This is a genomic window from Serratia sp. Ae19-1 (assembly GCF_059801225.1).
On the sequence record NZ_JBCHWD010000008.1, the window covers coordinates 1 to 57,671 of the forward strand.

At 59.1% G+C, this 57,671-nt stretch carries 50 protein-coding genes and 2 tRNA genes (1 of these 52 running past the window's edge); 14 read left to right on the top strand and 38 right to left on the bottom strand.

What is annotated here, in order from left to right; genetic code table 11:
- Positions 1–36: 36 nt before the first annotated feature.
- From AAIE04_RS20280 to AAIE04_RS20295, 4 genes are all read right to left on the bottom strand, one after another.
- Positions 37–112 (bottom strand) — tRNA-Thr (locus AAIE04_RS20280).
- A 6-nt stretch (positions 113–118) separates the two neighbouring features.
- Positions 119–206, bottom strand: a tRNA-Ser gene (locus AAIE04_RS20285).
- 157 nt (positions 207–363) lie between these two features.
- Positions 364–693: an osmotically-inducible lipoprotein OsmE gene (gene osmE, locus AAIE04_RS20290; protein ID WP_019453681.1), complete on the bottom strand. Its 330-nt coding sequence runs from the start codon at positions 691–693 to the stop codon at positions 364–366.
- Positions 694–807: 114 nt separating this feature from the next.
- Positions 808–1,275, bottom strand: a complete 468-nt coding sequence (locus AAIE04_RS20295) for a nuclear transport factor 2 family protein (protein WP_198636317.1) — start codon at positions 1,273–1,275, stop codon at positions 808–810.
- A 107-nt stretch (positions 1,276–1,382) separates the two neighbouring features.
- On the opposite strand from AAIE04_RS20295, the gene AAIE04_RS20300 reads away from it, so the two are divergent.
- The gene (locus AAIE04_RS20300; protein WP_442532701.1) at positions 1,383–1,961 is read left to right on the top strand and encodes a TetR/AcrR family transcriptional regulator; all 579 of its coding nucleotides are present in this window, start codon (positions 1,383–1,385) and stop codon (positions 1,959–1,961) included.
- Here the strand turns inward: AAIE04_RS20300 and AAIE04_RS20305 are convergent.
- Together AAIE04_RS20305 and ompC are read right to left on the bottom strand one after the other, a co-directional pair.
- Positions 1,955–2,371, bottom strand: coding sequence for a VOC family protein (locus tag AAIE04_RS20305; protein WP_432524673.1), 417 nt, complete (start codon positions 2,369–2,371; stop codon positions 1,955–1,957). The genes AAIE04_RS20300 and AAIE04_RS20305 overlap by 7 nt on opposite strands.
- 153 nt (positions 2,372–2,524) lie before the next feature.
- Complete coding sequence (gene ompC / locus AAIE04_RS20310) at positions 2,525–3,655, bottom strand: porin OmpC (RefSeq protein WP_025160179.1); 1,131 nt, start codon at positions 3,653–3,655, stop codon at positions 2,525–2,527.
- Positions 3,656–4,352: 697 nt separating this feature from the next.
- Here ompC and AAIE04_RS20315 point away from each other — a divergent pair.
- Genes AAIE04_RS20315 through rcsB form a run of 4 tightly spaced genes read left to right on the top strand, consistent with a single transcriptional unit; the run spans position 4,353 to position 9,335 of the window.
- Positions 4,353–4,760, top strand: a complete 408-nt coding sequence (locus AAIE04_RS20315) for a DUF4186 domain-containing protein (protein WP_019453686.1) — start codon at positions 4,353–4,355, stop codon at positions 4,758–4,760.
- Positions 4,761–4,814: 54 nt separating this feature from the next.
- Positions 4,815–5,969 (top strand): MFS transporter, encoded by a 1,155-nt coding sequence (locus tag AAIE04_RS20320; protein WP_498577602.1) that lies wholly within the window; start codon positions 4,815–4,817, stop codon positions 5,967–5,969.
- A 20-nt stretch (positions 5,970–5,989) separates the two neighbouring features.
- A complete protein-coding gene (gene rcsD, locus AAIE04_RS20325) occupies positions 5,990–8,692 on the top strand; it encodes a phosphotransferase RcsD (RefSeq protein ID WP_309530521.1) in 2,703 nt (900 codons plus the stop codon).
- The gene (gene rcsB, locus AAIE04_RS20330; RefSeq protein WP_019453689.1) at positions 8,685–9,335 is read left to right on the top strand and encodes a response regulator transcription factor RcsB; all 651 of its coding nucleotides are present in this window, start codon (positions 8,685–8,687) and stop codon (positions 9,333–9,335) included. The genes rcsD and rcsB overlap by 8 nt, the downstream gene beginning before the upstream one ends.
- Positions 9,336–9,396: 61 nt before the next feature.
- Here rcsB and rcsC read toward each other — a convergent pair whose 3' ends face one another.
- Both rcsC and gyrA read right to left on the bottom strand, forming a co-directional pair.
- Positions 9,397–12,258 carry a two-component system sensor histidine kinase RcsC gene (gene rcsC / locus AAIE04_RS20335; protein ID WP_498577603.1) on the bottom strand — a complete coding sequence of 954 codons (2,862 nt, stop codon included), beginning with the start codon at positions 12,256–12,258 and terminating at the stop codon, positions 9,397–9,399.
- Positions 12,259–12,423: 165 nt separating this feature from the next.
- Positions 12,424–15,066, bottom strand: coding sequence for a DNA topoisomerase (ATP-hydrolyzing) subunit A (gyrA, locus tag AAIE04_RS20340; protein ID WP_498577604.1), 2,643 nt, complete (start codon positions 15,064–15,066; stop codon positions 12,424–12,426).
- Between the two features lie 212 nt (positions 15,067–15,278).
- Here gyrA and ubiG point away from each other — a divergent pair, with 212 nt between their 5' ends.
- The 4 genes from ubiG to yfaE all read left to right on the top strand — a co-directional run bounded on the left by ubiG (position 15,279) and on the right by yfaE (position 20,193).
- On the top strand, positions 15,279–16,004 hold the full coding sequence (ubiG, locus tag AAIE04_RS20345) for a bifunctional 2-polyprenyl-6-hydroxyphenol methylase/3-demethylubiquinol 3-O-methyltransferase UbiG (protein WP_019453692.1): 726 nt from the start codon (positions 15,279–15,281) through the stop codon (positions 16,002–16,004).
- Positions 16,005–16,442: 438 nt separating this feature from the next.
- Positions 16,443–18,731 (top strand): class 1a ribonucleoside-diphosphate reductase subunit alpha, encoded by a 2,289-nt coding sequence (gene nrdA / locus AAIE04_RS20350; RefSeq protein ID WP_019453693.1) that lies wholly within the window; start codon positions 16,443–16,445, stop codon positions 18,729–18,731.
- A 67-nt stretch (positions 18,732–18,798) separates the two neighbouring features.
- Positions 18,799–19,929, top strand: coding sequence for a class Ia ribonucleoside-diphosphate reductase subunit beta (gene nrdB / locus AAIE04_RS20355; protein ID WP_019453694.1), 1,131 nt, complete (start codon positions 18,799–18,801; stop codon positions 19,927–19,929).
- A gap of 3 nt (positions 19,930–19,932) precedes the next feature.
- Positions 19,933–20,193 (top strand): class I ribonucleotide reductase maintenance protein YfaE, encoded by a 261-nt coding sequence (yfaE, locus tag AAIE04_RS20360; protein ID WP_019453695.1) that lies wholly within the window; start codon positions 19,933–19,935, stop codon positions 20,191–20,193.
- Positions 20,194–20,252: 59 nt separating this feature from the next.
- Here yfaE and AAIE04_RS20365 read toward each other — a convergent pair whose 3' ends face one another.
- The 3 genes from AAIE04_RS20365 to AAIE04_RS20375 form a co-directional block, all read right to left on the bottom strand.
- Positions 20,253–20,405 (bottom strand): Hok/Gef family protein, encoded by a 153-nt coding sequence (locus AAIE04_RS20365; RefSeq protein WP_004935921.1) that lies wholly within the window; start codon positions 20,403–20,405, stop codon positions 20,253–20,255.
- Between the two features lie 247 nt (positions 20,406–20,652).
- Positions 20,653–20,790, bottom strand: coding sequence for a helix-turn-helix domain-containing protein (locus tag AAIE04_RS20370; RefSeq protein WP_498577605.1), 138 nt, complete (start codon positions 20,788–20,790; stop codon positions 20,653–20,655).
- A gap of 154 nt (positions 20,791–20,944) precedes the next feature.
- Positions 20,945–22,141, bottom strand: coding sequence for a nicotinamide mononucleotide deamidase-related protein YfaY (locus AAIE04_RS20375; protein ID WP_498577606.1), 1,197 nt, complete (start codon positions 22,139–22,141; stop codon positions 20,945–20,947).
- Between the two features lie 245 nt (positions 22,142–22,386).
- On the opposite strand from AAIE04_RS20375, the gene tyrP reads away from it, so the two are divergent.
- Positions 22,387–23,595 carry a tyrosine transporter TyrP gene (gene tyrP, locus AAIE04_RS20380; protein WP_498577607.1) on the top strand — a complete coding sequence of 403 codons (1,209 nt, stop codon included), beginning with the start codon at positions 22,387–22,389 and terminating at the stop codon, positions 23,593–23,595.
- Positions 23,596–23,629: 34 nt separating this feature from the next.
- On the opposite strand, the gene AAIE04_RS20385 is transcribed toward tyrP, so the two are convergent.
- From AAIE04_RS20385 to AAIE04_RS20395, 3 genes are all read right to left on the bottom strand, one after another.
- Positions 23,630–24,625 (bottom strand): ABC transporter substrate-binding protein, encoded by a 996-nt coding sequence (locus AAIE04_RS20385; RefSeq protein ID WP_498577608.1) that lies wholly within the window; start codon positions 24,623–24,625, stop codon positions 23,630–23,632.
- A gap of 7 nt (positions 24,626–24,632) precedes the next feature.
- Positions 24,633–26,813, bottom strand: a complete 2,181-nt coding sequence (locus AAIE04_RS20390) for a TonB-dependent receptor (protein WP_498577609.1) — start codon at positions 26,811–26,813, stop codon at positions 24,633–24,635.
- A gap of 201 nt (positions 26,814–27,014) precedes the next feature.
- Positions 27,015–27,554, bottom strand: coding sequence for a YfaZ family outer membrane protein (locus AAIE04_RS20395; RefSeq protein ID WP_019453702.1), 540 nt, complete (start codon positions 27,552–27,554; stop codon positions 27,015–27,017).
- A gap of 338 nt (positions 27,555–27,892) precedes the next feature.
- Here AAIE04_RS20395 and katA point away from each other — a divergent pair, with 338 nt between their 5' ends.
- Positions 27,893–29,329, top strand: coding sequence for a catalase KatA (gene katA / locus AAIE04_RS20400; RefSeq protein ID WP_498577610.1), 1,437 nt, complete (start codon positions 27,893–27,895; stop codon positions 29,327–29,329).
- A gap of 43 nt (positions 29,330–29,372) precedes the next feature.
- Here katA and menE read toward each other — a convergent pair whose 3' ends face one another.
- From menE to AAIE04_RS20450, 10 genes are all read right to left on the bottom strand, one after another.
- Positions 29,373–30,758, bottom strand: a complete 1,386-nt coding sequence (menE, locus tag AAIE04_RS20405) for an o-succinylbenzoate--CoA ligase (protein ID WP_498577611.1) — start codon at positions 30,756–30,758, stop codon at positions 29,373–29,375.
- Positions 30,746–31,729, bottom strand: a complete 984-nt coding sequence (gene menC, locus AAIE04_RS20410) for an o-succinylbenzoate synthase (RefSeq protein WP_498577612.1) — start codon at positions 31,727–31,729, stop codon at positions 30,746–30,748. The genes menE and menC overlap by 13 nt, the downstream gene beginning before the upstream one ends.
- Positions 31,729–32,586 (bottom strand): 1,4-dihydroxy-2-naphthoyl-CoA synthase, encoded by an 858-nt coding sequence (gene menB / locus AAIE04_RS20415; protein ID WP_019453706.1) that lies wholly within the window; start codon positions 32,584–32,586, stop codon positions 31,729–31,731. Before menB ends, menC begins: the two co-directional genes overlap by 1 nt.
- An 11-nt stretch (positions 32,587–32,597) precedes the next feature.
- Complete coding sequence (gene menH / locus AAIE04_RS20420; protein ID WP_063919778.1) at positions 32,598–33,368, bottom strand: 2-succinyl-6-hydroxy-2,4-cyclohexadiene-1-carboxylate synthase; 771 nt, start codon at positions 33,366–33,368, stop codon at positions 32,598–32,600.
- Positions 33,365–35,041: a 2-succinyl-5-enolpyruvyl-6-hydroxy-3-cyclohexene-1-carboxylic-acid synthase gene (gene menD, locus AAIE04_RS20425; protein ID WP_025160173.1), complete on the bottom strand. Its 1,677-nt coding sequence runs from the start codon at positions 35,039–35,041 to the stop codon at positions 33,365–33,367. Before menD ends, menH begins: the two co-directional genes overlap by 4 nt.
- A gap of 388 nt (positions 35,042–35,429) precedes the next feature.
- On the bottom strand, positions 35,430–35,741 hold the full coding sequence (gene elaB, locus AAIE04_RS20430) for a stress response protein ElaB (RefSeq protein ID WP_025160172.1): 312 nt from the start codon (positions 35,739–35,741) through the stop codon (positions 35,430–35,432).
- 81 nt (positions 35,742–35,822) lie between these two features.
- The gene (idnD, locus tag AAIE04_RS20435; RefSeq protein ID WP_063919779.1) at positions 35,823–36,854 is read right to left on the bottom strand and encodes an L-idonate 5-dehydrogenase; all 1,032 of its coding nucleotides are present in this window, start codon (positions 36,852–36,854) and stop codon (positions 35,823–35,825) included.
- A gap of 22 nt (positions 36,855–36,876) precedes the next feature.
- A complete protein-coding gene (gene idnO / locus AAIE04_RS20440) occupies positions 36,877–37,641 on the bottom strand; it encodes a gluconate 5-dehydrogenase (protein WP_019453711.1) in 765 nt (254 codons plus the stop codon).
- Between the two features lie 239 nt (positions 37,642–37,880).
- Positions 37,881–38,390: a DUF1097 domain-containing protein gene (locus AAIE04_RS20445; protein WP_019453712.1), complete on the bottom strand. Its 510-nt coding sequence runs from the start codon at positions 38,388–38,390 to the stop codon at positions 37,881–37,883.
- A 130-nt stretch (positions 38,391–38,520) separates the two neighbouring features.
- Complete coding sequence (locus AAIE04_RS20450) at positions 38,521–39,756, bottom strand: MFS transporter (protein WP_498577613.1); 1,236 nt, start codon at positions 39,754–39,756, stop codon at positions 38,521–38,523.
- Positions 39,757–40,026: 270 nt separating this feature from the next.
- Between AAIE04_RS20450 and AAIE04_RS20455 the strand changes: the two genes are divergently transcribed.
- The 3 genes from AAIE04_RS20455 to AAIE04_RS20465 all read left to right on the top strand — a co-directional run bounded on the left by AAIE04_RS20455 (position 40,027) and on the right by AAIE04_RS20465 (position 41,670).
- Positions 40,027–40,902 carry a LysR family transcriptional regulator gene (locus tag AAIE04_RS20455; RefSeq protein WP_498056759.1) on the top strand — a complete coding sequence of 292 codons (876 nt, stop codon included), beginning with the start codon at positions 40,027–40,029 and terminating at the stop codon, positions 40,900–40,902.
- Between the two features lie 123 nt (positions 40,903–41,025).
- Positions 41,026–41,286 (top strand): type II toxin-antitoxin system RelE family toxin, encoded by a 261-nt coding sequence (locus tag AAIE04_RS20460; protein WP_154871010.1) that lies wholly within the window; start codon positions 41,026–41,028, stop codon positions 41,284–41,286.
- Positions 41,287–41,304: 18 nt separating this feature from the next.
- On the top strand, positions 41,305–41,670 hold the full coding sequence (locus AAIE04_RS20465) for a helix-turn-helix domain-containing protein (RefSeq protein ID WP_049241835.1): 366 nt from the start codon (positions 41,305–41,307) through the stop codon (positions 41,668–41,670).
- A gap of 68 nt (positions 41,671–41,738) precedes the next feature.
- Here the strand turns inward: AAIE04_RS20465 and nuoN are convergent, their stop codons facing one another.
- From nuoN to lrhA, 14 genes are all read right to left on the bottom strand, one after another.
- Positions 41,739–43,196, bottom strand: coding sequence for an NADH-quinone oxidoreductase subunit NuoN (nuoN, locus tag AAIE04_RS20470; protein WP_004936000.1), 1,458 nt, complete (start codon positions 43,194–43,196; stop codon positions 41,739–41,741).
- Between the two features lie 6 nt (positions 43,197–43,202).
- Complete coding sequence (gene nuoM, locus AAIE04_RS20475; RefSeq protein ID WP_025160171.1) at positions 43,203–44,732, bottom strand: NADH-quinone oxidoreductase subunit M; 1,530 nt, start codon at positions 44,730–44,732, stop codon at positions 43,203–43,205.
- A 95-nt stretch (positions 44,733–44,827) separates the two neighbouring features.
- On the bottom strand, positions 44,828–46,675 hold the full coding sequence (gene nuoL, locus AAIE04_RS20480) for an NADH-quinone oxidoreductase subunit L (RefSeq protein ID WP_019453716.1): 1,848 nt from the start codon (positions 46,673–46,675) through the stop codon (positions 44,828–44,830).
- The gene (nuoK, locus tag AAIE04_RS20485) at positions 46,672–46,974 is read right to left on the bottom strand and encodes an NADH-quinone oxidoreductase subunit NuoK (protein WP_004936014.1); all 303 of its coding nucleotides are present in this window, start codon (positions 46,972–46,974) and stop codon (positions 46,672–46,674) included. The genes nuoL and nuoK overlap by 4 nt, the downstream gene beginning before the upstream one ends.
- A complete protein-coding gene (gene nuoJ, locus AAIE04_RS20490) occupies positions 46,971–47,528 on the bottom strand; it encodes an NADH-quinone oxidoreductase subunit J (RefSeq protein WP_019453717.1) in 558 nt (185 codons plus the stop codon). The genes nuoK and nuoJ overlap by 4 nt, the downstream gene beginning before the upstream one ends.
- Before the next feature lie 13 nt (positions 47,529–47,541).
- On the bottom strand, positions 47,542–48,084 hold the full coding sequence (nuoI, locus tag AAIE04_RS20495) for an NADH-quinone oxidoreductase subunit NuoI (RefSeq protein ID WP_025160170.1): 543 nt from the start codon (positions 48,082–48,084) through the stop codon (positions 47,542–47,544).
- Positions 48,085–48,098: 14 nt separating this feature from the next.
- The gene (gene nuoH / locus AAIE04_RS20500) at positions 48,099–49,076 is read right to left on the bottom strand and encodes an NADH-quinone oxidoreductase subunit NuoH (RefSeq protein ID WP_004936022.1); all 978 of its coding nucleotides are present in this window, start codon (positions 49,074–49,076) and stop codon (positions 48,099–48,101) included.
- Entirely contained in the window at positions 49,073–51,811 is a 2,739-nt protein-coding gene (gene nuoG / locus AAIE04_RS20505) for an NADH-quinone oxidoreductase subunit NuoG (protein WP_498577614.1), read from the bottom strand. The genes nuoH and nuoG overlap by 4 nt, the downstream gene beginning before the upstream one ends.
- A gap of 76 nt (positions 51,812–51,887) precedes the next feature.
- Positions 51,888–53,234, bottom strand: coding sequence for an NADH-quinone oxidoreductase subunit NuoF (gene nuoF / locus AAIE04_RS20510; protein ID WP_004936030.1), 1,347 nt, complete (start codon positions 53,232–53,234; stop codon positions 51,888–51,890).
- Positions 53,231–53,782: an NADH-quinone oxidoreductase subunit NuoE gene (gene nuoE, locus AAIE04_RS20515; RefSeq protein WP_004936034.1), complete on the bottom strand. Its 552-nt coding sequence runs from the start codon at positions 53,780–53,782 to the stop codon at positions 53,231–53,233. Before nuoE ends, nuoF begins: the two co-directional genes overlap by 4 nt.
- A 2-nt stretch (positions 53,783–53,784) precedes the next feature.
- Positions 53,785–55,581, bottom strand: a complete 1,797-nt coding sequence (gene nuoC / locus AAIE04_RS20520; RefSeq protein ID WP_004936036.1) for an NADH-quinone oxidoreductase subunit C/D — start codon at positions 55,579–55,581, stop codon at positions 53,785–53,787.
- A 96-nt stretch (positions 55,582–55,677) separates the two neighbouring features.
- Positions 55,678–56,352, bottom strand: coding sequence for a NuoB/complex I 20 kDa subunit family protein (locus AAIE04_RS20525; protein WP_004936039.1), 675 nt, complete (start codon positions 56,350–56,352; stop codon positions 55,678–55,680).
- 15 nt (positions 56,353–56,367) lie between these two features.
- Positions 56,368–56,805, bottom strand: a complete 438-nt coding sequence (nuoA, locus tag AAIE04_RS20530; protein WP_004936040.1) for an NADH-quinone oxidoreductase subunit NuoA — start codon at positions 56,803–56,805, stop codon at positions 56,368–56,370.
- Positions 56,806–57,513: 708 nt separating this feature from the next.
- Positions 57,514–57,671 carry the final stretch of a transcriptional regulator LrhA gene (gene lrhA, locus AAIE04_RS20535; RefSeq protein WP_498577615.1) on the bottom strand. Its footprint extends 787 nt past the window's final position, so the window shows 158 of its 945 coding nt (coding positions 788–945); its start codon lies off the right edge, out of view — the gene reads right to left on this strand; its stop codon occupies positions 57,514–57,516.

The following is a 57,671-nucleotide window of genomic DNA, read 5'->3' on the forward strand; positions in this document are numbered from 1 at the left end:
CAAAAAGCCCCAGCATCGCTGCTGGGGCTTCTGTCATGGTGCCGGCTACCGGAATCGAACTGGTGACCTACTGATTACAAGTCAGTTGCTCTACCTACTGAGCTAAGCCGGCTGAATTTGGCGGAAGGACAGAGATTCGAACTCTGGGAGCTGTTACACTCGACGGTTTTCAAGACCGTTGCCTTAAACCACTCGGCCATCCTTCCAATGGGCGCTGATATTAGCGATACCGTTATGAAATGTCTATCGTTTTCATGCAAAAAAATCGCATCGGCGGTACAGTTGCCTAAACTTCAGGCCTTAAACGCTTAAAAAATGAAAAGCCCCGTGAAAACGAGGCTTTTTTGTTCGGCAGCAACGCGGTTATTTCGGCTGCGAATCGTAGTCTGAACAGGTTTGATAGCCTTTGTTCATAACGTGGCCCGTATCGTTGTAGCTGACAAAATACGTCTGCACCTTGCCGTCGCGCGGCGCCACCGCATAAGTGTCGCAGGTACCCTGTGCGTGAACCAACGTGGCGGTCGTCGACGGCGGACCGGCAATCGCCCGCACCTGCTGCTTGGTCATCCCTACTTTGACATCGCTGACCACCGGCTCGTTGACATAACTGGTCGCCCGATCATAGGCGGTACAGCCGGCAAGAATGGAAAATACCGCCGCAGTGCCGACGGCCAACACCAGCTTCTTCGTCATAGCTTGTCCTCTTGGAGTGCGTTTGTTGTCCCCTAAGTCTAGAAGCGGAAAGGCTTTTCTACAAATTCTCCTTTGTCGATCGGTGCGCTTTTTCTCGCGGGCGCGACATCGGGCTCAAAAACCGAAATCGCTCAGGGCCGGGATATCGTCCGGGCGCCGACCGAGCGGCCAATGAAAACGCCGATCCTGCTCGCGGATCGGCATGTCGTTAATGCAGGCATGACGATTGATCATTAACCCATCCTGATTGAACTCCCAGTTTTCGTTACCGAAGCTGCGATACCAGTTGCCGGAATCGTCGCGCCATTCATAAGCGAAACGCACCGCAATGCGCGCGCCGTCAAACGCCCACAGTTCCTTAATCAGCCGATACTCCAGCTCTTTCGCCCACTTGCGTTGCAAAAAACCGACCACCGCCGCGCGGCCGTCGACAAATTCCGCGCGATTCCGCCAGTGAGTATCGAGCGAATACACCTGCGACACCCGCTCAGGCTCGCGGCTGTTCCACGCATCCTCCGCCAGCCGCACTTTTTCAATGGCCGAGTCGCGGGTAAAAGGCGGCAATGGGGGTTTAATGCTCATGTTCATCTCCTGGGTGAAGGTATGTAGACAACTCTGTCTACAACATTACGCTAGCGCATGTAGACAGAGTTGTCTACAATCACCCGAAAATAGCCCGGGAGAAAATGATGACCGCCGATCTCAACGCCTTGCCCGCCCGCCAGCGCATTTTGCTGACGGCGCACGATCTGTTTTATCAGGAGGGGATCCGCGCCACCGGCATCGATCGCATCATCAAGGAATCAGGGGTGACCAAGGTGACGTTCTACCGCCACTTTCCCAGCAAGAACGACCTGATTACGGCGTTTTTGGCCTATCGCCATCAGCAGTGGCTGGACTGGTTCAGCGCATCGTTGGCGCGCCATGTGGCGCAGGCCGGCGGGCTGCTGCCGGCGCTGGCCCCCTGCCTGGCGGAATGGTTCGACGATCCGCGCTTTCGCGGCTGCGCATTTATCAATACGGCGGTGGAGATCGCCGACCTGCTGCCGGAAAGCCTGCACATCGCCAGCCAGCATAAGCGGCAGATGACGGATGAGTTGGCGCGCCACCTGCCCGCCGGCCCACAGCGGGAACAGCATGCAGCGATGCTGGCGATGTTGATCGACGGCGCCATTGTCAGGGTGCAGATAGAGCGGCAACCACAGGCAGCGCTGCAGGTGCTGGATGCCACGCTGACAATACTGGCGCAAGGCGGCTTCGATCAGTAATTGGCCCAGATGCCCGGCGTCACCAGCTCCAACAGGTGGGCGTCGGGATCGCGAAAATAAATGCTCTCGCCGCCCTGCTCCCAACGCATTCGTCCCTCAATCTCCACGCCGTTGGCCATCAGATGCCGTTCCCAATGCAGCAGCTGTTCTTTCGCCACCGCCAGCCCGATATGCGCCGGCCCCACGCCATCGTGAGCGGGAATAAAGCCGGTCGGATACTGCGCCCCGCGCAGCGAGTCGCCCTCGACAAACAGCAGCAATACGCTCCGATCGCCGACGTTATAGGCGCAAAATCGCTCGTTGGCGACCATCACCGGCAGCTGCAGCACCTCTCGATAGAAAGCGTCCGCGCGCTCAATATCGCTAACGTACAACACCGTCTCGATCACTTTATCGATCTTGAGCTCCATATCACCTCCGCTCTGTTTGCTGTATTCACAGCGTAGGCCGAGTGGCGGAAACCCAAAGCGCTTCCCGTGCCGCTCACGGATCAATCCGTGCTTCTTCACAGGCAAAAAAAAGCGCGGCCCGAAGGCCGCGCGATGACATTCACATGCAGAGGCTTAGAACTGGTAAACCAGGCCCACGGCAACCACGTTGTCGGTGTTGATACCGGCAGCTTGGGTGAAGTCGTTGTTGTCCAACAGGTTGATTTTGTAGTCAACATAGGTGGACATGTTTTTGTTGAAGAAGTAGGTCGCGCCCAGGTCGACGAATTTGACCAGATCTTCATCACCGTAGTCCTTGCCGTTGCCGGCGCGGCCCAGGTCTTTACCTTTGGTCTGGTTATAGCCCACGAACGGACGCAGACCGAAGTCGAACTGGTAGTGCGCGTAGGCTTCGAAGCTCTGCGCCTTGTTGGCGTAACCGAAAGCATCGCTGGTAGAGCTACCGAAACGCGCCGCGTTGTAAGACTGGGTGAACATCACAGCCAGGTAAGTATCGTTGGCGTCATATTTCAGACCGCCGGAATACCCTTCTGCTTTATCGCCGCGGCCCATGATGTTCTGGTAGCCGCCACCGCCGTTCTGCTCGCTGGTACGACGAGAGTTGAAGAAGGCGCCTGCGGCGCTGATGCCGTAGCCCATGTCATAGCTCATGGACATGCCGTAGCCTTCGCCGTTCTGACCCAGAACGTCACGACCGTTGTTGGTCTCTTCAGCGCTGCCGTTTTTACCCTGGTACTGCAGGGCGAAGTTCAGGCCGTCAACCAAACCGAAGAAGCCGTTGTTACGGTAGGTCGCCAGGCCGCTGGAGCGTTGGAACATGAACTGGTCAGCGCCGTAGGTCGAGCCGTCGAACTCAGGCTGCAAGTCGGTGTAAGCCGCCACGTCGTACAGCACGCCGGTGTTACGACCGTAGTCGAAGGAGCCATAGTCGCCGAATTTCAGACCGGCGAAGCCGTAACGGGTGAAGTTCTTGTTGTCCTGGTTTTCAGCGTGGTTCAGGTTGGCCTGATATTCCCACTGGCCGTAACCGGTCAGCTGATCGCTGATCTGCGTTTCGCCGCGCAGGCCAAAACGCATATAAGACTGATCGCCGTCCGCACCGTTGTTGCTGGAGAAATAGTGAAGACCGTCGACTTTACCGTACAAATCCAGTTTATTACCGTCTTTGTTGTAGATTTCCGCCGCGCCTGCTGTGCCTGCAACCAGCAGTGCGGGTACCATCAGAGAGAGTACTCGAAGTTTCATCGTTATTATCCTCGTTAATTATGTCGAGCTACGGCCACTGCCCTTTTCGAGCATTATTAGCACGACTGTGCATTACCATTCTGGTAACAAGGGTTATATTAATCCAGAAAGAAAATGATACCAAGTATCCGATAGTGTTTCATTGTAATTAATAAAGGTTTCAAAATGTAAATACGCGCGAACTTTCACAAAACCTTACAGACAAACAAAATAAAGCACTTAAAGACAAAGAATAGATTAATTGATAAAAAATCATGTGGTTATACATATCTTTAAGAAAAAAAAGCCAACCATACAATTGAACCAGGCAATAAGCACATTGTGCCAAAACGCTGTCCGCACGCAGCCGCTATAATCACCTCGCTATCATCATTATTTTCATTATTACCTTCATTACCCGAAGATAATTTCTGCATTCCTTTAACCGGCTTCTGGCCGGTTTTTTATTTTTCTTCACACTCTCCTCACAATTTCGATCCGCACAAATAGCAAGCAAATAAATAACCCCATGATATAGTTTCACTAATTTACTTCCGCACTAATTGCTAATCTTTTTCCTTATTTTAGTCTACAAATTGAGCTTGCTTTTCATTTCGTGCCTTATCCCGCCCATTATTTTCCACCGCAGGCATAATTAGCCGCGGAGTTTCACTTCTGGTAGCCTGAAAAAACCGCCCTTGCTGCGAGCAAATAGATAATGAAGCCATTTCAACCCGACGCGCTGTGGCGACGGCTGCAAAGCTCGTCTTTCCGCGCCCGCTTCCGTTTAAATACCAAGGATCAAGCCTATCTCGATGACAAAGGCTTGCCGCTGATCCTCAGCCATGCCCGTGATTTTATCGATCGCCGCCTGGCCGCCGCTCACCCCAAAAACGATGGCAGGCAGACGCCGATGCGCGGCCATCCGGTGTTCGTCGCCCAACACGCCACCGCCACCTGCTGCCGCGGCTGTCTGGAAAAATGGCACGGCATACCGCAGGGCGTCGCACTGGACGATCGGCAAAAAGACTATATTGTCCAGGCGATCAAGCTGTGGCTGGTGCGCAGCGGCGGCGCCAGAGAGGAGCCAGGCGCGAATCTTTTCGACCCGGATCGCGGATTGTGATAAAAACTGTCAGTAACTTTCGCCACTCTTTTGATCCAAGATCCTGACGCTTACATGACAGCCACCTTGTGCAATGAACAGCAAACGCCCGGCGTTCCTCAACAGATCGCCACCCGCCTCGCCTTTTTCGTCGCCGGCCTCGGCATGGCCGCCTGGGCGCCGCTGGTGCCCTTCGCCAAAGCACGTATCGGCATCGATGACGGCTCGCTCGGCCTGTTGCTGTTGTGCATCGGCGCCGGCTCTATGCTGGCGATGCCGCTGACCGGCTTCCTGACCGGAAAATTGGGCTGCCGCGCGGTGATCCTGATGGCGGGGCTGGGGCTGTGCATCGATCTGCCGTTGCTGGCGCAGATGGATTCCCTCGGCGGCATGGCCGTGGCGCTGCTGCTGTTCGGTGCAGCGATCGGCATGATTGACGTAGCGATGAACGTACAGGCGGTGATCGTCGAGCGCGCCAGCGGCAAAGCGATGATGTCCGGCTTTCACGGCTTTTTCAGCATCGGCGGCATTGCCGGCGCCGGCGGCGTCAGCGCGCTGCTGTGGCTGGGGCTTACGCCGCTGCAATCCACCCTGCTCACGGTGCTGGCGGTGATAGTGCTGCTGGCGTTCGCCAGCCGCCATCTGCTGCGTGAGAGCGGCGCCGACGACGGCGGGCCGATGTTCGTCTTGCCGCGCGGCTGGGTGATGTTTATCGGCATTTTGTGCTTTATCATGTTTCTGGCGGAAGGGTCGATGCTCGACTGGAGCGCGCTGTTCCTCACCACCTTGCGCGGCGTCGAACACAGTCAGGCCGGCCTGGGCTATGCGCTGTTCTCCATCACCATGACGCTCGGCCGGCTCAATGGCGATCGGGTGGTGAACTCGCTAGGCCGCTACCGGGTGCTGCTGCTGGGCAGCCTGTGCGCCGCTCTCGGTCTGAGCCTGGCCATCGCCTTCAATCACGCCACCGTTTCGCTGGTCGGCTTCATGCTGGTCGGCCTGGGCGCCTCGAACGTCGTGCCGATCCTGTTCAGCGCCGCAGGCAACCAGCGCGACATGCCGGCCAATCTGGCGATCGCCTCCGTCACCACCGTCGGCTATGCCGGTATTCTGGCCGGCCCGGCGCTGATCGGTTTTATCGCTCAGTTTTCCAGCCTGACGGCGGCTTTCGCCTGCGTAGCCGTTCTGCTGTTGGCGGTCACCGCCAGCGCCAGGGCCGTCACTCGCTGATTCAGGAATGCGCAGCCACTATGCAAAATAAGCAACTGACCATTAGCTCCAGCAATATCACCCGCTGCTTCCTGCTGTTTATCGTGCTGCTGACGATCGGCATCGGTCTGTATGGCTACAACTACACCAACGCCTGGTTGGCGGAAAAGAAATACACGCTGAACAGCATCGCCGGTTCGCTGCAAAAACGCATCGACACCTACCGTTACATGACTTACCAGGTCTACGACAAATTCGGCAATGCGCCGGCGCAGAATGCCGATCCCGGCTTGCAGGAGACGCGCCTGCGGCCCGACGTTTATTATGTGGAAAAGCAGCATAAGAAAACCGATGCGGTGATCTTCGGCAGTCATGACGAGAACACGCTGGCGATGATCGCCAATATCTCGGACTACCTCGACACCCGCTGGGGCGCCAAGACCGAGAACTACGCCATGTATTATCTCAATGGCCAGGACAACAGCCTCAGTCTGATCACCACCCAGCCGCTCAAAGAGCTGGCTTCGCGCTTTCGGGAAAGCTACCTGACCACCTCTGCGGACGAACGCCGCGCCGAGATGCTGCAGCAGGCCAATATGCTCGACGAACGCGAGAGCTTTTCCGATCTGCGCAAGCAACGCTTCCAGAACGCCTATTCGTTCTCGATTCGCACCACGTTCAATCAGCCGGGACATCTGGCGACGGTGATCGCCTTCGATATGCCGATCAACGATATCATTCCTGCCAATCTGGCCCGCGCCAATTTCCTGTTGCTGCCAGACAATGCCGATCTTGACGACAACGCGATTCCGACGGAAACCGCACTCGGCTCCCATACGACGATGAGCGGTGGCTGGGTCGAGTTCAGCGCCGCCTTGCCCAATGCGCCGCTGAAGGTGGTGTATCGCGTTTCGGCCATCAATTTGGCCATCGATCTGCTGCGCAACAACATCTGGCTGATCGCGGTCAATCTGTTGCTGCTGGGGCTGTCGATGTTGAGCATCTACTTTATCCGCCGCCAGTACATTCGTCCGAGCGAAAATATGGCGGTGGAGCTTGAGGCCGAGCGCGCGCTGAATCAAGAGATCATCGCCAGCCTGCCCTCCGGCCTGCTGGTTTACAGCTTCGCCAACAATACGGTGATCGCCAGCAACAAAATCGCCGAACATCTGCTGCCGCACCTCAGCCTGCAAAAAATCGCCCACATGGCCGAACAGCATCACGGGGTGATCCAGGCTACGGTCAACAACGAGGTGTATGAAATTCGCATTTTCCGCAGCCAGCTATCGCCGGACACTTACCTGTTCCTGATGCACGATCAGGATAAAGAGGTGATGGTGAACAAGCGGCTGCAGCAGGCGCGGCGCGAATACGATAAGAACGTTCAGGCGCGTAAGCTGATGTTGCACAACCTGGGCATCGAACTGAATCAGCCGGTGCGCCAGATGCACGATCTGGTCGATCGCCTGCGCATCTCGTCGGGTGAAGATCAACAGCAGGCGCTGTTGGGCCAACTGGCGGCGGAGTCGGCTTCGGTGCTGGGATTGATCGATAACATCACCCTGCTGACCCGGCTGGAAACCCAGGACTGGCAACCCACGCGCGAGCCGTTCTCCCCCGCGGCAATGATCGATGAGCTGCTGCTGGAGGCCCTGCCCGCCCTCAACCAGAAGGGATTGGCGCTGTTCAAACATTTCCAGCTGGATGTCGAACAAAACTACATCGGCGACGCCAACGCGTTGCGCAAAGTGATCTCGCTGCTGGTGCAATACGCCATTATCACCACCGCCTGCGGCAAAATTTCCCTGGTGGTCGACCATGAGCCCGAACACCCGGATCGCCTGATTTTTCAGATCAACGACACCGGCTCCGGCATCTCCAACGAAGAGATCAGCAACCTCAACTACCCGTTCCTCAGCCAGACGCTGGTGGACCGCTTCAATCACGGTTCCGGTCTCACCTTCTTCTTGTGCAATCAGCTGTGCAAGAAGCTTAACGGCCAGTTGGACATTCGCAGCAAAGTGGATATCGGCACCCGCTATACCATTCGCGTCGCTATGGAGATGGAGAAAAAAGAGCCGCAGGATCAGGAAAAGCTGCTCGACGGCGTCACCGCCCTGCTGGACGTCACGTCGGATGAAGTGCGCGGCATCGTGACCCGCTTGCTGCAAGCCTACGGTGCCGACTGTATCGTCGCCGAAGATCGGGCGGTCAATCGCGATTATGACGTATTGCTGACCGATAACCCGCAGCGCGCCGATGATTACACGCTGTTGCTGGCGAGCGATGAACCGGGCTGGCAAGCATTGGACAAGCGCTACATTCGGGTGAACTACAACCTGAACGGCGCTTTAATCGACGCCGTGCTGATGCTGATCGAACAGCAAATGGCCGCGCTGGAGCAGGAAGAAAGCCCGCTGTCATTGAGCTCAGAAGATATCCAACTCTATGAAAAACAATTGAAATCAAGTGATTACTATGGGCTGTTTGTCGATACAGTACCCGACGATGTCAAAAAACTGTATACTGAGGCGGGCAGCAGTGATTTCAATGCGCTGTCACAAACCGCACACCGCCTGAAAGGCGTGTTTGCCATGTTAAATCTGCTTCCCGGCAAGCAGCTGTGCGAATCGTTAGAACAGCGCATCGCAGAAGGTGATGCGCCCGAGATCGAGAATAACATCAGTCAGATTGATTTTTTCGTCAGCAGACTGCTGAAGCAAGGTAGCCAACAACATGAATAACCTGAACGTAATTATTGCTGATGACCATCCTATCGTACTGTTTGGCATCCGGAAGTCGCTTGAGCAAATTGAATGGGTGAATGTCGTTGGGGAGTTCGAAGACTCAACCGCACTGATCAACAATCTGTCCAAGCTGGACGCCAACGTGCTGATCACCGATCTGTCGATGCCGGGTGACAAGTATGGCGACGGCATCACGCTGATTAAGTACATCAAGCGCCACTATCCGCAGTTGTCGATCATCGTACTGACCATGAACAACAACCCGGCGATCCTGAGCGCGGTACTGGATCTGGATATCGAAGGCATCGTGCTGAAACAAGGCGCACCGACCGATCTGCCGAAGGCGCTGGCCGCCCTGCAGAAAGGCAAGAAATTCACGCCGGAAAGCGTCTCTAAACTGCTGGAGAAAATCAGCGCCAGCGGCTATGGCGACAAACGTCTGTCGCCGAAAGAGAGTGAAGTGTTGCGTCTGTTCGCCGAAGGTTTCCTGGTGACCGAAATCGCCAAGAAACTCAACCGCAGCATCAAAACCATCAGCAGCCAGAAGAAATCGGCGATGATGAAGCTGGGCGTCGAAAACGACATCGCCCTGCTCAACTACCTCTCCTCCGTCAGCATGACGCCGCTGGACAAAGAGTAACCCTCGCCTCACGGCAGGTTAACGCCAAACAGGCACGGCATTCGCCGTGCCTGTTTGCTTTTCAGGCCTCGCTGCGGTTGTAGCGTACCTGTTGGCTGTAATACGCCAACGTCTGCTCCAGCGTCTCCAGCGTGACCGGTTTCGACAGGCAATTATCCATGCCCGCCTCGAGGCAGCGCTGCCTCTCTTCCGCCAGCGCGTTCGCCGTCACGCCGATCACCGGCGCGCTGAACTGCATCTGCCGTAGCTCTTGCGTCAGGCGATAGCCGTCCATATTCGGCATATTGACGTCGGTCAGCACAATATCGACGCGGTGCTGTTTCAGTACGCCGAGCGCATCCACACCGTCGTTGGCGGTCACCACCTGATATCCCAGCGATCCCAGCTGATCGGACAGCAGGCGACGGTTGATCGGATGATCATCGACCACCAGCAGATGAATATCGCCGTTGTCCGCCGCGCTGGCCTTGGCGGGCACCGGCAGCTGCACCAGCCCCTCAGCAATGCCACCGCCGACGCCGAACAACCGGTTAAGCAAGGTCAGCGTTTCGCGCGGCGTGGACGTACTGTGCATCCAATAGCCTGGTCGGGTTTCCAGCGATGGGCCGATATGCTCGGTGGAGAACTGGATCTGAGCCAGCAGCGGCGTATCCAGCATCAGCGGATGATCGCTGAGCATCACCTCGCCGGCGGCGGTCTCCTGACCGCCATAGCGTTGAATATCGGCACCGTACCCGCCCAGGATCGCCATCAGGTAGCTTTCCAGCCGCTGATTGCGGATATCCAGCCACAGCCGACGGCCTTGCCAGGTATCACTGGCCTGCGGGATGGGGAACTGGGCGTTGAACAGCGGAATGCGGATGCTGAACAGACTGCCCAGCCCCGGTTCGGACTCGACGGCGATATCGCCGTCCATCAGGTTGATCAGTTTTTCACAGATCGCCAACCCCAGACCGGTTCCCTGGAAATGGCGCTGCACGCCGGTGCCGACCTGGAAGAACGGATCGAACAAGCGCGAGATTTCCTTCTCCGGGATGCCGACGCCGGTATCGCGCACGCTGAACTCCAGATAGCTGCCGCGAGTGCAGACCTGCAGCACGATGCAGCCGGTATCGGTGAACTTGATGGCGTTGTTCACCAGGTTGGACAGCACCTGCTGCAAGCGCACCGGATCGCCGAAGATGCGCTCCGGCACGTTCTGTTCGATAAAGCAGTACAGCCCCAGACGTTTTTTCACCACCAGCGGCAAGTAGTTGCCGGCGATATGAGTGATCACCTCCAGACAGGAGAACTCGCGCGGCTCGATCTTCAGCTGTTCGGACTCGATCTTGGAGAAGTCTAGGATATCGCTGATGATCTTCAGCAGCAGGCCGGACGAATTGTTCATCGCGTTGACCAGCCGGTCTACCCCTTGCGGCAACGCCTTGGTTTGCAACAGATCGAGGTTACCGATAATGCCGTACAGCGGCGTGCGCAGCTCATGGCTGACGGTGGCCAGGAACATCGATTTCGACTGGCTGGCCTGCTCCGCCGCCGCAGCCATCTCCTGCAGCGACTCTTCCATCTTCACGCGCGCGCTGACGTCCACCAGCACGCAGATCGCCACCTCTTCATTACGGTAACGCGAGTGAACAAAGCTGATCTGCAGGTTGTTGTTGTTGCTGGTCATCACATCGACGAAATTCGCCTGCTGTTCGCAAATGATGCGCGTAATGCGATCGCGATCTTCGTGGGTCAACAGATTGATGTAGTTGTGCGCCAGCTCGTTGCTCAGGATATTGGTGCCATCGCTGATGCGCAGGATACAGATGCCCACCGGCGCTGAGGCGACGATCTTACGGTTGAACTGTTCGTGTTCTTCCAACCGGAAGGCGTTGTCCTCCGCCGGCAGGAACATCTTGCGCTCAAACAGCCACGCCAGCGTGAACAGCACGATGGCCGACAGCAGGTTCAGCAACAGCGCGTTGAGGATCAGCATCTTGAAGCGTTCCACCACGCTTTTCACCGGCAGCGCATAGACGATGCTCAGCGAAGAAGGCGGCAGCGCTTTCTTCAGGATCAGGTCGCGGTAATTGTCGACATAGCCAAAGTAGGCGTGCTCTGCGGGATAGCTGTTGAGCGAAGCGGCATAGCGATCGCCATCCGCCAGGCGCAGCACCGGCTCGTTGTTCTCATCCAGCAGCGTGACGCCGATCGGCAGGTTGCCGGCGGTGACGAAGTCCTCCAGTCGAACGGTTTGCTCGATGCCCAGCAGCGCTTCCAGCTTGTTGCCGATATAAATCGGCGTCAACACATACAGATAACCGACGTCCGGCCGCTGCGCGCTGGGGCTGATCCAATACAGGTTGTTGTCTTTGTCCAGATTCTTGGCGTTGCGGTATTTTAGAATGCGCTCATGCAGCGACTTGAGCACGTTTTCCCGGTTGGCGACCGCATTGCCGCCGCCGAACTCCGCCATGCACAGGCTGTCGCCGCCGATGAAGAACACCCGGTTAAGATCGTAGGCCGCCACGAAGTTCTCTTTCCAATACTGGATCAGGCCGCTCAGCGAATCGAGCGAACTGCGGTAGGTGGTGCTCAGCGCGCAGTTGGACTCCGGGTACAGCGGGAAGAATTGCGGCGGGCTGCCCTTGCCGGGAAACACCCCGCTGAACATGTCCAGGCTGCTGACCGAACCGTTGAGGCGGTTCTCCGCCATATACTTGATGTCGCGGATGATATCGGCGGAATGGCGGATGTAGCCCTGCGCCTGATCGAAATTGAGGTTGTATTCCTGCCGGATGTCCGACTCTTTCTGATGCAGAATATTCAGAATATAAAAGGTGGTGAGCAGCGCTCCCAACGACCACAGCAAAATCGCCAGCACCCGAAACAGATAGCGGGATATCTTCAGCGTAGTTCGAAAAGAGGCTAAGTATTTCAATCGGGTACCATACGAAAGTCAGTGACGGCGCGCGTTGTCGCCGGCGCGGCGGCCGGCGGCTCGGTGCCCAATTAAACCATATAACTGAAAAAGGGCCTAGCATCGCTGCCAGGCCCTTTTGTCTCGGTGCATTACGGTGTCGGCATGCCGACGCCTTCACCTTGCTTAAACGTTGTCGTCGTCCATCGGCTCAGCCGCGTCGTCGCCATCGTCCAGCGGCGTGCTGTCTTCTTCCGCCGCTTCCGCGCCCGGCTCCAGGCTGTCCAGCTCTTCGTCTTCCACCGGCTCGGCCACGCGCTGCAGGCCGACGACGTTTTCGTCTTCCGCCGTGCGGATCAGCGTCACGCCCTGGGTGTTACGGCCCACCACGCTGACTTCCGAAACGCGGGTACGCACCAGCGTGCCGGCATCGGTGATCATCATGATCTGGTCGCTGGTTTCCACCTGCACGGCGCCGACCACCTGGCCATTACGCTCGCTCACCTTGATGGAGATAACCCCCTGGGTGGCGCGTGACTTGGTCGGGTATTCGGTCACGGCGGTACGTTTACCGAAGCCGTTTTGCGTGACGGTCAGGATATCGCCTTCGCCGCGCGGCACGATCAGGGAGATCACGCTGTCGCCTTCGCCGAGGTTGATGCCGCGCACGCCGGTGGCGGTACGGCCCATCGAACGAACCTGCGTTTCCGGGAAGCGCACCACTTTACCGTTGGCGGAGAACAGCATCACTTCGTTGCTGCCGTCGGTCAGATCGACACCGATCAGCTCGTCGCCCTCGTTGAGGTTGACGGCGATGATGCCGGCGCTGCGCGGACGGCTGAACTCGGTCAGCGCGGTTTTCTTCACGGTACCACTGGCGGTAGCCATGAACACGTGACGCCCTTCTTCATACTCGCGCACCGGCAGGATGGCGGTGATACGCTCATCGGCTTCCAGCGGCAGCAGGTTGACGATTGGGCGACCGCGCGCGCCACGGCTGGCTTCAGGCAGTTGATACACCTTCATCCAGTACAGGCGGCCACGGCTGGAGAAGCACAGGATCGTATCGTGGGTGTTGGCCACCAGCAGGCGATCGATAAAGTCTTCTTCTTTAATACGCGCGGCGGACTTGCCTTTGCCGCCGCGGCGCTGAGCTTCATAGTCGGACAGCGGCTGATACTTCACGTACCCCTGGTGAGACAGGGTCACCACCACATCTTCCTGGTTGATCAGGTCTTCGATGTTGATGTCGGAAGTATTGGCGGTGATCTCGGTGCGACGGCCGTCGTTGTACAGCTCTTTGATCGCCACCAGCTCTTCGCGGATCACTTCCATCAGACGTTCTGGGCTTTCCAGAATGAAGATCAGCTCGGCGATAAAGTTGAGCAGCTCTTTGTATTCGTCCAGCAGCTTTTCATGCTCCAGACCGGTCAGTTTCTGCAGACGCAGATCCAGAATCGCCTGAGCCTGCTGCTCGGTCAGGTAGTACTTGCCGTCGCGGATACCGAACTCCGGCTCCAGCCACTCAGGGCGGGCGGCGTCGTCACCGGCGCGCTCCAGCATGGCGCTGACGTTGCCCAGATCCCACGGCTGCGCCACCAACGCGGCTTTTGCTTCCGCCGGCGTCGGCGCACGGCGAATCAACTCGATGATCGGATCGATGTTGGCCAACGCGATGGCCAACGCTTCCAGGATATGGGCGCGGTCGCGGGCCTTACGCAGTTCGAAGATGGTGCGGCGGGTGACCACTTCGCGGCGGTGGCGCACGAAGGCTTCGAGGATGTCTTTCAGGTTCAGCAGCTTAGGCTGGCCCTGATGCAATGCCACCATGTTGATGCCGAAGGTAACCTGCAGTTGCGTCAGCGCATACAGGTTGTTCAGCACCACTTCGCCGACCGCGTCGCGTTTGACTTCGATCACGATACGCATGCCGTCTTTATCGGACTCGTCGCGCAGCGCGCTGATGCCTTCGACGCGTTTCTCTTTCACCAGCTCGGCGATCTTCTCGATCAGACGCGCCTTGTTCACCTGATACGGGATCTCATGAACGATGATGGTTTCGCGGCCGGTCTTGGCGTCGGCTTCCACTTCCGCGCGCGCGCGCAGGTAGACTTTGCCGCGCCCGGTGCGGTAGGCCTCTTCAATGCCGCGACGGCCGTTGATAATCGCCGCCGTCGGGAAGTCCGGCCCCGGAATGTGTTCCATCAGCCCTTCGATGCTGATGTTTTCATCATCGATATAGGCCAGGCAGCCGTTGACGACTTCAGCCAGGTTGTGCGGTGGAATATTGGTGGCCATACCCACGGCGATGCCCGACGAGCCGTTGACCAGCAGGTTCGGGATCTTGGTCGGCATGACGGCCGGGATCTGCTCGGTGCCATCATAGTTAGGCACGAAGTCGACGGTTTCTTTTTCCAGATCCGCCAACAGTTCGTGAGCAATCTTGGACATGCGCACTTCGGTATAACGCATCGCCGCGGCGGAGTCGCCGTCGACGGAACCGAAGTTACCCTGACCGTCCACCAGCATGTAGCGCAGTGAAAACGGCTGAGCCATACGCACGATAGTGTCGTAAACCGCGCTGTCACCGTGTGGGTGATATTTACCGATCACGTCCCCGACGACACGGGCTGATTTCTTGTATGGTTTATTCCAGTCGTTACCCAGTACGCTCATCGCGTACAGAACGCGGCGGTGAACCGGCTTCAGACCATCACGAACATCTGGCAGCGCGCGTCCGACAATAACGGACATCGCGTAGTCCAGATACGAGTTTTTCAACTCGTCTTCGATGTTTACCGGTGTGATTTCTCTGGCAAGGTCGCTCATGGAGCTGCTATCCCTCTACTAATGATTCATCTGCCCGCTGCCATAGTGGCAAAGGTGTAAAACTATATCACAAAGCGCGCTTTACGGGAAAATAACCGCCGCTGTTTCACGGAAATTGTGCAGATTCGTGCGCGAAAAACGCATCGGCGCAGACGATGCCGCGTCGGAACATGTATAATCCGCGCAACGAGAACAAGGAGCCAGACAAGCCCATGAACGCAGAATCATCCAGCCACGCGCAAAACGTTGACCACCAGGAAATCGCCAAGTTCGAGGCCGTCGCCTCCCGCTGGTGGGATCTGGAAGGCGAGTTCAAACCGCTGCACCGCATCAACCCGCTGCGCCTGAACTACATCATGCAGCGCGCCGGCGGCATTTTTGACAAGCAGGTGCTCGACGTGGGCTGCGGCGGCGGCATTCTGGCGGAAAGCATGGCGCGCGAAGGCGCGCAGGTGACCGGCCTGGACATGGGCGCGGAACCGCTGCAGGTCGCTCGCCTGCATGCGCTGGAAAGCGGCGTAAACGTGACTTACGTGCAGGAGACGGTGGAAAGCCATGCTCAGGTCAACCCGCAGCGCTACGACGTGGTCACCTGCATGGAGATGCTGGAGCACGTGCCGGATCCGGCCTCGGTAGTGCGTGCCTGCGCCCAGTTGGTGAAACCGGGCGGCCACGTGTTCTTCTCCACCATCAACCGCAACACCAAAGCCTGGCTGATGGCGGTGATCGGCGCAGAGTACGTGCTGAAGATGGTGCCGCAGGGCACCCACGATCATAAGAAGTTCATTCGCCCCTCCGAACTGATCGGTTGGGTCGACGGCACGCCGCTGCGCGAAAAGCATATGATCGGCCTGCATTACAACCCGATCACCGATCATTTCAAGCTTGGTCGCAACGTTGACGTGAACTACATGGTGCACACCCAACACGAAGGTTGAGCGCCGTATGCCGCGCCGGCCCTGCGTTACCGGGGTACGGCGCCAGCGGCGTATTAAGAAAAATACCTAATTTCCACGACTTCGATCAAAATCGCCGTTGTAAACAGGTTTTTAGAATATTAAATCAGATCAATATGCCGTTTTTTTCTAACGTTTAATAAAGCGTCAAACGATCGGTTTTTTCAGTTTTTAAGGAAAATCTGATCACGCTTATTGACAAGCTTGTCGCGCCAGTCACGGCGCGCGCTTCGCGCGGCAAGTTACATTTCACCCCCAAGTTATCCACAAATTAGGCCGATTTTGTTCACTTGCAAAGGCCGTTTTTTCTCACTATCTTGTTACCTCACCGACATACAACCCCTATATATAGTGTTTACATACTGAGCAGAGCGACTACACTTCTGCTTAGGGGCACCATACGGACAGGTAAAACACCACATGAACCAAAGTCTGCTTGTAACTAAACGCGATGGCCGTAAAGAGCGCATCAACCTCGACAAAATCCACCGGGTCATCGATTGGGCCGCAGAAGGATTGCACAACGTCTCGGTTTCTCAAGTAGAGTTGCGTTCGCACATTCAGTTTTATGACGGCATCAAAACCGCCGACATTCATGAAACCATCATCAAAGCCGCTGCCGACCTGATCTCCCGCGATGCGCCGGACTATCAGTACCTGGCCGCTCGCCTGGCGATCTTCCACCTGCGTAAAAAGGCTTACGGCCAGTTCGAGCCGCCGAAGCTGCACGCTCATGTGATTCGCATGGTTGAGATGGGCAAATACGATAAACATCTGCTGGAAGACTACAGCGCTGAAGAGTTCGAGCAGATGGACTCCTTTATCGATCACTGGCGCGACATGAACTTCTCTTATGCCGCCGTCAAGCAGCTGGAAGGCAAGTATCTGGTGCAGAACCGCGTCAGCGGCGAGATCTACGAAAGCGCCCAGTTCCTGTACATGCTGGTGTCCGCCTGCCTGTTCTCCAACTACCCGCGTGAAACCCGTCTGGATTACGTCAAACGTTTCTACGACGCGATTTCCACCTTCAAGATTTCGCTGCCTACGCCGATCATGTCCGGCGTGCGCACCCCAACCCGCCAGTTCAGCTCCTGCGTGCTGATCGAGTGCGGCGACAGCCTGGATTCCATCAACGCCACCTCCAGCGCCATTGTGAAATACGTTTCGCAACGCGCCGGCATCGGCATCAACGCCGGCCGCATCCGCGCGCTGGGTAGCCCGATCCGTGGCGGTGAAGCCTTCCATACCGGCTGTATCCCGTTCTACAAACATTTCCAGACCGCCGTTAAATCCTGCTCGCAGGGCGGCGTGCGCGGTGGCGCGGCAACGCTGTTCTACCCGATGTGGCACCTGGAAGTGGAAAGCCTGCTGGTGTTGAAAAACAACCGCGGCGTTGAAGGCAACCGCGTGCGTCACATGGACTACGGCGTGCAGCTGAACCGCCTGATGTACCAGCGTCTGATCAAGGGCGAAGACATCACCCTGTTCAGCCCGTCCGACGTGCCGGGGCTGTATGACGCGTTCTTCGCCGATCAGGACGAATTCGAGCGCCTGTACACCCAGTACGAGAAAGACGACAGCATTCGCCAGAAGCGCGTGAAAGCGGTTGAGCTGTTCTCGCTGATGATGCAAGAGCGCGCCTCTACCGGCCGCATCTACATTCAGAACGTCGACCACTGCAACACCCACAGCCCGTTCGATCCGCAGATCGCGCCGGTGCGTCAGTCCAACCTGTGCCTGGAAATCGCCCTGCCGACCAAGCCGCTGGAAGACGTCAACGACGAGAACGGCGAAATTGCGCTGTGCACCCTGTCCGCCTTCAACCTGGGCGCGATCGACAGCCTGGACGATCTGGAAGAGCTGGCAACCCTGGCGGTGCGTTCACTCGACGCCCTGCTGGATTACCAGGATTACCCGATTAAGGCCGCGCACCGTGGCGCGATGGGTCGCCGCACCCTGGGCATCGGCGTGATCAACTTCGCCTATTATCTGGCGAAGAACGGCGTGCGCTACTCCGACGGCAGCGCCAACAACCTGACCCACAAAACGTTCGAAGCCATTCAGTACTACCTGCTGAAAGCCTCCAACCGTCTGGCTCAGGAACAAGGCGCTTGCCCGTGGTTCAAAGAGACCACCTATTCGCAGGGCATCCTGCCGATCGACACCTACAAGAAAGACCTGGATGCGGTCTGCAACGAGCCGCTGCATTACGACTGGGAAACCCTGCGTAAAGAGATCCAGGAAACCGGCCTGCGCAACTCGACGCTGTCCGCCCTGATGCCATCGGAAACCTCTTCGCAGATTTCCAACGCCACCAACGGCATCGAGCCGCCGCGCGGCCACATCAGCATCAAGGCCTCGAAAGACGGCATCCTGCGCCAGGTGGTGCCGGAGTATGAGCGTCTGAAAGACAACTATGAGCTGCTGTGGGAAATGCCGAGCAACGATGGCTACCTGCAGCTGGTAGGTCTGATGCAGAAATTCATCGACCAGTCGATTTCGGCCAACACCAACTACGATCCGACCCGCTTCCCGGGCGGCAAGGTGCCGATGAAGCAGCTGTTGAAAGACCTGCTCACCACCTACAAGTTCGGTGTGAAAACGCTGTACTACCAGAACACCCGCGACGGTGCGGAAGACGCCCAGGAAGATTTGCAGCCTGCCAAGGCCGGCGATGACGACTGCGAAAGCGGCGCCTGCAAGATCTAAAGTTTGACCTAGCGGGCCGGAATTTTCCGGCCCCTTCATTTAGCCACGTTACGATGGATTCAGGCTTATGGCTTACACCACTTTTTCTCAGACCAAAAACGACCAGCTGCAAGAGCCGATGTTCTTCGGCCAGTCGGTAAACGTTGCGCGTTTCGACCAGCAAAAGCATGAAATCTTCGAAAAACTGATCGAAAAACAGCTCTCCTTCTTCTGGCGCCCGGAAGAGGTTGACGTCTCGCGCGATCGCATCGATTACCAGGCGCTGCCGGAGCACGAGAAGCACATCTTCATCAGCAACCTGAAGTATCAGACCCTGCTGGACTCCATTCAGGGCCGCAGCCCGAACGTCGCCCTGCTGCCGCTGATCTCGATCCCTGAGCTGGAAACCTGGGTGGAAACCTGGTCGTTCTCCGAGACCATCCACTCGCGCTCCTACACTCACATCATCCGCAACATCGTCAACGATCCGGCGCTGGTGTTCGACGACATCGTCACCAACGAAGAGATCAAGAAGCGCGCGAAAGACATTTCCGGCTACTACGACGATCTGATCGAGATGACCAGCTACTATCACCTGCTGGGTGAAGGCACCCATCAGGTGAACGGTAAAACCGTCACCGTCAATCTGCGCGCGCTGAAGAAGCAGCTGTACCTGTGCCTGATGAGCGTGAACGCGCTGGAAGCGATCCGCTTCTACGTCAGCTTCGCCTGCTCCTTCGCTTTCGCCGAGCGCGAACTGATGGAAGGTAACGCCAAAATTATCAAGCTTATCGCCCGCGACGAAGCGCTGCACCTGACCGGCACCCAGCACATGCTGAACCTGATGCGTTCCGGCGCCGACGATCCTGAAATGGCGGAGATCGCCGAGGAATGTCAGCAACAGTGCTACGATCTGTTCGTGCTGGCTGCCCAGCAGGAGAAAGAGTGGGCGGAATACCTGTTCCGCGACGGCTCGATGATCGGCCTGAACAAAGACATCCTGTGCCAGTATGTGGAATACATCACCAATATCCGCATGCAGGCGGTCGGCCTCGGCCTGCCGTTCGAAACCCGCTCCAACCCGATCCCGTGGATCAATGCCTGGTTGGTGTCCGACAACGTGCAGGTAGCGCCGCAGGAAGTGGAAGTGAGCTCCTACCTGGTTGGCCAGATCGACTCGGAGATCAACGCCGACGACCTGAGCGACTTCGAACTGTAAGCGATGGCGACGCCAACCGTAACGCTGCGCGCCGCCGGCACGCAGCTTTCCTGCCCCAACAGTGAAAACTGCCTGCTCGACGTGCTGGAACTGCACGACGTGCAGGTGGAGTACCAATGCCGCTCCGGTTATTGCGGTGCCTGCCGCCTGAAACTGGTGAAAGGCGAAGTGGCCTACCGCCAGCAGCCGTTGGCGTTTATCAACGCCGGCGAGATCCTGCCCTGCTGCTGTATGCCGCTGACGGATATTGAGCTGGAAATTTAAAGTCGGGTGCCGGAAACCGCGCCTGGAGACCAGAAGGCGGGGTTGCCCCCGCCCTATGATTACCGCTTCACCTCACACGCCAACCTGATCAGGATAGTGATATTTTCCTGGTAGATTTTCAGCTCGCACAGCGAGTCTCTTATCATCCAGATAAATAACAAAACCGTAATACATACAACGGTTAGCGAGTGAAACACATGCCTTAAGCGCATGCTTGCCTCCTTGCTGCGAAGGGGCTACCATACCGGTGTCTAGGCGGTATGTGCAGCCCCATTCTGATTGAGAGTCAGTCTGGGGCTTTCATCTATCCGCCTTGTCACACAATGCCCAAGACGAACAGTCTCAAGCACCCGCCAAGAGAGTAACAGCATTCCCTCACCGCGAATATCCCCTATAAGATTATGATTAATCAGTGATATATAGCCATCCTCAAGGTATTCCTGTTCTTCCAGCGTCCGCTTAGCGCCTCTTTCCTGCCGATGAGGAAAAATAACGCGCCGGAGAGTCGCCGAAGGCTTTGCGAAACATGGCGATAAAGTTGCTCGGCGAGGCATACCCCAGCGCTTCCGCGATCTGAAACACCGTTTCGCCGATCATCAGCCACCGCAGAGAGCGCGGCGCCAACAGCGCGCAGGCGCTCAGGGACTATAGCCAGGGGCTGCAAGTGCGGGGCGCAGCGGCGATACGCCTGTCACGTCTGGCGTCCGAGCGGCTGCTGCAAAGCAGCGAAATCTGCAACTCGCCGTGACCGTCACTCGATAATTTCCACGACCTCCAGCCAGGCGTTTTGGCCGCACGCCTGGCCTCCGTTCAGCCAACGACGCAGCATATCCAACGCCAACATCGCCACCGACTCCTGACGCAGCCGCAGGCCGTGGCGCGACGCGCGATAACGCACGGTCTGGCCAATGCCGCCGCGTGGCGTGTGCAGCGCAATGCTGACCTGCTCATCGCGCATGGCGCTGACCGCCAACGCCAACGGCGCGCCGGTCAACTCCGCCAGCGAGCGGGCGCGCGCCAGCGTCGTTTCCAACGTTTCGATGCAATGCGCCGGCAGCAGCTCTCCCCCCGCCAGCGGCGCACCTTCGCTCTGCAGCTGCAGATTGATCAACCCGCCGCTGAATTGCTCGCTCAACGCCAGCGTCAATCCTTGCTGATTCAGGCGCTGTGTCAGCGTCGCCGGCAAACCGGCGGTGCCTTCAAAGATGCAGTTGTCCCCCGCCACCTCGCGCACGCGTCGCCAGGCCTGTTCCATTTCCGCACGCCGGCTTTCCGGCCCGGTCAACTTCAATTCGATGATCGGGCTGGATGAACGATAACCCAACACCACGTCCGGCGGCAGCGGCATGCCGTCCAGTTCGGCGGCCAGATCGCTTTCGGAGGTGCCGAAGGTGGTCAGGCGCAGGCACAGCGGCGGCGCCGGCAAGGTAAAGCGCTGACGCAGGCGCGGCACGATCTGCTGTTCAACCATCACTTTGAATTCCGACGGCACGCCAGGCGTGAAGAACATCAGACATTGGTTGAGCTGCAGCGCAAAGCCGCAGGCGGTACCCACCGGATTGTCCAGCATTTCCGCATTGGACGGGATCTGCGCCTGCTTGCGGTTGGAAGGGGCCATTGGCCGCCCGCGCCCGGCGAAATAGGCCTCCATGCGCGCCACCCAGTCGGCCCGTTCAACCAGTTCTACGCCACAGGCTTTCGCGGCGGCCAACGCGCTGAGATCGTCGCTGGTCGGCCCCAGGCCACCATTGACGATCAGCACATCGGCGATATGACTCCGTTCCTGCAGGATCTCGATCAAAGCAGAGAGGCTGTCCCCTACCGTTTCACGCCCGCTCATCGGCACGCCCTGCTGGAACAGGTAGTCCGCCAGCCAGGCGGCGTTGGTATCAATAATTTGCCCGTGCAACACCTCATCGCCGGTGCTGAGCATCTCCACCCTTAACATTGATCTCTCCCACATTTTTTGGTCATTCCACTATAGAAGCCCGTAAATAACTTTTCACTAACCGTCGGCGGATAATTTCAGCCATCGGTCTGTTCTTCATGCGCCATGCCGCCCTCCGTGATGTAAATATTAATTTACACCACGCGTAACGCCGGTTTGACACAAATTAGGGCTTCCACTATCCTGCCATCCTCATAAATCGTTACCTATAATTTTCAAAATCTTTCGGCTGGTAGAGAAAAAACGTGAAGAATCGCACTCTTGGCAGTGTTTTTATCGTGGCGGGTACCACCATTGGCGCCGGGATGCTGGCGATGCCGCTGGCGGCGGCCGGCGTCGGCTTTGGCGTCACGCTGGCCTTACTGGTCGGGCTGTGGCTGTTGATGTGTTACACCGCGCTGCTGCTGGTGGAGGTTTACCAGCATGAGCAAGCGGATACCGGTCTCGGCACGCTCGCCAAACGTTATCTCGGCGGCGGCGGCCAGTGGCTGACCAGCTTCAGCATGATGTTCCTGATGTACGCGCTCACCGCCGCCTATATCAGCGGCGCCGGCGAACTGCTCGCCACCAGCATCAGTCAATGGACGTCGCAGGACTTCCCGGTGTCGCTCGGCGTCCTGCTGTTCACCCTGGTGGCCGGCGGCGTGGTGTGTATCGGCACTCACTCGGTCGATTTGTTCAACCGCATCCTGTTCAGCGCCAAGGTGGTGTTCCTGGTGGTGATGCTCGGCCTGATGTTGCCGAATATCCACCAGACCAACCTGCTGACGTTGCCGCTGGAGCAAGGCCTGGCGCTGTCGGCCATTCCGGTGATCTTCACCTCATTCGGCTTCCACGGCAGCGTGCCGAGCATCGTCAACTACATGGGCGGCAACATTCGCAAACTGCGCTGGGTGTTCATCATCGGCAGCGCCATTCCGCTGACCGCCTATATCTTCTGGCAGTTGGCGACGCTGGGCAGCATCAGCTCCGATACTTTCGTCGGCATTCTGGCGCAGCAAGCCGGGCTGAACGGTCTGTTACAGGCGGTGCGCGATGCGGTCGCTTCGCCGCACGTTGAACTGGCGGTGCACCTGTTCGCCGATCTGGCGTTGGCGACCTCGTTCCTCGGCGTGGCGCTCGGGCTGTTCGATTTCCTGGCCGACCTGTTCAAACGACAAGACAACGTGCGCGGCCGTCTGCAAACCGGCGCCATCACCTTCCTGCCGCCGCTGGCCTTCGCGCTGTTCTATCCGCGCGGCTTCGTGCTGGCGCTGGGGTTCGCCGCCATCGCCCTGTCGGTACTGGCGTTGCTGCTGCCTTCGCTGCTGGTGTGGAAAACGCGGCAGAAACATCAGGCGCAGTATCGCGTCTGGGGCGGCACTCCGGCCTTGGCGTTGGTGTTTATCTGCGGGATTACGGTGATCGCCATCCAATTGGGCATCGCCAGCGGCATGCTGCCGGCGGTAGGGTAACGTATTCGGGGGCCGTTTCGGCCCCCGAATACGTTCAAGCGGGTGGATTAAGAATAGCGTCAATCTGCGCCGCGCTGAGCGACAGACCGAAAAAGGCCCGATAAAAATCTCTCGTCTCTTCCCGCATGTCAATGTCGGCGAAACGCGCCGGGTACAGCGTTTTCGCCAACCATAAAAACTGCAGCGCCTCTTCGCTGGTCTCGCGGCACCACCAGAACATCCCCTTGGGATTGACCACGACCCGATGTTGTAAAACGGCATCGATGCCCTGCCATTGCGCAGAGGCGCGTATCTCTTCGGCGTCGCGCTTGTTCATCGCCACGATCACCTGCGGATTGGCGGCCACGATCTGCTCCAACGCCACCTCACCCGCCCCCTCTTTTTTCAGGCCAAACCACGTTTCCGCCACGTTGACGGCGCCGGCCAGATCCATCCAATCCTGATTAAGCGACGGTCGACCTGAGGTGGTCAACGGATTGCCCATGCTGTGATAAACGCGAATGCGCTGCCCAGGCGGTAAATCTTTCAGTCGCTCGGCAACGCGCGCCACATTGCGAGAAAAATAGCGATCGTAGGCCAGCGCTTTTACCTGCGCATCCGGCCCCAGCGCGGCGCCCGTTTTTAACACTCGTGCGCGCAGCGCCGCCATCGAATTGGCTTTAAACGCCAATACGCGTACGCCAGCCCGTTCGAGCACATCCAATTGCGGCACTTTCATGCTGTCAGGCACGAACAGCAGCCGGGTGCCAAGCGCGATGATTTGTTCCGGATTCAACTCTTGTCCGCTATTCACACTCACCGCCGGGACGGCGTCAATGCGCGGCAGGCTTTGGCGAAACAGCGGGATCTGTTTCGCGACATTCGATGTGCCGACGATATTGTCGCCATAGCCCAGCATCGCGATGATGGCGTTTTGCGCAGGCCACGGCGAGGCAATGCGCACTTCGCCAGCAGGCGGCGCAGCCCACAAACCGCCATGAAACAACACGCCAACCAACAGCCCCCATGCAGGCAACGATACGATTCTCATGGCGCCCTCAGAAGTCAAAGGTGACGGATGCGCGTACTTCACGGCCGCTGCCGAGAAACGCGCTCGATGCCCCGCCGTTCCCGTCCGTGCCCGACGGGAAAATAGAGGCCCAGTAATGTTCGTTCGTGACGTTATTGACCGTCAGCCGCAAAGTCGCAGGCACGGAATGAATGCGGGTAGCATAGCGGGTCCCCAGGTCCAGCGTGGTGTAACTGTCAGCCCAGGCGCTGTTGGTGTCGTTCGCCGCTCGCTTGCCGGTATAGTGCACGTTGGCGCTATAGACCCATTGCGGCATCGACGGCAGGCTGTACTCCACCAGCATATTGGCCTGCACCTTCGGCACGCCGACCACGCGCTTGCCGCGCGTGCTGTCGGAAACCGTCTCTTTCAGTTGCGGATCGAGCAGCGTGACGCCGCCAAACAGGCTCAGCCCTTCATGCAGGCGCCCGGCGGCCGTCAACTCCAGGCCATTGTTCACCTGTTCGCCCTGCTCCTTGTACACCCGGTCTTCGGCGTCAACATAAGCGAACGGCCGCTTGAGGCGGAACAGCGCGGCGCCGAGGTTCATCTCCCCGACGTCGGCTTTCAGGCCAATCTCATATTGCCGGCTGCGATAGGGCTTGAGCGTCTGCCCTTCGTTCTTCACGCCTTCTCCCAGCGGGGCCGTACCACCTTGCTCCAGCGAGTCGGCATAGCTGAGATAAGCCATCAGCGTCGGGGTGATTTTGTACATCAACGCCGCGTTCGGGCTCAAACCCTGCTGATTGTCTTCTTCGATTTTCTTGCCTTCGGCGCCATAATTGCGCGTTTGCAACCAGCTTTCGCTTACATAGAGCATCGCCGACCACTGCGGATTGAAGGTCATCGTATCGCCGAAAGTCACGCTCTGTTGGCTGTTCTCGCTGGATTTATAGCGCGCGCCGTTCTTGGGGATCTTTCCGTCGCCCGGCTCATGCATCGCCGACGGATGATACATATTGTCGATACCCAAATCGTAGCGCCGGCTGGCGCCTTTGCCGCTGTAGATAGACCAGACATAGCCCGTCGTGGCGAGCGCCAACTCATGCCCCACCGAGCCGGTATCGATATGGCCGTTCAACGTCAGCGTATTGCTCAATACCCGAAATCGCCCCGAGGCGCTGGAGTCGCTCATCGACCTCTTGATGTCGCCGTCGCCGTTGAGCAGGGTGCTGGATACCGAACGCATGGCGCGATCCGCCTGTTGCCAACCTACGCCGCCCGTTACTGACCAATCGTCATTGAAATAATGAATCAGCCGCGTGCTGAGGGTGTCAGTGGTTAAATCGTTACCTGCCGTTGCGAGCGCCAGATGTTTATTCTGCGGATTGGGGGCGGAAGGCAGCGGGACATTCGGCCCATAGCTGAAGCCACCGGGGTAACCCTTTTGCAGGAATTCGTAATGGCTGGCGTCCAGCTGCAGCTGCGTGCCCGGCTTTATATTCCAGTCGAACGCCACGGCCAACAGCCGACGACGCAATGTACTGTCGTCAACGTTGCCTTCGCCCTCTTCGTTGAGCGCATTGATGCGATAGCCGAATCTGTTGTCATCGTCGAGGTGGCCGCCGAGATCGACATGGCCGCTGAAGGCGCTGCGGCTCTGATACCCGAGCGTCACCTCGCGTAGCGGTTGCGGCGTCGGGCGTTTCGCCACAAAGTTGAACTGCCCCGCCGGGCTCGCAGGGCCATACAAGGCGCCGGTCAGGCTGTTGAGAACATCCAGCCGCTCCAGCATTTCAACGGGAAAGGCCGTGGTGGAGACGATGTTCAGCCCATTCAGCCGACTGTTCGCCACTACGCTGCCCTGCATGCCTCGGCTCTGAGGGCGCCCAACGTCCATGCCGCCGCGCGCCTGCATTTGCGTGCTCGGTGAATATTTCAGTAACTCGGCGACGCTTTTCGCCTGCTGATTTTTAATCATCGGTTGGGTTACGGTGGTGGAGGAATAAGGCGTATCGAGCCACGCCCTGGCACCCAACGGCCCAAGTTCAATATCCGTCGTTTTAAAACCGGCGCCAGACGCGCTTTGCGTCGCGGGGGATAACGCACTGCCCGTGACGGTCAACACCTCTTCACGATTGGCTTGCGCCGCGGCGGCTTCATAAGGAAAGAGTGAGACAAGCAGCGGCATCAGCGCCGCCAGAGGATTTCGGTAAGCCATGACGTCCATATCGCTATATAATAATTTATATTACGTATTTTACGGCATGTGCTCTCCCGTGGCGATGCCGATCGCAGAATCTTTAAATAATTTAATCTATTATCGTTACGCTCCCACAGGGACGCCCCCACGGAGGGCGCAAAAAAAAATCCCCCGGCCAATGACCGAGGGATTCGCTGAACGCGACGGACCGCAGTCCGTCCGTCAGAGTTAGAAGCTCAGACCAACGCCGACATAAGGGCCATCGGCCAGGGTGTTGTCACGACGCCCGTCTTTGCCTTCCATCTTCATGTAGCGGTAGCCTACGTCCACGCTCAACGGACGGAACTTCCAGCGCAGGCCGCCGCTGGCTTCGTTATAGGCCTTCACGCCGCTGGTGAAGGATTCAGGAGCAAAGTAACCTTCGCCGTGCAGGCTGAAGTAACGGTTGATTTCCCACTCCAGACCGCCGCCCAGCGCCAGCGCGCCGCCGCTCTTGCCGTCTTTCGGGCTGAGGTACAGCGCTTTGCCGCCCACGGTCGCCGTCAACGGCCCCAGCGGCACGCCGAAGTTCAAGCCCAGGCTGCCGACGTTGCCGTCGTGGTCGCTGCGCGCCCAGTTGCCGGTCAGGCCCAGACCTGAAGAGCCAGTGCTCATGCCGAAGCCCAGGTTGGTATAGTGCTGCCCGGCCTCACCCGACACGCTGATGGCGTTCGCCGCGCCGGTCACAAACAGCAATCCTGCCGCGCACGCGACCCAAGTCTTTTTCATCATCTTTCCCTCTGGTTTGTCATCCGTACCGAATGATCGAATCAACGCATAATAATAACGTCACGAGTCTATACCAAAGCACAATGAGGATTTAAGGGATAAAAGCGAAAAAATTCTTCATTAATCAAATAAATGTAAATATTTGCAAACAACACTCTATATTCGTCAAGGCGATGCCAACGATAACCGAGACCTATTTGCCGCCGCTCGGCAATAGGGCTACAACTAGTAGTGGCTTTGACCAAGGTCAGGGGAAAAAGCCCCGCCAAAGGACTATGCTGATGAACGCTTAAACCGCCCGAGTCTTTACTTAAATGCACTACGATAAGGAGCAAGTGATGAGCAAGAAAGGACTGACCACCGCAGCCGGCGCCCCGGTTGTCGATAACAATAACGTGATCACCGCAGGCAAACGCGGCCCGATGTTGTTGCAGGACGTGTGGTTCCTGGAAAAACTGGCCCACTTCGACCGCGAGGTCATCCCCGAGCGCCGCATGCACGCCAAAGGATCGGGCGCCTACGGCACCTTTACCGTCACCCACGACATTACCCGCTACACCCGCGCCAAGATCTTCTCCGAGGTCGGCAAACAGACCGACATGTTCATCCGCTTCTCCACCGTCGCCGGTGAACGCGGCGCCGCCGACGCCGAGCGCGATATTCGCGGCTTCGCCATGAAGTTTTATACCGAAGAAGGCAACTGGGATTTGGTGGGCAACGATACGCCGGTGTTCTATCTGCGCGATCCGCTGAAATTCCCCGATCTCAACCACGTGGTGAAACGCGATCCGCATACCAACCTGCGCAACCCGGTGTACAAATGGGACTTCTTCTCTCACCTGCCTGAATCGCTGCATCAGCTGACCATCGACTTCAGCGATCGCGGCATTCCGAAGTCCTACCGCCACATGCACGGCTTCGGCAGCCACACCTTCAGTTTTATCAATGCCGCCAACGAGCGCTTCTGGGTGAAATTCCACTTCCGCTGCGAACAAGGTATTGAAAACCTGATGGATGAAGAGGCGGAAGCGATCATCGCCAAGGATCGCGAAAGCTCACAGCGCGATCTGTTCGAGGCGATCAAGCGCGGCGACTTCCCGCGCTGGAAGCTGCAAATTCAGATCATGCCGGAACATGAAGCCTCGCAGACGCCCTATAACCCGTTCGATCTGACCAAGGTATGGCCGCACGGCGACTATCCGCTGATCGACGTCGGCTATTTCGAGCTCAACCGCAACCCCGACAACTACTTCTCCGAGGTCGAGCAGGTGGCGATGAACCCCGCCAACGTGGTGCCGGGCATCAGCTTCTCGCCGGATAAAATGCTGCAGGGCCGCCTGTTCTCGTATGGGGATGCACACCGCTATCGCCTGGGCGTCAACCACCACCAGATCCCGGTGAACGGTGCCAAATGCCCGTTCCACAACTATCATCGCGACGGTGCGATGCGCGTGGACGGCAACAGCGGCAACGGCGCCACCTACGAGCCGAACAGCTTCGGTCTGTTCCAGGAGCAGCCGGACTTCAGCGAACCGCCGTTGAGCATTGAAGGGGCGGCCGACCACTGGAATCATCGTGAAGACGACGATTACTACAGCCAGCCGCGCGCGCTGTTCAACCTGCTGAGCGCCGAAGAGCACCAGCGCATGTTCACCCGCATCGCCGGCGAACTGTCGCAGGTGCCGGAACAGATTCAGCGCCGGCAGGTCGAGCTGTTCAGCAAAGTGCACCCGGACTACGGCACCGGCGTCGCCAAGGCGTTGGGGCTGAAGTAACCCCCTGCCGTCATCAACTCAGCCGCCCTGTCGGGCGGCTTTTTTATGCCGGAGAGAAACGCTGCGCTACCCACTGCTGCAGCTGACGGCGCGAAATCTTGATGCCGCCGCTTTTCAGCTCGTCGGGCAAGGCAAACAGCGCCATCGGACGCTGGAAATTAGCCAGCTTATCCTGCGACCAGGCGAGCAATGCCGCCAGCGACAACGACGGGTCGCCGTCGATCACCGCCACCGGCCGCTGGCCGAATTCGGCATCCGCCACCGGCACCACAAACACCTGGGTGATCTGCGGATGCGCCGCCAGCACGCGTTCGATATCTTCCGGCTGCACCCCTTCGCCGCCGCTGAAAAACAGGTTGTCCAGCCGGCCGAGAATGCGCAGCTCCCCTTCGGCCATCACGCCGCGATCGCGGGTCGCGAACCAGCCCTGCTCATCGGCCAGCGGCCGCACATGGCCATGACGCCAGTAGCCGAGCGCCAGGCTGCCGGCGCGGATCCAGACCTCCTCGTCCACCAGCTTGATCTCGCGGCCGCTCAGCGGCAGACCGACGCCCGGCCGTGCATCGGCGCGCTTGGCGCACACCGTGGAGGCGAGTTCGGTCAACCCATAACCGCACCAGCAGCGTATCCCCGCAGCTTCCGCCCGTTCGGTCAGTTCGACCGGGATCATCGCGCCACCGAGCAGCACTGCCTTCAGCGTCACGCCCGTCAGCGGTTGCGCCAGCAGCCGCCAAAGCTGCGTCGGCACCAGCGAAGCATGCGTGCATCCCGCCAGCGCCTCGGCCAGCGGGTGCATCTCGCGCACCGCCAACCGGGCACCCGCTGCCAGCCAGCGCCAGACGATGCCCTGGCCGGAAACGTGAAACAGCGGCAATGACAACAGCCAGCAATCCTCACGCTGGAAATCCATCAGCCGCAACACCCCGTCGGCGCTGGCCAGATGGTTGGCGTAGCTGTGCGCGGCCGCCTTCGGCATGCCGCTGGAGCCGGAGGTCAACGTCAGCGTCGCCAGACGTTGCGTATCCCACGCCGGCAGGTTCGGCCAGCGCGGCTCGGTCGAGGGCGGCGTCAACCGAATCAGCGCCTCCGGCAGCGCCGGCAAAGGATCCGGGCCGAAGGCAAAGGTTATATCCAATTCAGGCAATAGCTGCGCCAACAGCGACGTCGGCAAGGCGGGATTGAGCGGCAGCAGACGGGCGCCGCATTGCAGCAGCGCCAGATAGGCCAGCAGCAGCGGATAGCTGTTTTTGCCGCACAGCGCCACGCCGCAGCCCGGCTCCACGCCCTGGTGCTGAAAATCCGCCGCCAGCTCATCCACCTGGCTTTGCAACGCCAGCCAGCTCAGCGGCCGTTCGCCGAGCAGCAGCGCCGTCGACTGCGGCTGAAGGCGCGCCCAGTGCCGCCAGGGCCAATCGCTTAACGGCGCCATAGGCACTCCAGCGCCGAAACCTCCAGCAGCGGCAACGCACTGTCCGGCCACGGACGCAGCACCTGTGCCTGCATCAATCCCAGCGTGTCCAATCCCGGCACAGTGTCTGGCGTCAGCCAGCGGGCGATGCGCGCCAGCTGGGTCAACCCCAGACTGGATTCGATGCTGGAGCTGATCACCGCCGTCAGCCCCGCCGCGTGCGCCTGCGCCACCAGTGTCTGGCAGCGCGTCAGGCTGCCGACCAGCGTCGGCTTGATCACGATGGCCGCCACGCCCGGCTCGGCCTGCACCACAAAGTCCGCCTCACGCACGCTCTCATCCCAGGCGATGGCGATGCCGGTCGCCCGGGCGAAATCGCGCGACTCATCACGGGTCTTGCAGGGCTCCTCCAGGAAGGCGATGCGATCGCGCCACGCCGGGTTGACGTACCTGGCGAAGCCGTCGGCTTTGGCGCGGCTCCAGCTGCGGTTGGCGTCCAGCCGCAGCCGCAGATCCGGCAGCGCCTCCAGCAGCACGTTGACGATCATGCCGTCGCGTACCGCCTCATACAACCCCACTTTCACCTTGGCGACTTTCTCGCCCGGCAAGGCATTCAAGGTTTCGAACAGCTCATCCGGATCGCCGGTACACAGCGGCGCCTTGCGGAAATCCGCCTGCGTCGGCAAGTGCTGCTCCAGCTCGGCCTGCGCGCAGCTGAGCCCAAAGGCCACCGAGGGCAGCGCGCTATCATCCGGTTCGTTGCCCGCTAACCACGCCTGCAGCCACTCCAATGCGGCCTGCTCGGCCTGCGCCAGCGTTTCCCGGCTGAACTCAGGCAGCGGCGCGATCTCTCCCCAGCCTTCACGATCGCCCTGGCGCAGCTGCACCACCAATCCGTCACGCGTTTTCAACCGCTGATTGCGCAGCACCACGCCCGCCTCCATCGGCAGGCTGTAACGGTAAAGCGCCGCGCTGCGGTTCGCGCCGTTCATTACGGGTTACGCTTGAATTTGCTGAAGTCCGGCTGACGCTTCTCGTTGAATGCGTTGCGCCCTTCCTGCCCTTCGTCGGTCATGTAGAACAGCATGGTGGCGTTGCCCGCCAGCTCTTGCAAACCGGCCTGGCCGTCGCAGTCGGCGTTCAGCGCCGCCTTCAGGCAGCGCAGCGCCATCGGACTGTTCTGCAGCATTTCGCGGCACCAGCGCACCGTCTCTTTCTCCAGTTCGGCCAGCGGCACCACGGTGTTGACCAGCCCCATGTCCAGCGCGGCGGCGGCGTCGTACTGGCGGCACAGGAACCAGATTTCGCGCGCCTTCTTCTGGCCGACGATGCGCGCCATATAAGACGCGCCCCAGCCGCCGTCGAACGAGCCGACTTTCGGGCCGGTCTGGCCGAAAATGGCGTTATCCGCCGCAATGGTCAGATCGCACATCATGTGCAGCACATGGCCGCCGCCGATCGAGTAGCCGGCCACCATCGCCACCACCGGTTTCGGGCAGGTGCGGATCTGGCGCTGGAAGTCCAGCACGTTGAGGTGATGTACGCCGCTGTCGTCGCGATAGCCGCCGTAGTCGCCGCGCACTTTCTGATCGCCGCCGGAGCAGAAGGCCTTATCGCCGGCGCCGGTGAGAATAATCACCCCGATGCCGTCGTCGTAACGGGCGTTGGCCAGCGCGTCGATCATCTCTTTGACCGTTTGCGGGCGAAACGCATTGCGCACCTGCGGCCGGTTGATGGTGATTTTGGCGATGCCGTCGGCGGACTTGTGATACAGGATGTCTTCGAAATCGCCGGTGCAATCCTGCCAGGCGATGGCGGCGTACAGCTGTTCTTCATTCGGATAAAGCATGTTCGGTTCCTTTAACCAGGGTTAACGAGAAAGGTCTGCAGCTCGGCGACGAAATCTTGCGGATTAGCCAGATGCGCGTTGTGGCCGGCCTGCGGCACGATGCGCAACGGCAACCCGGCGTCGCGCGCCAGCCGTTGAAATTTGGGATCGTTTTCACCGCACAGCACCCGCAGCGGTACGGTCAGTTGGCTCAGCTGCGGCGCCAGGTAAGGTTGCCGCCCGAGCGACGTCGCTTCGAGCATGTCGGCGATCGCCGGGCCGCTGTTGACCGAGCGCGCGCCGATCAGCGCCTGACGATGCACATGGCTAAGCTCTTTGAACACCGGCTGTTGATACCAGTCCGCCAGAACTTCGGCGATCGGCTCACTGCGAAAGCGCGCCGCCCACAGCGCATCCTGCTCGCAGCGATGGCGGCGCTGTTCTGCGTCCTCCAGCCCCGGATTGCCGCCCTCGACCAGCACGCCTTGCAGACCGTCGTGGCGGCCATGGCAGGCGTGATACATGGCGATGCGCCCGCCGAGCGAGTAGCCCACCAGCCAATAGCGTTCGATATTGCGTAGCTGCAGCGTGGCGGCGATCTGAGCGCTGATGTCGTCGAAGCCGCGACAGCTCACCGCCACGGAATCGCCGTGACCGGGCAGATCGATAGCCAGCGATGGCCATTCCGGGCAGCGCGCGGCGATCACCCGCCACTCATTGCTGTTGCCGAGCAGGCCGTGCAGCCACACCAGCCAAGGCCGGCCCGCTTCGCCCTGTTGTAAAACCCGCGTCGCCAGCATCATTGCACCGCCATCTGTTGCACCAGATATTGCAGGCTTTCGGCTCCTTCACTCGGCGGCACCTGCAGTTCGATAATCGTTGCGCCGCCGCGCCGCCAGCCTTGTTCAACCGCCTGTTGCAGTTGGCTCCAGTTCTCCGGCCGCGCGTACCCCAGTTGGAACATCGCCGCCGCGTGGCTGAACTCGACATTTTGCGGCATGCAGTAAAAGCGCTGCCGTTCCTCTTCCGGCGTCGGCAGCAGCGAGAAAATTTGGCCACCGTTATTGTTGACGACGATCAACACCGTCGGCGCAGAGCACTGACGCAGCAGCGCCAGCGCATTGAGGTCATACAAGGCGGAAAGATCGCCCACCACCGCCAGTGTCGGTTTGGCGGTGGCGCGCTGTACGCCGGCGGCGGTGGAGATCAGACCATCGATGCCGCTGGCGCCGCGGTTGCTGAACACCGGATAGGCGGCGGGCAATGGCGTTAGCGCGTCGATCAGCCGCACCACCAGGCTGTTGCCGAGGAACAGCTGGCCATTCTCCGGCAGCAGCTCCGGCAGCCGGTGCGCCAGTTGCGCCTCGCCAAAGCTATCGTGCAAACGCGCGGACGCGGCCGCCAGCGCCTGGCTCGCCAACGCGGTCAGCCCGGCGGCCCACGGCGTGCGCGGTTGCGCCGGATGTTGCGCCAACCATTGCGCCACGCTGGCGCGCAGGCGACGGCCGCGATGCTGGGCCGGATCGAGCCGCCCAGGCAACTCGTCGATCACCCAATACTCTTCCGGCCGGCACTGTGCCTGCCACTGCAGCACGCGCTTGCCGGTCAGGCTGCCGCCGAACTGCACCACCAGCTGCGCGTCTTTCAGCATGCGTTGGGCCTGTGGATGAGCGAGCCACAAGTCGGCGCAGGGCAGCGGTTGCCCAGTCTGCGACAGCGCGTCGCCGATCAGCGGCCAGCCCAGCGTCTCGGCCCAGTCGGCCAATCGCGCGCCCTCTTCCGCGCTCATGCGCCCGGCCAACACCACGCCGCGCTTTTGCCGCCAGAAGAACCAGTCCGGCTGCGGCGCCGGCGCCGCATGCGCCTCGCTTTCCCGCAGCCATGGCCGATCGCTCTGCCACCAGTCGCCCAATGCGGCGGACCAGTCAGCGTGGTTAAGCTCATCGCCGCCGTACAGCGGCTCGGCGAACGGACAGTTGATATGCAAAGCGCCATGCTGCAAGCGCGCCATCGCGCTGTCGACGCTGGAGGCCAGCCAGGCGGCCGGAATATCCGGCGTAGGACGCGGTAAATCAATCGCCAGCGTCGGATGGCTGCTGTAGAGGCCGTTCTGACGGATCGCCTGATTGGCGCCGCAATCGATCAGTTCCGGCGGCCGATCGGCGGTGAGAAACACCAGCCGCTCACCGGTCAGGCCGGCTTCGATCAAAGCCGGATAAAGGTTAGCCGCCGCGGTGCCGGACGTGACGATCACCGCCACCGGTTCACGCGCGGCCTTCGCCAGCCCGAGCGCCAGATGGCCGAGCCCGCGCTCATCAAAATGGGTGTGGCAAACAAAAGAGGGGTTAGCCGCAGCGGCCAGCGTCAGCGGCGTGGAGCGCGATCCCGGAGCGATACAAACATGCCGCACCCCATGGCGGGCCAACGCCTCGAGCAGCACAGCCGCCCACCGGCGATTAAAAACACTTGTCGACATAGTTCGCTCACAAGTCAGTTAGCAGAGATCGTCTCCGGCGCAGCCGACGGGTGCCGCGCCTGTAGTTACGCTCTGTATTATATGAGGTGTTATTTTCACGGCTTTTGCGCCAGCGCAAGAACGCCGTATATCCCTGGGTGTTTACATCAGATAATTATTTGATTAAGAACAAAAAACAAACAATAAAGACACAGACACTTTACACTTGCAGCGACAATGCCTCAATCCATCCATACAAAAATCAGGGGAATAGCCTCTCTTTGGCGGCTAGCGGGAAGTATAGGCGGGATAAGGAAAAGCTATTGGAGAAACAGCGGGATGAAGCGTGTGAAAGAACACAGTCTGAAGAAAAAAACGAAGCGGCTTACCGCCGCCCCGCACACAGGATTTATTTTCGCGCCAGCAGCAACCCCAGCACCAACCCGACGGTGGCGCCGATGCCCACGCTGTGCCAGGGTTTATCCCGCACGTAGTCGTCGGTGCGGTGTACCGCCTCTTTGGCCCGCGCATAGTAGGATTCGCCGGTGTTCGCCCAGCGCGCCTTGACCTCACTCAGCGCCTGCTCGGCGTGCGACTTGATGTCGACGTAAGCCTGATCCGCGCGATCGCCGGTGTATTGCAGCACTTCTTCCAGCGTCTCGGTCAGCATTCTCAGATCGTCATCCAGCGTAGTTTGCTCAGCATCCGTATGTCTTGCCATAGTGAGATCTCCGTGGTTGAAAAATTAAGCGTTCCTACACTATAGACAAGGATCGCCGGACGCGGCCATCGGACTTTTACCCTAAAACACCAATTGCACCTTGGCGGCCTGGCGTTTATCGCCGGCAAACTCCAGCGCCTGCGCCAACTGCCCGCTGGCGAATTCCGCCGACAGCAGCGGCAGCGGATCGACCACGCCGTCGGCCAGCCACTCCACCGCCTGCGCGAACTCCGCCACGAAACGGAACGAACCGAGCAGGTTCAACTCCTTGGCGATCAACAACATCAATGGAAAATCAGGGAAGCTGCCACCCATGCCCACCTGCACCACGGTGCCTTTAGCGCGCGTGATCTCCAGGCAGCGCTGCAGCGACTGCGGATGCCCCGCCACTTCGAAGGCGAAGTCGAAATAGCCTTTGTCTCGCAGATAATCGCTGAAATCGTCATCCGCGGCATGCAGGCACCGATCCGCGCCCATTTGAGCGGCAATCGCCAGGCAACGCGGGCTGAGATCGGCGCAGACTATCTCGGCGGCGCCCAGCGCCTTCAGCGCCGTCACCAGCAGACAGCCGATCGGGCCGACGCCGGACACAAAGACCTTTTTCCCGGCCACGCCGCCAGGCTGTTGCGCTGCGTGGATCGCCACCGCCAACGGTTCGGCGAACACCATCACCCTGTCATCGCGATCGGCGCCGTAGGGAATGCACTGCGCGCTGCTCACCACTTTATATTGGGTAAAAGCGCCGTCGACGTGCGGAAAATACATCGCGCTGCCGAAAAAACGCATCCCGACGCATTGATTGCTCTGCTCCGCCAGACAATATCTGCACTGCCCGCAGGGCTTACTGGGATTGAGCGCCACCTTCTGACCGACCGGCAGCTGCGGTGAATCGCTGGCGATCACCTCGCCGATCGCCTCATGGCCCAGCACCATTGGCTGACGCACCTGAAAATTGCCGACCTTACCTTCCTGGAAGTAATGCAGATCCGAACCGCAGATGCCGCCGCGACGGATTTTCACCAGCGTCCCCACCCCCTGGTACTCCACCTCTTGCGCAATCACCGCCACGTCGCGTTTGCCGTTCACCACGCAGGACTGGGTTTGAATTTTCATCTCATGCTCCACGGAAACAAGGTTACACCGCGGCGGACATGCCGCCATCGACAAACAGCAACTGCCCATTGACGAAGGCGGAAGCGTCAGCGGCCAGGAACACCGCCGCGCCGATCAGCTCCTGCGGATCGCCCCAGCGTGCGGCGGGCGTACGTTGGGTCAGCCAGGCGGTAAAGGCCGGATCGTCGGCCAGCGCCTGCGTCATCTCGGTTTTGAAATAGCCGGGGGCGATACCGTTGACCTGAATATTGTAACGCGCCAGTTCCACGCACATGCCGCGCGTCAGCATTTTCACCGCGCCCTTGGACGCCGCATAAGGCGTAATGGTGTCCCGCCCCAGTTCGCTCTGCATCGAGCCGATGTTGATTATTTTGCCGCGTCGACGCGGCACCATGTAGCGCGCTACGGTCTGCGACACGATAAACACCGCTTTCTGGTTGACGGCGATGATGTCGTCCCAGTCTTGCTCCGGGAACTCGGTGAATGGGTGGCGGCGCTGGATGCCGGCGTTGTTGATCAATACGTCTATCGCGCCGATGTCCGCTTCGATACGGTCGATAGCGGCATGCACCGCCTGAGAATCGGTGACGTCGAACGCCGCCGCATCAGCGCGCAGCCCTTCGTCTCGCAGGCGTTCGGCCGCGTGGCGGGCATGCGCTTCGGTGGTGGCGTTGATCAGAATATGCGCACCTTGCTGCGCCAGGCCACGCGCCAACAGAAAACCGATGCCGCGTGAAGCGCCGGTGATCAAAACGGTCTTGGTATCCAGTGAAAACAAATTGTTCATGATGATTCCCGGCCATCAGGCCTCCAATCGGACAGGCCTCTATCTCAGCCGATTGTTACCGGTAAAAACGTGATGGGAATCACTGAAAACCATGTTACGAAATCCTGTTACCCTTAACGTGATCTCACGCAATCCGCGAGGGAGGAATCAACACCTGTGCAATTGAAAATGGATAATTTTCAACAACATTACCGTTCTTGTTATCAGGGGGTACGGTTGCACAGCGGCGCGGCTGCCGCTCACTCGGCGACGCCGTTTGAGCCGGCATTTGCGCTGATTGACGGCTTGGCGCGGGCTTTTTCACTGCGCGCCGCCCACCACAGGCCGCTGTTTTTCATCGCATAGCCGAACAGCAGGCCCACCAGCAGGGACAGCGTCACCAGCGGCCAATCGCCGCCGCCGGCGAAGGTCGCACAGGCGCCGATAAAGGTACCGGGCACGAACCCCAGCCACTGCTGTTTGGCCTGAATGCACATCAGGAACGCCACGACGCCGGTCAGCAGATACCCCAGCAGACTCCACTGCGGCGCCAGTTCGCTGCCGTGGATGATCATCATCGCCCAAAAGACGCCGCTGCAACAGGTCAACGCGCCGATCAACAGCCCTTTCAGACCGCCCTGCGGGCAGGCGAAATACGCCGTGCAGCCGAGAAAACCGGCCCAGCTGATCAAGCCCAGACTGACGGCAACCCATCCCCACACGCCGGAAAGGATCCCGGTGGTGACGGCAATGGCGAAAAGAACGTTCATAAAGTGACCCGCGGCAAAAAGAAAGCGCGCAGTTTACCCGAAAACAGGCCAATTTATGCGACATAAATCACATCATAAATGTAATTAAAGAGTCGTTAATTATTAAAAATAGACATTCATCACAAAACAATTAACGAGGGAACCCGACACGAGTCGTCTTCCATGCCAGCAACAGGCACACCACAGCGCTCCCCAGGAACAGTAAATGGGTTGCCTGACGCAGATCGACGCGATCGACCACCACGCCCAACAAGATCGGTACCCAGTTGGCGATATAAGCGATAACGTAAAACAGAGAAAGCAAACGCGCATGGTTGGCCGGCGGCGAAATCAGGTTCACCAGCGTCGCGCTGCCGACGAAAATGGCGCCGTAAGCATAGCCGGCCACCACCAGCCCCGCCGCCGCCAGCCCCAGAGAGTGCCACTGAATCGCCATAGCGAACACCGCTGCCGCCAGCACCTGCGCCAGGCAACCGAACAGCAGCGAATGACGAGCGTTAACGCGGCGGCTCAGGATCTGGCTAATGCCGGCAATCAGCAGATAAACCGCAATCGCATAGCCAAAGACGCCCCGTTGGTGCATCCCCAGCAGCGTTTCCGCCACGCCAGGGCCGATAGCTAAAATACTGGCTGCCAGAGCCCAACAGATAAACAGAGCCCCGGCACAAACAAAGAATTTAGCGCCGGTGGCGCGCAGCCCCGCGAGCAATGCGCCTTTTTCTGCCGCCGCCGACGCAGAACGAACCGGCGCCGCGACCACACCGCGCGGCCACCACAGCATTACGCCCAGCGCAGCAATGGCGGCAATGGCCATGATAAGAACGAACGGCAGCGTCGTGGGATGAAAACCGGTTTGCAAGGCGATGCCGCTGAAGATCGGCCCCAGCGCCAACCCGGTAGTGAACGACAGCGTGGCGATCAGAGCCGCGTTTTTGCCGCCGTCGCGCGGCCCAAACCGTACCAGCGCGATGTTCGCCGCGCCGGTCAGCGCCCCGGTGCCTACCCCGGCCAGCAGCCGCGCCATGAGCATCATGGCGAAGGTATCGGCCCAGGCGAACAGCAACGCACCGCTCAACACCACCAGCAATGCCGGCACGATCATGCTGCGCAAATCCTTCACCTTGCCGGCCAGATTGCCGACGCCGAACAGCGAGATCAACACGCCGGCGGCATAGGCGCCGTAAACGACCGTCAGACTGACGGAACTCAGCGCAAGCTGCTGCTGATACAACGGGTAAAGCGGCGTCGGTGCGCTGCTGTTCAGCAGTGCCGACATCAACGCCAGCGCCAGGAACAGTAAAATGGCCGTGTGCGACGTCTGCATATTTTTCGGCGCCGCATCCTGAAGGGCGGTATTTTCTGACATGCTTCAACTCCCAAAATCGGCAGGCGGCGGCCTGCCATCGCCCGGTCAGCCCGGGAACGGCGCTTATCATAGCGTTACAGCAGCAGCCGAAGTATCGTCAAGAATGCATCAGGGTGATTCATTCTTGCATCACTGGAGAAATAACCGCCGATGGGCAAACCGTTAACGTCTTTCTCTCCCTACAGGCTGGACAACGCTTTATGATGGAAACCGCTATCGTTCGCCCGGCCTGTCTTTACAGCGCCGACCAACCCGCAAAAAGGAAATGGCATGATGAATTGGGACGACGCACGCTTCTTTTTGGCCGTCGCGCGCTGTGGCACGCTTCGCAAAGCCGCCAATCAGCTGCAGGTGGATCAGGCGACCGTAGGCCGCCGCATCTCCGCGCTGGAAAGTTCGCTGGGTTCGAAGCTGTTTATCCGCACGCCGAAATCCTTCTCCCTCAGCCCGCTGGGCGAATCCATGCTGGCGGACGTGATGAAGATGGAAAATGCGGTGCAGGCGATCGGCCGCAAAGCCGCCAGCGGCGACGAAAGCCTGTGCGGCAACGTGCGCATCGCCACCACCGATACCCTGGCCGAAGCCTTCGTGATGCCGGCGCTGCAAGATCTGCGGCAACGCTATCCGGCCATCACCATCACGCTGTTGACGGCGCTGAACATCGCCGACATCTCTTATCACGGCGCGGACCTGGCGATCCGCGGTGCCCGCCCCGATGACGATGAGCTGATCATCAAGCGGCTGGCCACCATCGAGATGGGGCTGTACGCCAGCCGGCGCTACCTGGCGCAGCGCGGCATGCCGGTCAAAGGTGAGCAGCTGCGCGGGCACGATCTGCTGATGTTCCCGCGTGAACTGGTGCCGCGCCACTGGAGCGATTTCTGCGGTGAAACGCTGCACGCTCCCAACGTGGTGCTGCAATGCAATTCGCAACTGCTGTTGCGTTCCGCCGCCCGCAGCGGGCTGGGCATCGGCCTGCTCTCCGCGTTCCTGGCGGACAAAGACCCTGAGCTGGTGCGCCTGTTCCCGGAAAACAAAGACTGGGTGGATATCTGGCTGGTGCTGCACCCCGACATACAGCGCGCCGCCCGCGTGCGCGCGGTAGTGCAGGCGCTGGAAGCATCGTTTAGTGCTCATTACAGCTGAGTGCCGGCGCATAAAAAGGTAGCGCTGAGCATCACGCCTCTTTCTTCGGCAAGGTTGAAGCAATAAGATATAAAGCTTATTATCTAATCATCGCACAGGACGTGCGTTCGGCCCGAGGGAACCATGGCAAAGATTAGCTGGTCACGCAAAGCACTTAAACAATTGATGACGCTGCCTGCTCAGAATCGGTTGGCCATTGCGGCAAAGGTTGAACAATTAGGCGCTTTCCCGGCGGTCCGACTGGACATTAAAAAACTGCACGATGCTGATAACCAGTACCGCCTGCGCGTAGGAAACTACCGCATCATTTTTGAGATCGTCGATGAAGAACCTATTGTGTGTCTGATTCAGCAGGTAAAACGTAGAACATCGACAACTTATTGAAAGTCAGAGGTATGCCGAATGGCGAAGCTGCAGTATATCCATGATGACTCAGGCAAACCGCTCTATGTGGTTTTACCGCTTGATGAATACAAAAAGCTGGTGAGCCAGCGAAATGACGACGAGTCTATTCCCTATCGCGCCGATGAGCATGATGATGAAACCGTACCTCATGAAGTCGTTTCCATCATGCTGAATCAAGACGTCAGCTTGATTGCCGCCTGGCGGATTTTCCGTGGCCTCTCACAATACGATGTGGCGGAGAAATTGGGCACAACACAATCTGCCGTTTCCCAATGGGAAGCGCCGCACTCAAAACCACAAAAGAAAACCCGGGAAAAGCTGGCTGCACTCTATCGCTGCCAACCCGCACAAATGACCTTGTAATCCCAATCCCTTTTCCCCGCCCATAAAAAAAGGTCGCCGAAGCGACCTTTTTACCGTCTGAAGCATTATCAGAACGTCGGCTGCGCCATCTGCACCAGCGAAATCAGCGGCTGCGGGTAGACGCCCAGCAGCAGCACCAGCGCGGCGGAGATCAGCACCACGACGCCGCCGGCGGTCAACGCCCAGTTGTTCGGGGTATCACGTTGCAGCGATTCCGGCGCGCTGAGGAACAGGCTGACGGTCACGCGCAGGTAGTAATACAGGCCGATGGCGCTGCCTACCACAACTGCGCCGGTCAGCCACCACAGGTGCGCGCTGACGCCCATCGCGATCACGAAGAACTTACCGATAAAGCCCAGCGTCATCGGGATACCGGCCAACGACAGCATCATCACCGTCATCACCGCGGACAAGATTGGCTTATGCCAGAACAGGCCACGGTAAGAGAACAGCGAATCCGCATCCGGGCCGCGGTACGGGCTGGACATCAGGCTGACTACGCCGAAGGCGCCCAGGCTGCTGAACAGGTAACCGGCCAGGTAAACGCCGGCGGTTTCCAGCGACAGCTGGTGGGTTTGCACCGCAATCAGCGCCACCAGCAGGTAGCCCAGGTGAGCGATGGACGAGTAGCCCAGCAGACGCTTGATGTTGGTCTGGCTGATAGCCATCAGGTTACCGAACAAGATAGAGCAGAACGCGATGATCGACAGCACCATGCGCAGCGCTTCGTTGTCGGCGGCCGGGGCATACAGGAACAGACGCATCACGACCGCGAAGATCGCGATCTTGCTGGCGGTCGCCAGGAAGGTCGAGACCGGCGCAGGCGCGCCCTGATACACGTCCGGCGTCCACAGTTGGAACGGCACCAGCGACAGCTTGAAGCCCAGACCGACGATCATCATGCCCATACCGGCCAGGATCAGCGGCTGGTGCATCATGTTTTCCTGCAGGCTCTTGCCGAGGCCGGCCAGCGACAGATCGCCGGACTCGGCATACAGCAGCGCCATACCGAACAGCAGGAACGACGAAGCGGCGGCGGACAGCAGCATGTACTTGATGGCGGCTTCCAACGGGCGCTTCTGGCGATAGGCGTAACCCACCAGGCCGAACAGCGGCAGCGAGATAAGCTCGATACCGATGAACAGCGAAGCCAGGTGGTTGGCGCTCGCCAGCAGGATGCCGCCCAGGGCGGCGATCAGCACCAGCAGGTAAAACTCTTCGCGGTTATCCGGATAGCCGACCAGCCACGGATAGGCGAAGGTGCAGGTCGCCAGACTCGCCAGCAGCACCAGCCCGGTGTAGAACATCGAGTAACCGTCAACCCGCAGCAGCGGGGTGACATCCATTGGGCCTGCCTGGCCGACAAAGTACAGCGAAAGCAGCGCCAGGTTGAGACCGATCACGGTCAGGGTGGCGTTGATAAAGTGGTCGCGTCGCCACGCAATGCCTAGCATCACAACCACCACCGTCAATCCGACGATCAACAGCGGCAGCAGTGCGATCAGTTGTTGAGGAGTTATTGTCATGGCGAATTACGGCCTTGTTGTTGAAATTGCTGAAACTGACGAACCAAACCAGTGTTGCACGTTGCTCATCGCCGCGTTGGAAGTATCCAGAATCGGCTGCGGGTAAACCCCCAGCAGAACCAGCAACACCACCAGCAGCAGAATGATGAACAGCTCGCGCGCGGTCATGCCCTGCAGCGGCTGGTCAGATTTAGGCGCACCGTAATAAGCGCGCTGCATCATGATCAGCGAGTAAACCGAAGCGAACACCAGACCGAAGGTGGAGATCACGGTGATCACCGGCACCACCTGGTAGCTGCCGAACAGAATCATGAATTCGCCGACGAAGTTACCGGTGCCCGGCATCCCCAGCGTAGCCACGGCGAAGAACAGCGACAGCGCAGGGATGAACTTGATACGCCCCCACAGGCCGCCCATCTGACGCATGTCACGGGTATGCAGGCGCTCATACAGCTGGCCGCAGATGATAAACATACCGGCGGCAGACAGACCGTGCGCGATCATCTGGATCACGGCGCCCTGGTAAGCCAGCTGGCTGCCGGTGTAGATGGCGATCAGCACGAAGCCCATGTGCGAAACCGAGGTGTAGGCGATAAGACGCTTGATGTCGGTCTGCGCGAACGCCATCCAGGCACCGTAGAAGATGCCGACCACGCCCAGCCACATGGCGATTGGCGCGAACTCGTGCGAAGCCTCAGGGAACAGCGGCAGGCTGAAACGCAGCAGGCCGTAGGCCGCGGTTTTCAGCAAGATGCCCGCCAGGTCGACAGAACCTGCGGTCGGTGCCTGGCTGTGTGCGTCCGGCAACCAGCCGTGCAGTGGCACCACCGGCATTTTCACCGCGAAGGCGATGAAGAAGCCCAGCATCAACACATACTGCACATTGTGGGACATCGGCGTTTGCAGCAGGTCTTCGTAATCGAAGGTCCACACGCCGGTGGCGTTGTAGTGCACGAACACCAGGCCCAGGATCGCAATCAGCATCACCAGACCGCTGGCCTGGGTGTAGATGAAGAACTTGGTCGCCGCGGTGATACGGGTTTTACCGTCCGACGCCTTGTGGCCCCACAGTGCGATCAGGAAGTACATCGGCACCAACATCATTTCCCAGAAGAAGAAGAACAGGAACATGTCGATGGCGAGGAACACGCCGATAACGCCGCCCAGGATCCACAGCAGGTTGAGGTGGAAGAAGCCCTGATACTTCTGGATTTCACGCCAGGAACAGAGGATCGCCAGCACGCCCAGCAGACCGGTCAACACCACCATCAGCAGCGACAGACCGTCCAGCGCCAGGTGGATGGAGATGCCGAAGCGCGGGATCCACGGCAGCAGGAATTCGCTCTGCCACTGCGGAATGCCTTTCGGCGTGGTCAATGTATAGCCGCCCTGCATCCACAGCTGCAGAGAGAGCGCCAACGTCAGCCCCATTGCGATCAGCGCTATCCAGCGCGGCACCTTAGTACCGAAGCGCTCAAGCTGCCAGCACAGCAGACCGCCGATAAAGGGGATAAGAATTAGCCAAGGTAATAGCATGGCGTTTTGTGTCCCTTATACGAATAATTTCAAACTTTGTACGTAGCGCCTGCCCGGCGCTACGCCCGAAAAATGCGTCTGTTTAAATTATTCAATTAAACCAAAATCAACAGAGCCAATACGACCACTGCACCCACACCCATAGACGCTATATACCAACGCACCTGGCCGTTCTCGCTCACCGTCAGACCGCGGTTCCCCCAGCGGGAGAAGACGGCCGGCAGGTTCATCAGCGAGTTCAGCGGATCGCGCTGCAGCAGCTTCGCAATGCCCAGGTACGGCTTGACGAACACTTTGTCATACAGCCAGTCGAAGCCCCAGGCATGGAACCACCAGGTCGAGAAGAAACGACCCGGCGCGCTGTTGGCGATGCTGTTGACCAGGCTGCGTTTGCCCAGCCACAGCGCGGCCGCCAGCAGAATGCCGACGATAGCCACCACGCCGGAGGTGATTTCCAGCGTCAGCACGCTGCCGTGCGCCAGTTCGGTCGTATCCGGCAGCACGCCCTGCAACGGCGGCACGATCATCGCGCCGACGAAGGTGGACAGCACCAGCAGAACCAACAGCGGCAGGTGGTGAGTGATGCCTTTACCGGCATGCGCTTTGATTTTCTCTTCGCCATGGAACACGATGAAAATCATACGGAAGGTGTACAGCGAGGTCATGAACGCACCGACCAGGCCGGCAACCATCAGGTTGATGTGGCCGTTGGCCATCGCGCCCGCCAGGATCTCGTCCTTACTGAAGAAGCCGGCCGTGACCAGCGGCAACGCAGACAGCGCCGCGCCACCCACCAGGAAGCAGACGTACACCAGCGGGATGCTCTTGCGCAGGCCGCCCATCTTGAAGATGTTTTGCTCGTGGTGGCAGGCCAGGATCACCGAACCGGACGACAGGAACAGCAGCGCCTTGAAGAACGCGTGGGTCATCAGGTGGAAGATCGCCGCGTCCCATGCCTGCACGCCCAGCGCCAGGAACATGTAACCGATCTGGCTCATGGTGGAGTAAGCGAGCACGCGCTTGATGTCGGTCTGCACCAGCGCGGCGAAGCCGGCCAGCAGCAGAGTGACCGCACCGACGATGCCCACCAGGTGCAGCACTTCCGGCGCCATCAGGAACAGGCCGTGCGTGCGGGCGATCAGGTAGACGCCCGCGGTCACCATGGTCGCCGCGTGGATCAGTGCGGAAACCGGGGTTGGGCCCGCCATCGCGTCCGCCAGCCAGGTTTGCAACGGCAGCTGCGCCGATTTACCGACCGCGCCGCCCAGCAGCATCAGCGTCGCCCAGGTGATGGCGGTATCGCCCACCGCCAGTTTCTGCGGCGCCAGGATCATCAGCTCGCGGATGTTCAGCGTGCCCAGCTCGTTGTAGAGGATGAACAGCGCGAACGCCAGGAACACGTCGCCCACGCGGGTGACGATGAAGGCTTTCATCGCCGCCGCGCCGTTGGCCGGATCTTTGTAGTAGAAACCGATCAACAGGTAGCTGCACAGGCCCACGCCTTCCCAACCCAGATACATCAGCAACAGGTTGTCCGCCAGCACCAGGACCACCATGCTGGCGATAAACAGGTTGGTGTAGGCGAAGAAGCGCGAATAGCCCTCTTCACCGCGCATGTACCAGGAAGCGAACATGTGGATGAAGAAGCCGACGCCGGTAACCACCGACAGCATGGTCAGCGACAGGCCGTCCAGCACCAGGGTCACGCCGATATTGAAGTTGCCGACGGCCATCCAGGTCCACAGGCTTTGTTCGAACAGCTGCACGCCGGCGGCTTTCTGGGCGAAGAAATCCATCGCCACATACACCGTGACCAGCGCAGCCAGGCCGATAGAGCCCACGCCGACGGTGGCCGCCGTGTTCTCAGACCAACGACCGCGGGAAAATGCCAACAGCAGGAACCCGATCAGCGGTAGCAGAATTGTTAAATATAATAGGTTCATCCGCGCATCTCACTGACAGTATCAATATTCAGGGTATGACGACGACGGTAGAGCTGCAGCAGCAGCGCCAGGCCGATACTGGCCTCGGCTGCCGCCAGGCTGATCGCCAGGATGTACATCACCTGCCCGTCCGCCTGGCCCCAGTAGCTTCCCGCCACGATAAACGCCAACGCCGCAGCGTTGATCATCACTTCCAGGCTGATCAGCATAAACAGCAGGTTGCGGCGCACCAGCAGCCCGGTCAGCCCGAGCACGAACAGGATAGCCGCCAGGATCAGGCCGTGTTGAAGAGGGATCATGCTTGCTCCTCCGATTTTCTTCTCGCCATTTCGCCACTCGCCGGCGCGTTGCTCAGCACCTCGCCAGGTTTGTGTTCGCGGCCGATATGGAAGGCGACAACCAGACCCGCCAACAGCAGCATTGAAGCCAGCTCAACCGCCAATACGTAAGGACCGAACAGGCTGATGCCCACCGCCTTCGCGTCGACCATCTCACCGCTGATACCCTGATCGGATACGCTGCGAATAGCGACAATCAGCACCACCAGCAACGCCAGCGACAACAGGCCAGGCCCGATCCACACCGTCGGCTTCATCCAGTCGCGCTCTTGCTGCTGCACGTTGCCGAGGTTCAGCATCATCACCACGAATACGAACAGCACCATGATGGCGCCCGCATAAACGATGATTTCCAACGCGGCGGCAAAGTAGGCGCCGAGCGAGAAGAAGACTGCCGAGATCGCCAATAACGAGACGATCAGATACAGCAGCGCATGCACAGGGTTGGTATGGGTGATCACGCGAATCGTCGCGGCCACCGCAATCAAACCTGCCAGGTAAAATGCAATTTCCATGCTTGCTGGCTCCTTAGGGCAACAGACCTTTGACGTCGATCGGTTTGGCTTCGTTTTCGGCTTCGCCTTTGGCTTTGCCGTCAATCGCCATACCGGCCATCCGGTAGAAGTTATATTCCGGATATTTACCCGGCCCCGAGATCAACAGATCTTCTTTTTCGTACACCAGATCCTGACGCTTGTACTCACCCAATTCGAAATCCGGCGTCAGCTGGATAGCGGTGGTCGGGCAAGCCTCTTCGCACAGGCCGCAGAAGATGCAGCGCGAGAAGTTGATGCGGAAGAACTCCGGATACCAACGGCCGTCTTTCTGTTCTGCTTTTTGCAGCGAGATACAGCCGACCGGGCAGGCAACCGCACACAGGTTACAGGCAACGCAGCGCTCTTCGCCGTCCGGATCGCGCGTCAGCACGATGCGGCCGCGGTAGCGTGGCGGCAGGTAAACCGGTTCTTCCGGATACATCTGGGTTTCGCGCTTGGCGAAGGCATGCATGCCAATCATCCAAATGCTGCGCACCTGGGTGCCGAAACCAACCACTAACTCTTTCAATGTCATGGTTTATTCACCCCTTATTGAGCGTTGTACAAAATGACCGCGGCGGTCGCCAGCAGGTTCAGCAGCGTCAGCGGCAGGCATACTTTCCAGCCGAAGGACATCACCTGGTCATAACGCGGACGCGGCAGCGCGGCGCGGATCAGGATGAACATCATCATGAAGAAGGCCGTTTTCAACGCGAACCAGATGAATGGCGGCAGGAACGGACCCTGCCAACCGCCGAAGAACAACGTCACAATCAGGGCGGACACCGTAACGATACCGATGTATTCCCCCACGAAGAACAGACCGAACTTCATGCCGGAATATTCGATGTGGTAACCGTCGGCCAGTTCCTGCTCGGCTTCCGGCTGGTCAAACGGGTGACGGTGACACACCGCCACGCCGGCGATCGCGAAGGTCACGAAGCCGAAGAACTGCGGAATGACGTTCCAGACATGCGCCTGGGATTCAACGATGGCCTGCATGTTGAACGAATCCGCCTGCATTACCACGCCCATCAGCGACAGGCCGATGAATACTTCGTAGCTCAGGGTTTGCGCGGAGGCGCGCATCGCGCCCAACAGCGAGTATTTGTTGTTGCTCGACCATCCGGCGAACAGCACGGCGTACACCGCCAGGCCGGCCATCATCAGGAAGAACAGAATACCGATGTTGAGATCGGACACCGCCCAGGTCGGACTGACCGGAACGATGGCAAATGCCAGCAACAGGGAAGTAAAGGCGATCATCGGCGCCAGGGTGAAGATCACCCGGTCGGAGAATCTCGGCACCCAGTCTTCCTTGAAGAACATTTTGATCATGTCGGCGACCAGCTGCAGCGAGCCGCCCCAGCCTACGCGGTTCGGTCCGTAGCGGTTCTGGAACAGGCCGAGCAGACGGCGTTCGCCGAAGCTCATGAATGCCCCGCACGCCACGACCACCAACAGGATCACGACCGCTTTAAGAATGGCGATCAGAATGTCGATCACCTCAGGGGTAAACCAGCTCATCGTGCCGCCTCCCGCAGATTGTCTACCTTAGCACCCACCAAGATCGGCGGGATCCCTGGCAAGCCGAGCGGCAAACCAACCTGGCCCTGGGTCAGGGTTTCACTCAGACGCACCGGCAGACGCAGGGTCTGGCCCGCACAGCTGAACTCCACCAGGCTGCCCGCGTTGACGCCAAGCGTCGCCGCATCGGCCGGGTTGACCATCACGTAGGCTTCCGGCATGCGCTGCTGGATCACGTGAGAGCGCTGCGACATTTCGTCGCTGCCGAACAGGTGGTAGTAAGGCGCGACACGCCAGCCGTCGACCGGATTGAACGCGGCAGGCACGCGGTCGAAGTAACCGAGGCTGCCCTCCCCCGCTTCGATCAGGCGCACGCCCGGATCGCCGTGGCGCAGTTTGCCGCCCACTTCGGCCTGGAATTTGTTCCATGCCTGCGGTGAGTTCCAGCCTGGCGCCCAGGCGAACGGGATCTGTTGACGATCGGCCAGCGGGCTGTTGTTCCCTTCCATCGAGAAGGCGAACATGGTGTCTTTATCCTGCGGCTGACGCGGCTCGTGCACGCTGATGTTGGCGCGCATGGCGGTACGGCCGCTGGAACGGTGCGGCGAACGCGCCAGCTTCTGACCGCGAATGCGGAAAGTCGCGTCTGGCGCGGCGTCGACGATGCCCTGCAGCTGCGGCAACGCGGCGACGCAAGCGGCGATCACGTCATCGAGCTGAGTCCAGTCCACGTGGCGGCTGGTGTAGGTGGAGTGCAGCGAGTGCATCCAGCGCCAGCTTTCCAGCATCACGGTGAACTGATTCTTGTTGGCGTCGTCGTAGTAAGCCGGATCGTATACCTGGAAGAAGCGCTGCGCGCGGCCTTCCTGGTTGATCAGCGTGCCGTCGCTCTCGGCGAAGCTGGCCGAAGAGAGGATCAGGTTGGCTTTGTCCATGATCGCGGTGCGCTGATGGTCGGCGACGATCAGGTTATTGACCTTGGCCAACGCTGCTTCCACCTGCGCCGCCGGCGCATGGCGATAGAGATCGTTTTCCATCACGATGGCGGTGTCGGCTGCGCCGCTCGCCAGCTGTTCCAGCGCCTGATCGAGCGAACCGCCGCCGATCATCGCCAGGCCCATGCTGTTGGCTGCGCCCGCCACGAAGGTGATGCCGACATCTGAACCGCGGCCCTTCAACGCTTTGGCGATGTTGGCCGCCGCTTCGATGATGGCTTCGCTGCCGGCGTTGCTGCCGGTCACGATCAGCGGTTTGCGTGCGCCGGTCAGCGCCTGCACGATGATATCGACTTTCTTGTTCAGGCCTTCAGCCAGATCGTTCACCGCCGGCGCGGCGTTATCCAGCGCGTGAGCGATGGCGAAGCCGAGGCGCGCCTGCTCGTCTACCGGCGCGCGGTAGTTCCAGGCGGCAATGTCATCCAGACGGGTGTTATCGACGTTGGTGGTGAACAACGGATACTTGGCGTGTTGGCCGATATTCTGCACCGCCGCGATCTGCCAGTCAGCAACGCGTTGCGCCGCTGCCATCGCGCGGGCTTTACCCTTGACGGCCTGACGCACGGACAGCGCGATGCGCGCGCCGGTTTGCGTCAGATCTTCGCCCAACACCAGCACCGCGTCGTAATCTTCGATCTCACGCAGCGCCGGCGTATGAACGCCGCCGTTCTTCAGCACGTTCAGCATCAGCGCCAGACGTGATTGTTCCGCCTGAGCGATACCGGTGTAGTAGTTCTCTGCGCCAACCAGCTCGCGCAGTGCGAAGTTGCTTTCCAGGCTGGCGCGCGGGGAGCCGATGCCGATGGTTTTCTTCGCCTGGCGCAGGATGTCCGCCGCACCCTGCATCGCCTGCTCTGCGTTCAGGGTGATCCAGTCGTCGCCGCGCAGCTGCTGCGGTTGACGCGGACGATCTTTCTGGTTGACGTAGCCGTAGCCGAAACGGCCGCGGTCGCACAGGAAGTAGTGGTTCACGCTGCCGTTGTAACGGTTTTCGATACGACGCAGCTCGCCATAGCGCTCGCCCGGGCTGGTGTTACAGCCGATGCTGCACTGCTGGCAAATGCTCGGCGCGAACTGCATGTCCCATTTACGGTTGTAGCGCTCGGAGTGCGTTTTGTCGGTGAATACGCCGGTCGGGCACACTTCCACCAGGTTGCCGGAGAACTCGCTTTCCAGCGTGCCGCTTTCCGGGCGACCGAAGTAGACGTTGTCGTGTGCGCCGTACACGCCGAAGTCGGTGCCGTCCGCATAGTCTTTGTAGTAACGCACGCAGCGGTAGCAGGCGATGCAGCGGTTCATCTCGTGCGAGATAAACGGCCCCAGCTCCTGGTTGTTGTGGGTGCGCTTGGTGAAGCGATAGCGACGGAAGCTGTGGCCGGTCATTACCGTCATATCCTGCAGGTGACAGTTACCGCCTTCTTCACACACCGGGCAATCGTGCGGGTGGTTGGTCATCAACCACTCGACCACGCTTTCACGGAACTGCTTCGCTTCGCCGTCATCGATAGAGATGAAGGTGCCATCGGATGCCGGGGTCATACAGGACATCACCAAACGGCCGCGCGTATCTTCCGCGTTTTGGTATTGCTTTACCGCACATTGGCGGCAAGCGCCGACGCTTCCCAGCGCCGGATGCCAGCAAAAGTAAGGAATATCGAGGCCAAGGGAGAGACAAGCCTGCAACAGGTTGTCCGCTCCGTCTACCTCATACTCTTTGCCGTCTACATGAATCGTAGCCATAGTCAGCATGCTTCCAAGTGGCCTGCCTTGCGGCAGGCGTTAATCAAAAATTCTGGCCGTGTTCGGGCGAGTCGGCTTACCAGCGCTGCTTCAGCAGGTTGTTCGGCTGAATGCCGCCAATCGCATGAGCGTTGCCGAAGTGCTGCACGGCGATACCCGCCTCGAACTCTTCACGGAAATATTTAATCGCGCTTTGCAGTGGCTCTACGGCACCTGGCGCGTGGGCGCAGAAGGTTTTGCCCGGGCCGAGGGAACGGCACAGCTGTTCGAGGGTTTCGATATCCCCCGGCTGCCCTTCGCCGTTTTCCAACGCACGCAGGATCTTCACGCTCCACGGCAGGCCGTCACGGCATGGGGTACACCAGCCGCAGGACTCGCGGGCGAAGAACTCTTCCAGGTTGCGCACCAGCGGCACCATGCCGATTTCGTGGTCTACCGCCATCGCCAGCGCGGTGCCGAGACGGCTGCCGGCTTTGCCGATTGCGCCGTATTCCATCGGCAGATCGAGGTGATCGGCGGTCAGGAAGTCGGTGCCCGCACCGCCCGGCTGCCAGGCTTTGAAGCGCAGACCGTCGCGCATGCCGCCGGCGTAGTCTTCCAGGATTTCACGCGCGGTGGTGCCGAACGGCAGCTCCCAGACGCCCGGATTTTTCACCCGGCCGGAGAAGCCCATCAGCTTGGTGCCTTTGTCTTCACTGCCGGAGATGCCGGTGTACCACTCCACGCCGTTCGCCAGAATGGCCGGCACGTTGCACAGCGTTTCGACGTTGTTGACGCAGGTCGGCTTGCCCCATACGCCGGCGCTGGCCGGGAATGGCGGCTTGGAGCGCGGGTTGGCGCGGCGGCCTTCCAGCGAGTTGATCAGCGCGGTTTCTTCGCCGCAGATGTAACGGCCGGCGCCGGTGTGCACGATCAGCTCGAAATCAAACCCGGTGCCGAGAATGTTCTTGCCCAGATAGCCGGCTTCGGTGGCTTCCGCGATGGCGCGACGCAGGTGCGCCGCCGCTTCGATGTACTCACCGCGCAGGAAGATGTACCCACGGTAGGCTTTCAGCGCGAACGCGGAGATCAGCATGCCTTCCACCAGCAGGTGCGGCAGCTGCTCCATCAGCAGGCGGTCTTTATAGGTGCCCGGCTCCATCTCATCGGCGTTACACAGCAGGTAACGGATGTTCATGGATTCGTCCTTCGGCATCAGGCTCCACTTCAAACCGGTGGAGAAGCCCGCGCCGCCGCGGCCCTTCAGCCCGGAATCTTTTACCAGGCTGACGATTTCGTCGGGCGCCAGGCCCTTCAGGGCCTTTTCCGCACCGGCATAGCCGTTTTTGCTGCGGTATTCGTCCAGCCACAGCGGCTGCTTGTCATCGCGCAGACGCCAGGTCAGCGGATGCGTTTCGGGAGTGCGTACAATGTGCTTGGTCATTGGTACTGCTCCAGTAGCGTCTCGATATCTTCAGGCTTCAGCTGACTGTGAGTGTCCTCATCAATCATCATGGTCGGCCCTTTATCGCAGTTACCCAGACAGCAGGTCGGCAACAGCGTGAAGCGGCCATCAAAGGTGGTTTGACCCGGTTTGATGTTCAGCTTCTTCTCGATAGCGGCCTGAATGCCCTGGTAACCGGTGATGTGACAAACAACGCTGTCACAATAACGGATCACGTGACGTCCTACTGGCTGACGGAAAATCTGGCTGTAGAACGTGGCCACGCCTTCTACGTCGCTGGCGGGGATGCCCAGCACTTCCGCGATGGCGTAAATCGCACCGTCCGGAACCCAGCCGCGCTGCTTCTGCACAATTTTCAGTGCTTCGATGGAAGCGGCGCGCGGATCCTCGTAATGGTGCTTTTCGTGCTCGATCGCATCACGTTCTTCCGCGCTCAGTACAAATGCATCAACGCCGCTCTGAGGAGCGGCTGCGTTGATGGGCTCGAGCGCATCATTGACTGCGTGATTGTCTTTTTGATCATGCATAGTTAGCGGTCCACATCTGACATTACAAAATCGATACTACCCAGATAGACGATCAGGTCGGAAACCAGGCTGCCTCGGATGACCGATGGGATCTGCTGCAGGTGCGCAAAGCTTGGCGTACGTACCCGGGTGCGGTAGCTCATGGTGCTGCCGTCGCTGGTCAGGTAGTAGCTGTTGATCCCTTTGGTGGCTTCAATCATCTGGAATGATTCGTTGGCTGGCATCACCGGGCCCCAGGAAACCTGCAGGAAGTGGGTGATCAGCGTTTCAATGTGCTGCAGCGTGCGCTCTTTCGGCGGCGGCGTGGTCAGCGGGTGATCGGCCTTGAACGGGCCTTCCGGCATGTTGTTCAGGCACTGTTCGAGGATGCGCAGGCTCTGGCGCAGCTCTTCCACCTTCAGCATCACGCGGGTGTAGCAGTCGCTGGTGCCGTCGCCGACAGGCACTTCAAAGTCGAAGTTCTCGTAGCCGGAATACGGACGCCATTTACGCACGTCGAACTCGACGCCGGTCGCGCGCAGACCGGCACCGGTCACGCCCCACTCCAGCGCTTCTTTGGCGTTATAGGACGCCACGCCGATGGAACGGCCTTTCAGGATGCTGTTCTTCAGCGCCGCTTTCACGTAAGAATCCAGACGCTTCGGCATCCAGTCGAGGAATTCGCGCAGCAGGCGATCCCAACCGCGCGGCAGATCGTGCGCGACGCCGCCGATGCGGAACCAGGCCGGGTGCATGCGGAAACCGGTAATCGCTTCCACCAGATCGTAGATCTTCTGACGGTCGGTAAAGGCGAAGAACACCGGGGTCATCGCGCCGACGTCCTGAATGAAGGTGGAGATGTACAGCAGGTGGCTGTTGATGCGGAACAGTTCGGACAGCATCACGCGAATGGTGTCTACGCGCTCCGGCACCTTGATGCCGGCCAGCTTTTCAACCGCCAGCACGTAAGGCATTTCGTTCACGCAGCCGCCGAGGTACTCGATGCGGTCGGTGTACGGAATGTAGCTGTGCCAGGATTGACGCTCGCCCATCTTCTCGGCGCCGCGGTGGTGATAGCCGATATCCGGCACGCAGTCGACGATCTCTTCGCCGTCCAGCTGCAGAATGATGCGGAACGCACCGTGCGCGGACGGGTGGTTCGGGCCGAGGTTGAGGAACATGAAGTCTTCGTTCTCGGTGCCGCGCTTCATGCCCCAGTCTTCCGGCTTGAAGGTCAGCGCTTCCATCTCCAGATCTTCTTTCTGTTTGGTCAACACGAAAGGATCGAATTCGGTGGCGCGCGCCGGGTAGTCCTTACGCAGCGGGTGCCCTTCCCAGGTCTGCGGCATCATGATGCGCGACAGGTGCGGGTGGCCGTCAAAGGTGATGCCGAACATTTCCCAGGTCTCGCGCTCATACCAGTTGGCGTTCGGGAACACCTTGGTCGCCGTCGGCACGTGCAGGTCTTTTTCAGACAGCGCTACCTTCAGCATGATGTCGCGGTTGCGTTCGATGGAAATCAGATGGTAGAAAACGGAGAAATCCGCAGCGGGCAGGCCGTCGCGGTGGGTGCGAAGACGTTCGTCTACGCCATGCAGATCGAACAGCATGACATACGGCTTCGGCTGTTTTCTCAGGAACGTCATTACTTCCAGTAACTGGTCAGGTTTAACCCATACCACGGGCATGCCGGTGCGGGTGGCCTGAACAGTAAAGGCTTCCGGCCCAAAACGGTTGCGCAGTTCGCCGATCACCGGGTCGTCAAGGTGATCTCGGGTCTGCCAGGCAGGCAAGGCGTCGTGCGTCGTCAAATCTGTCATAATTTTTTTTCACCACACTAAAGGGTTATTCGCCGCAAGTTTCACTTTTCGCTGTGTTAACCAATAGCGCACTAAGATGGACGTTAAATGAACGTCTTAAATCTCGTCAGGCGTCCGGAGGTTGGTCACCGCGATGCGCTCGCCGTGTTTACGCTCTCTTTCAGACTGCATATTGGCGCGGTAAACGCCCTGATCGCCGACAACCCACGACAGCGGGCGACGTTCTTTGCCGATGGATTCCTGCAGCAGCATCAGCGCTTGCATGTAGGCTTCCGGACGCGGCGGGCAGCCGGGAATGTACACGTCGACCGGCAGGAACTTGTCCACGCCCTGCACCACGGAATAGATGTCGTACATGCCGCCGGAGTTGGCGCAGGCGCCCATCGAAATCACCCACTTCGGTTCCAGCATCTGCTCGTACAGGCGTTGGATGACCGGAGCCATCTTGGTGAAGCAGGTACCGGCCACCACCATCAGGTCAGCCTGACGCGGGGAGGCGCGCAACACTTCCGCACCGAAACGCGCCACGTCGTGAACGGCGGTAAACGACGTCACCATCTCCACGTAACAGCACGAAAGGCCGAAGTTATACGGCCAAATAGAGTTTTTACGCCCCCAGTTCACCATGTCATGCAGCGCATGTTCGAGTTTACCCATGTAAACCGTGCGGTGGACCTGTTGTTCCAGGGGATCGGCGACGATCTCCTGTTTTTGCAGGGGATAACGGTCGTTCTCACCGTTCGGGTCTATGCGGGTGAGCGTATAGTCCATCTTAATGCCTCGCTGTTACTGCGGATGACTGTTGGTGTTAGTGATCGTGCTCGGTTTGCTGCGGCGTTGGGAACGCGCCGGAGTCCAATCCAACGCGCCGATGCGCACCAGATAAACCAGACCGGCCAATAGCACCAAAATGAAAATGGCGGCTTCGATAAAGCCTACCCAGCCGCTCTCGCGAATCGAGACCGACCAGGCGTACAGGTATAAGGCTTCAACGTCGAAAATAACGAAGAACATGGCCACCAGGTAAAACTTGGCGGACAGACGCATGCGCGCCGTGCCGACGGAGTCGATACCTGATTCAAACGGGGTGTGTTTGGCGCGCGCCCGGGCTCTCCCGCCCAAGAAAAACGCACCCAGCAGCATTAAGCCGCAGAGCCCGATAGCCACAACGAGAAATACGGCGAGCGCCCAGTGATGAGCGATAACTTCAGTGGTTGTTGACATACTCTATGCTTACTCATCAAAAGTGGCGTCGATCGCACTGCTCTTGTCACCGGCAGTTAGTGCGCCACATCGATTTAAGGGAAGGATAAATAACCACACAAACAAACTGCTTTTACAGCGAGTTAGGCAGCGTTTTTCTGTGGGCTTTTTACTCCTTTCTATAACCTTTTGTCAACTTTGACAAAAGTATCTACACACTAGTTTACATACGTATCATTTGATTAACATTTGATGCGCCAGGGACAGGCTAAATCGTGTCAGTTAATTTTTGTGTAGAAACAGATAGATATAAACCAACATGCACATTTCAGTTTTACTATACCATTGTCTCAGGAATTCCCTGTTCTTCCACTCACTACCTAGGGGTATTTTTTTGATCCAGGACACGTTTTCAGCATAAATCCTCAAAAAAAGTGTGGGCCTTTAACAATTTTCCTCAAATTAAGCCGCAAAAACGGCCGCTATAAGCTAACAAAATAACCTTACCATTACCATGCCTTTAACCCATTCAATCTTATTGCTCAAAAAACAAACTCACCGTCTTAAACCCGGCCAAACTCTGTTTTCATTGACACTTAAAATGCAACAAAATAGCCATCTCATAACAAAATTGCACTTAACTACCTATAACAGTCACTTTCATCAAAATTAAGGCAAAAAAAACCTCCGCCGAAGCAGAGGTTTTTCATCCGATTTCACGCCGCAGCGTTACTCTTCTTCGTCCACCAGGCTGGCGTCATCCTGATCGCCCTGGAGACCGGTTTCCGTTCCGTTGAAACCATAGCTGTCGTTGCCGCCCTGCATCGCGCTGAAGATGGCCATCGCCAGCTCGCTGCTGCACTGCGCGTTTTTGCACAGCGCATACT

Coding starts and splice junctions, on each gene's coding strand:
- osmE (WP_019453681.1), bottom strand. CDS start 693: ATGACGAAGAAGCTGGTGTTGGCCGTCGGCACTGCGGCGGTATTTTCC.
- AAIE04_RS20295 (WP_198636317.1), bottom strand. CDS start 1,275: ATGAGCATTAAACCCCCATTGCCGCCTTTTACCCGCGACTCGGCCATT.
- AAIE04_RS20300 (WP_442532701.1), top strand. CDS start 1,383: ATGACCGCCGATCTCAACGCCTTGCCCGCCCGCCAGCGCATTTTGCTG.
- AAIE04_RS20305 (WP_432524673.1), bottom strand. CDS start 2,371: ATGGAGCTCAAGATCGATAAAGTGATCGAGACGGTGTTGTACGTTAGC.
- ompC (WP_025160179.1), bottom strand. CDS start 3,655: ATGAAACTTCGAGTACTCTCTCTGATGGTACCCGCACTGCTGGTTGCA.
- AAIE04_RS20315 (WP_019453686.1), top strand. CDS start 4,353: ATGAAGCCATTTCAACCCGACGCGCTGTGGCGACGGCTGCAAAGCTCG.
- AAIE04_RS20320 (WP_498577602.1), top strand. CDS start 4,815: ATGACAGCCACCTTGTGCAATGAACAGCAAACGCCCGGCGTTCCTCAA.
- rcsD (WP_309530521.1), top strand. CDS start 5,990: ATGCAAAATAAGCAACTGACCATTAGCTCCAGCAATATCACCCGCTGC.
- rcsB (WP_019453689.1), top strand. CDS start 8,685: ATGAATAACCTGAACGTAATTATTGCTGATGACCATCCTATCGTACTG.
- gyrA (WP_498577604.1), bottom strand. CDS start 15,066: ATGAGCGACCTTGCCAGAGAAATCACACCGGTAAACATCGAAGACGAG.
- ubiG (WP_019453692.1), top strand. CDS start 15,279: ATGAACGCAGAATCATCCAGCCACGCGCAAAACGTTGACCACCAGGAA.
- nrdA (WP_019453693.1), top strand. CDS start 16,443: ATGAACCAAAGTCTGCTTGTAACTAAACGCGATGGCCGTAAAGAGCGC.
- nrdB (WP_019453694.1), top strand. CDS start 18,799: ATGGCTTACACCACTTTTTCTCAGACCAAAAACGACCAGCTGCAAGAG.
- yfaE (WP_019453695.1), top strand. CDS start 19,933: ATGGCGACGCCAACCGTAACGCTGCGCGCCGCCGGCACGCAGCTTTCC.
- AAIE04_RS20365 (WP_004935921.1), bottom strand. CDS start 20,405: ATGCGCTTAAGGCATGTGTTTCACTCGCTAACCGTTGTATGTATTACG.
- AAIE04_RS20370 (WP_498577605.1), bottom strand. CDS start 20,790: ATGATCGGCGAAACGGTGTTTCAGATCGCGGAAGCGCTGGGGTATGCC.
- AAIE04_RS20375 (WP_498577606.1), bottom strand. CDS start 22,141: ATGTTAAGGGTGGAGATGCTCAGCACCGGCGATGAGGTGTTGCACGGG.
- AAIE04_RS20385 (WP_498577608.1), bottom strand. CDS start 24,625: ATGAGAATCGTATCGTTGCCTGCATGGGGGCTGTTGGTTGGCGTGTTG.
- AAIE04_RS20390 (WP_498577609.1), bottom strand. CDS start 26,813: ATGGACGTCATGGCTTACCGAAATCCTCTGGCGGCGCTGATGCCGCTG.
- AAIE04_RS20395 (WP_019453702.1), bottom strand. CDS start 27,554: ATGAAAAAGACTTGGGTCGCGTGCGCGGCAGGATTGCTGTTTGTGACC.
- katA (WP_498577610.1), top strand. CDS start 27,893: ATGAGCAAGAAAGGACTGACCACCGCAGCCGGCGCCCCGGTTGTCGAT.
- menE (WP_498577611.1), bottom strand. CDS start 30,758: ATGGCGCCGTTAAGCGATTGGCCCTGGCGGCACTGGGCGCGCCTTCAG.
- menC (WP_498577612.1), bottom strand. CDS start 31,729: ATGAACGGCGCGAACCGCAGCGCGGCGCTTTACCGTTACAGCCTGCCG.
- menB (WP_019453706.1), bottom strand. CDS start 32,586: ATGCTTTATCCGAATGAAGAACAGCTGTACGCCGCCATCGCCTGGCAG.
- menH (WP_063919778.1), bottom strand. CDS start 33,368: ATGATGCTGGCGACGCGGGTTTTACAACAGGGCGAAGCGGGCCGGCCT.
- menD (WP_025160173.1), bottom strand. CDS start 35,041: ATGTCGACAAGTGTTTTTAATCGCCGGTGGGCGGCTGTGCTGCTCGAG.
- elaB (WP_025160172.1), bottom strand. CDS start 35,741: ATGGCAAGACATACGGATGCTGAGCAAACTACGCTGGATGACGATCTG.
- idnD (WP_063919779.1), bottom strand. CDS start 36,854: ATGAAAATTCAAACCCAGTCCTGCGTGGTGAACGGCAAACGCGACGTG.
- idnO (WP_019453711.1), bottom strand. CDS start 37,641: ATGAACAATTTGTTTTCACTGGATACCAAGACCGTTTTGATCACCGGC.
- AAIE04_RS20445 (WP_019453712.1), bottom strand. CDS start 38,390: ATGAACGTTCTTTTCGCCATTGCCGTCACCACCGGGATCCTTTCCGGC.
- AAIE04_RS20450 (WP_498577613.1), bottom strand. CDS start 39,756: ATGTCAGAAAATACCGCCCTTCAGGATGCGGCGCCGAAAAATATGCAG.
- AAIE04_RS20455 (WP_498056759.1), top strand. CDS start 40,027: ATGATGAATTGGGACGACGCACGCTTCTTTTTGGCCGTCGCGCGCTGT.
- AAIE04_RS20460 (WP_154871010.1), top strand. CDS start 41,026: ATGGCAAAGATTAGCTGGTCACGCAAAGCACTTAAACAATTGATGACG.
- AAIE04_RS20465 (WP_049241835.1), top strand. CDS start 41,305: ATGGCGAAGCTGCAGTATATCCATGATGACTCAGGCAAACCGCTCTAT.
- nuoN (WP_004936000.1), bottom strand. CDS start 43,196: ATGACAATAACTCCTCAACAACTGATCGCACTGCTGCCGCTGTTGATC.
- nuoM (WP_025160171.1), bottom strand. CDS start 44,732: ATGCTATTACCTTGGCTAATTCTTATCCCCTTTATCGGCGGTCTGCTG.
- nuoL (WP_019453716.1), bottom strand. CDS start 46,675: ATGAACCTATTATATTTAACAATTCTGCTACCGCTGATCGGGTTCCTG.
- nuoK (WP_004936014.1), bottom strand. CDS start 46,974: ATGATCCCTCTTCAACACGGCCTGATCCTGGCGGCTATCCTGTTCGTG.
- nuoJ (WP_019453717.1), bottom strand. CDS start 47,528: ATGGAAATTGCATTTTACCTGGCAGGTTTGATTGCGGTGGCCGCGACG.
- nuoI (WP_025160170.1), bottom strand. CDS start 48,084: ATGACATTGAAAGAGTTAGTGGTTGGTTTCGGCACCCAGGTGCGCAGC.
- nuoH (WP_004936022.1), bottom strand. CDS start 49,076: ATGAGCTGGTTTACCCCTGAGGTGATCGACATTCTGATCGCCATTCTT.
- nuoG (WP_498577614.1), bottom strand. CDS start 51,811: ATGGCTACGATTCATGTAGACGGCAAAGAGTATGAGGTAGACGGAGCG.
- nuoF (WP_004936030.1), bottom strand. CDS start 53,234: ATGACCAAGCACATTGTACGCACTCCCGAAACGCATCCGCTGACCTGG.
- nuoE (WP_004936034.1), bottom strand. CDS start 53,782: ATGCATGATCAAAAAGACAATCACGCAGTCAATGATGCGCTCGAGCCC.
- nuoC (WP_004936036.1), bottom strand. CDS start 55,581: ATGACAGATTTGACGACGCACGACGCCTTGCCTGCCTGGCAGACCCGA.
- AAIE04_RS20525 (WP_004936039.1), bottom strand. CDS start 56,352: ATGGACTATACGCTCACCCGCATAGACCCGAACGGTGAGAACGACCGT.
- nuoA (WP_004936040.1), bottom strand. CDS start 56,805: ATGTCAACAACCACTGAAGTTATCGCTCATCACTGGGCGCTCGCCGTA.